Source organism: Bacteroides timonensis, from assembly GCF_000513195.1.
Taxonomy (GTDB): domain Bacteria; phylum Bacteroidota; class Bacteroidia; order Bacteroidales; family Bacteroidaceae; genus Bacteroides; species Bacteroides timonensis.
This window is the reverse complement of sequence record NZ_CBVI010000008.1, coordinates 1-57,671: the sequence shown is the minus strand read 5'-3', so window position 1 is coordinate 57,671 and position 57,671 is coordinate 1. Positions and strand designations below refer to the sequence as shown.

Here is a 57,671-nt window from a genome sequence, read left to right as displayed (position 1 = left end):
ACAAATTATTTTTCGGTCTCCTGCTACAAGCCGCCTTTTACTCCGGCAGCCTGTACGCTCAAGCAGATTTGCGTACCGACGCATACTCTATCATACAAGATGCCGTAACGGATATCGTATGCAGTTCATCCACCGATGCCATCCAGAAAGAGAAACGTGTGATACAGGTATTGAATGAAAAAGGAAAAGAAGATGCCTCCTTTGTCTGCCTGTGCGACCGTTTTTCCTCTCTGAAAAAGTTCTCCGGAGAAGTTCGGGACGCCTCCGGCAACGTGATCCGGAAAATTAAAAAGAGCGAACTGAAGATTACCGAATATTCAGACGGCCTTGTCAGTGACGACTATTACTATTTCTTCGAATATACCCCATCACGATATCCTGTTACCATCACCTACGAGTGGGAGATAAAGAACAGCGATGGACTGATCGGCTACCCCAGCTTCGTTCCGCAAAAGATTTATAACCAATCCGTTGCGCAGGCAAGTTACCGTATTCTGACTCCGGCTGACAATCCTTGCCGTTACCGGACCATCAATATGCAGGCAGAAGTCAGCCAGCAACAGACAGCTGACGGAAACTGGCTGACAGAAGTCAAAGTCCAGTCTCTGCCCGCTATCAAAAAAGAGCCCTACAGCCCTTCTCTATCCGAATTGCTGCCCCGTATCTACTTCACTCCCCTGAATTTCTCTTTCGAAAGAACTAAAGGGAGTATGGAAAGCTGGCAATCGTATGGCGAATGGCAATATCAGTTATTGAGTGGAAGAGACCAGCTTCCTCCGGCACTAAAGGAGGAATTACAAAAACGGACGGCAAACTGCAATACCCCGTATGAAAAAATAGCCGCAATCTATCAGTATCTCGCATCCACTACCCGCTATGTCAGCATACAGCTAGGAATCGGAGGTCTGCAACCCATAGCCGCCACCGATGTAAACCGCACCGGCTTCGGAGACTGCAAAGGACTATCCAACTATATGCGTGCCATGCTTACAGAGCTGGGCATTCCATCCGTTTACACCGTAATCAGCACTACTAATAGGCGTTTATTAGCCGACTTTGCCAGTGCCAATCAAAACAACCATGTCATCTTACAAGTACCGTTACCCAATGATACGCTTTGGCTGGAATGTACCAATCCTACTTTACCCTTAGGCTACGTGCATCATTCCATTGCAGGGCACGATGCTCTACTCGTTGGTCCCAACGGCGGAACTCTTTGTCAATTGCCAACGTATGCGGACTCTCTGAATACACAAGTCAACAATACCCTCGTAACCCTGCAACCGGATGGAAGTGCTAAAGTAGAAGTCAAACAAACCTCCCGCCTGTTTCAATATGAGGACATGGCATCCATTATCGACATGGAGCCTGCCCGGCAGAAAGACTGGCTACGCTCCGACATCAACCTGGTACAGGCTAAAGTCGATGCCATCCGCGCTAACGAAATCAAGCAGAAAGAGCCTCAACTGGATATCTCGTACACCATCGAAAGCGAACAATATGGAAACAAAACCGGAAAACGCCTGTTTATCCCGATCAATATTTTCCACAGAAGCTTTTACAGTCCGAACAACCAGGGAGAACGCACCCAAAGCATTCAAACCAATTATGGCTATCTCGATATAGATAGCATCAGCATCCGCCTGCCGGAAGGGTATGAAATAGAATCATTGCCTAAACCCGTTGATCAGGAAAGTAAATTCGGCAAGTTCCGGTCTTCCATTACCTTGGGCGAAGCAGGCTATGTTTTTATCGTTCATCGCCTGCTCTATCACCAAGGCAATTACCCCAAAGAAGACTATACCGATTTCCTGGATTTCCGCAAAAGTATCGCTACTCAATACGGGGCAAAAATAATATTGAAGAAAAGTGGGGAGTAACTACTATTACTCCTCACCGACATTTTCATAAGTACGTTCTTCCCTGATTTCTCCCACACCCGAGAAGTCCGCATAATATTCACGAGACAGCTTCAGGTATTTATCAAACAAACGACGGGTAACAACCAGCTCATCCCCATGAGTGACAGGTGTTCGTGCTTTACCCGTCTGATCCACATAGGCAAGTTCCCATTCAGCAAGCCGGTTGTAAAAGTCGTTTGCACGGAAATCTTCTCTACCGTAAGCCAGGGGTAGCCCTTCCTCCTGATAGTCAGTACCTGCATCCAAATATCCCTGCAACATTGCATAGAATTTCTGCCAGCGAGGCAAATAATACCCATTAATCAAACCTGCCCATTCCCTCCATGAATAGTCAAATATACGCGGATCACCATCAGCCCCCCAAATAGTGACCAATGAAGTTGCATCACGTTCCATCAGATCCTTTTCCTCTTTAGTCTCTCCCCAACTGCGGGCTTCCGTCAACCATCTGTCAAAACTATACTCGCTACGTGTATAAAGCAGTTCATCCATATCTCTCAATAATTCAAGAAAACGCCCTGAGTGCAAGGCAAAGGCCGCTTTATCTCTGGAAGCAAATGCTTCTGCCGCCTTTTTGTGCACTAATTGTCCCAGATTAGTCATCATCTGGCGTTGCACATCTACAATATCAAAACGATAAGGTTTGGAAAATGCCAGTTTATCAGCATCCTTCAAAAGTTGCGATTGAGCCTGAATCACCAACATCGGTTCATAAGGAATACCCAAACCCGCATTCGGGCCAGACTTCTTTACATTCAATGCCGGACGAGCAGCTACAATAGAGCTTCTTTCCGTTCCATTCGTACCCCGACGATAAGGACCTTCCAACAGGTACATCCACGCTTTTCCGGCAGCAGCAGATTTCGCTCCATACCGACGTCCGGCATAAGCAGCAAGCCATGCCTGCAAAGGGATACTATCAGCATGGTTGGGCATTTCAAAAGCCAGTTCATAGTAAACAGGATTCTGCTCAATGGCCTCCATAAAAAGTCCGGATCCGCACACATTCGGATAACGCGCCTTCGCTTTCTTATACTGGTTAGAAGCCAGCAAAGCTAAATCGCCATGCATATTAATACGCCCGCCAAAATTGTGAAGATTACCTGCTATCACAGGATATCCCCAACCACCGTTAGCAGTAGTTTTCGATCCGTTTAAGTCCAATATCAGTAAAGATTCCTTGGGAACGGCTTTCACTATATCTTCCCGCATACTCCATGCCTGCATCACCCACAAAGCTCCCGCATCAAATGTCTGGAAAAGCTTATGTATGGTCTGTCCCACCCCTGTCAGATATTCAGGTGTATCTATCGGGGGAGCGCTCTCATGAAAAGGATCGGCTGCGTATACCCCATAACTACCAAACAATTTATCCTGCTCTTCCAGAAAAGCCAAGCCCATTTCATGAAACAAAGGGTCAGTCGGGTCTAGTTGAGCAGTACCGTCAAAACCACACCACTTCCGTTTCATACTGATTTTGGCTTGCGGATATTTAGCTTGCAATTCCCGCGGAACATATCCTGAAAAGCCCTGCTGAATAGGTTGCATCCCTAATTCCAACTGACGCGCCAGTATCTTTTTACCCAATATGACATGCTTATCTATCACCGATTTAGGCAAAGGACCACCATAACTCTGAATATTCTGCATCCACTGCCACGCCGAATGTCCCGGCCCAGTGAGAAAAGCCCGGGCTTCTTCTTCCGTGAAATTAAAACGTAACAGCGTATTATACCATACACCATCCAGCCCTACAGAAAACAAAGGCATATTGATAGCATTCATCGCCATGTAGTCCAGTTCTTGTTGCCAACGTTCCCAATTCCACCACGCCGCAGTATAGCTTACCGTGCAATAGTTCATGTAAACGCGGTATTTACCATTAATAATCCTCCGTTCTTTATTCGCAGGCTGTGGCAATTTCTCAGGCAATTTCAATTGATTACCAAACCAGGACACATGGGCATGGCACGTATACTTCAAATACCAGTTGAAAGCAGTTGCCAAGGAGACAGCATTGTTTCCCCGCAAGATAATTCTCTGCCCGTCACCATCCACTTCATAAACATCACTTCCATTTTCCGGCTGTATCATCTCTAACCGATACTGCGAAGTATAACCGGGAGTAACCCGCTCTATCAGGTCATACACTGCCTTTTCCGACGTTCCGCCACCCCATACCGGAAAACCACTGAAACAAATAAATAAGGTAATCAAACAGAAATTCTTCATAGCATATTATTTTGGAGACAAAAATAGTTGCGTTATCGATAAAAGGATATTGATAATGTACCAAATATTTGAACTCATGTCTCAAAAGGAATAAATATTTTGTTTTATTCCGGTCACTGTTCGATAATAAGCGGACAACTGTCCGATAATGAACAGCTTAACATTTCTCGTATTTACTGATTTTCAACTACTTATCACTTTGGCACAGGAATTGACTATTATTAAGCGAAAGCGGTCAGCAAAAAAAATAAAGATTATCTGCCACTTTTTAGCAAGTAGTTCCGTCTAACAGATAAGAGCGAAAGCCAAATAAGAATAGTAACAATTAAAAAATAAAGATTATGAAAACTACAAGTTTATTTAAAGCAGTCGCATTGGCAGCTATTATGGTAGCAAGTGTTCTCAACTCCGAAGTGAAAGCTCAGGACGGTTTCATAACAAATCAAGTGATGAACGGCGAATTAGTCGCATCCAAAACTATCTTCAAGCAAGAAGGCTCTTATCTGCAACGCCACATGCAATACACTTTTACTTATGATGACCAAAACCGTCTGATTAGCAAAGAAGCATCCAAATGGGATGGTGCAAAAGATGCGTGGGTACCCTATTTCAAGATGACTTACCAGTACAGCGATAATGAAATAACCATGAATTACGCCCGCTGGAACGAATCTCACAAAGCTTATGATGAAGCCGTTCAGAAAAGTGTATACGAACTGAATGACGCAAATATGCCGACGGCTTACAAAGCCTACAAGCAAGACAATAAGAATAAATCAGATTGGACTCTGGTTAACCACAAGCAGATGGACTTCACGACCAATCTATTAGCAATTGCAAAGTAATAAATATAGAAATTAAAGTTAACAATTAGTTGAAAAGCACGGGCCGGGAGGCTCGTGCTTTTTTAGTTATCCGATTACAAAACAGCTATAAAGCACCTAATACCATTATATTGAATGCTACTGTTACTGAAGCCCAACTTCTGTTGAGCTTCAGTATCAGATAAACAAAGTTAAGGTTCTGGCTATTAATTACTAAATCTACAATAAATCCTTATGTCAATACATATCTTAAATCTGATAATGGGTATACCTCCGGCACATAATGCTTATTCACTATGACAGAAGGGGTTTTACCTATCTTTTGTTCCCGACAATATATCTGTTGTTTTGTCCACACATCACGTATCTCAGCCGTTATACTATATATACCCGCGTCTTCCATGTGCCTGGTTTCATACCACTCCCCCAAAAGCTCTATTGCCCTATCCCAACCGACAACGTAATAAGCCGCAATAATAACCTGGGCAATTTCCTCACCCAACCTATCATTTGGAAATGTTACCAATACTAATGACACGGGAACTTTTGAAGCAATTTCTACTATATGACGATGAACACTTGCACAATTCTTGCAATTGGGATTAGTCACTATCATCAATTCATTACTACCTTCTTTTTGATTATGCAATGCAATATCCTGACTTACCATTTTCCCGATCTGAGGTTTTAATGCCAACAATGTTTGAAAAGTTTCCGGGTTAAGCAGGCTGCCAAAATATTTTTTTAAAGTAATCCTTTCCTTTTCTCCGGTTTGTATGGCTCTCAACTGTAGTTCAAAAATCAAACAGATATACCCTATGACCACAAATGCGAAAAGTGAGGATAATGACAGCTCCATTACAAAATCATTTTTCAATATATAAAGAGCTACCGCACTACCCCATACCGCAAAATCAGCCAATACACAAAGCATACAGGCTTTACGCAAAATAAAAACCTGATAAATAATAGAGTATAAAGAAAGCGTCACGGCTACAGCACAACATACAACAGAAATTATATAAAAATCATCCTGCCGGATAAGCGAGAATAGATAAAGAGGCGCAAAGTATAGCAGAGATAATTCCCCTAACCCTAACCCTGCTATACTTGCCCCTTTAGAGTGAAACACTTCATTGCAATTCACTACCTTACCGATATTACAGAATCGCTCCATGAACTCCCCGTTCACCCGCTCTTTGTAGAGGATGGCGACAGATACGAGTATTCCAAAAACCAATACAGATAAATAGAACATAAAGGCAAGCGACCGACTCTGACAAAACGCAGTCTGGAGTCCCAATATCAGGACAAAGAGCAAAGCAATAATAAATCTATAACGCAATAAATAAAATACGATATTTCTCATTATATAAAATTGCTCGTTCGGTGTTGCTTCAGTAGGTTCTCCCAATAAGACTGTACCTGTCCAATGCTGTAGAAACTTGTCTATCTTTACATGCCGTTTACCACCCTCTCCATTGATAAATTCTACGATGAAACCGTCCTTTTTCGTCACAACGCAAAAAGATTTTTTGTCCACCTCAAGCATTGTGATAAAAGGAGTTTCCAGTTTTGAAAAGTAATCACGTGACAGGAGCCGAAACACCTCATTCTTTATATGAAGCACATCCAGTGCATCACTGATACCGCGCATGTCGCCTCCCAACGGAGTACTAAGCAAGCGATGTACAGTATCTCTACTTACCCTTACAGACAATGTCCGCAGATAGCGATAGAGTATGACACTGATATTATCAGCCCCGGTCATGATTACCTTCGTTTATCTATCAGGATATTATAAAGAAAAAGTGCCTTCTAAGGAGGTTCCGTCAGAAATAACCTCTATTATATATTCTCCACTATCTTCTCCGTTCAAATCAATAGAAAAGTTTGTAGGACTAAAAAGCGTCTTTGAACAAACAGTTTTCCCTGTAGTTTCATTTATAACACTGATTGCAACAGTAGGGAATACTTTTTCAAAATAAACAGTTATTTCTCCATTATCCAAGTAAGCATACACCGGTTGGAGAACAACACTACGAGTTTTGGGAGCATCTTCCGGACTGGTAGATTCAGCCTGATCACTTATATCTCTGTCACCACTTTTTTGTGCAAACACAATCTCCTTAAACCCAAAGCCCAATTGTGCTTTTACTGAGCTACCTAAAATCAAGAATAGAAATAAAATAGATAATACTCTTTTCATAATGCATAACTTTTTTGTTTGATGCCGCTAAACTACAAAAGCCCATGCGAAAAGAGTGTGTCATAAGTGTGCCATCCCTATATTTTACGCAAGATTTCTTTGAATTCGCTGTTTTGTTCAACGCCAATCCGTTCACATAAAGCATTCTTTTTTCGATAAAGTGTTCTTCTGGAAGAATGCATCAAATATGCCAAATGAGCAAATGGAAAATCTGTCAAACTTAAACATACTAAATAGAGTTCCTCTTTGGATAATTGATACTTGACATGAAAACGTGAAATGGCATTATTCCACGAGAGTCCATGCTGACGATTAATTCCTGCCATTCTTGATCGCTTATTTCTTTATCTGATGCATCTTTATCCAGATGATCTTTTATTATTGCCTGCATTTTTGCATAAAGTGGTGAATGCAGGAAGGCCTCTTTTACCAAAGCTTTTCTCTTTAAAACCATCTCATCCAGCTCTACCCGCAGTTTTTCCCTTTGCTCTTCATCAATCCGGCAAGAAGCTAACTCTTTCCTTAGATTTTCAATTTCCAGATCTCGTTGTGCAATCTCCTTCTGTAGACAAGCATAATGTTGACTTAAGTCTTGATTTACCTTCTCTAATTGCCGATTATTCTTTTGCAGCAAATCATTTTTTCCCCGATATTGTTTATTTTTCCTATAAAGAAGAAAAACAAACATAATGATTATGATCGTCACTGGTATAAAAATACACAAATATATATTTAAGCGCCCTTTATAGTATAACTGGTGAAGCATCATCTGTGCATCAGTCTCTGCTTCAACTATCTTATCAGTAACTATATTCCGACGAAATTGATATAAACTGTCTTTATATGTAGAACTATACCTCTCCAATTGCATAGAAAGAGCAGCATTTCCTTGAATCATTGCTATATCAGCTAAACGCATATAAGCATCCGCCCTTCTTCCATAATCCTTACTTAACAGGCTTTTATTCAAATAGAAAGTTGCGGAATCATACTCTCCAATTTTATAGTAAGCATCTCCTAAAATAAGAAAAGCTCGATAAGCTCGTGCAGTATCCCTCCGCAAAGCAAGATTAAGCTTTCCATAATATAAAGCCTTACCATCTTGATCCATCTGATTATACAAACGACTTAATGTAGCTGAAATATCAGCTTTTATCTCATTATTTGCTATTCTGTCTGCCACCACAAAAGCGTCCAATAATTTTCGTTCAGCAACCGAAAAATAATCACGACCCTTCATAAAAGCAATAGAACCTTGTCTAGATAAGGCTTCTGCCCAAAGATCCGTATCCTTCAAATCTTGAGCTATATTCTCCATTAACTGATAGATAGAATCTGCTTTTTCCTTGAAATTCAGAATATAATAAATATAGCCTATATTATTGTATATCAAACCTAGTTGCCGTTTTTCTCCAGCCGCTTTTGTTAAAGGTGCGGCAATGAGGTATTCTCTAAATGCTTCTGTCTGTTTATTCATATCCCTATACACACATCCCCAATAGTAATGCGCACTTGCCTGCATTCTTGTATTTCCTACTTTATCATAATGTGCAACAGCGTAACGTATCAACGAATCATCTACTTGTACAACATAATTTTTATCTCTTGCCTGTGTCAGCAACAGCGCATAATAGGCACTATCAGCCGGCGAGGTAAACTCCTGAGTAGAGATATCCTGCAAAACAGACAAGGCACTATCCGGCAGCGACCGCATAAGGGAATCTGCCCATATCAATTGCTTGTTATTGCTTTGCCGGGCTGTACATGCCAACAACAAAAAAGCGACTAAAAAGAGTATAATAGCTTTAGTTTTTCCCATCCTATAAGTCATCTACTGAGTCCTTAGTTGGACAAAGATAATGTTTTCCTGCCAAAGGCGTCAGATGTTAGAAGAAAGAATAGACTAAAATCAGAAAAAACAGACAATCTTATCCTACGTCACCCCCTCCATATGGCCGATTCTTATCTGATTCGCTATTTAGGATTCCCTGAATAAGTAATAATTCCATTTCATATCAAAATGTAAGAATAGTTCAGTAACAGTTTACTTCAAAACAAAGAGTTCAACTTTAACCCCGCCAACCGGGTTGTGAAATGGCTACACCCTTTTATGCTTAGGGCTACACCATCCGGGTGAAAGGGTGTAGCCATTACAGAAAACTGATTATTAACTATTTACAGGTCCACAAATTCCTAAAAATGAAAAAACAGACATTGCCGGAAAGATATCCGCACCTTGATATAAATTACTTCATTGTATAAAAAAGTCGGTTAGTTTTTCAGATATCGCAGCCGTTTTCCCCAGTCTTCCATAACTGCCTGACGCCACTTGTAGACAGTCTCGGCACCTTGAAGATCTCGCCAGAACAGTGCAGGGGCGCTCTTGTCAGTGTACCAGTTGGGACCTACCTCGTAGTCGGTGGCAGACTCGCGACCCGGCCACAAATTTTCAATAGTTATGGCACCCTCCAGCACAGGGAAACCGGATATGTCAGAGGTAATAGTATAGGGGAGTGTCCCAGTATAATATGTGGAGTGACGCACGGCATAATCACCACCTCCGAGGTGGAAGCCGTCCCACTTCTGCCGCCCTATGGTGAGAGTGAAGCAGGCCAAATCGGCGGGAATGTCGGGACGGTCAGGACCTTGGACATGAAACTCGATAATCGAATAGATAGGTACAGTGTCCGCAGCCGTGGTGAGCCGGTGGAAGACCGGTCGTGAACTGCGTGCGGTTGGTTCGAAGCTGCCTCCCCATGACTCGCCCTCAGGCTCATCTGGATTGCCGTCCATCAGATAGAGGAGGGCCGGCGTGTCGCCCATCTTGGGTGTGCCCTGGTAATAGCTGACAAAGTCTGCGCCAAGGTGTCCTGCACCCTTGATATAGGCATCGTAATATCCGGCATTGTATTTATCTTTCACTTTATTCTGGGTGATAAAGCCCCGATAGGAAGCATTGTCTTCAATCATCCACAGATTGGGAAAATTCTCTACTATATAGGCGTAGCTGTTAGTGCTCCATTTTTTGTTAGGCCCCCCAATCCAGTAGACACGGATTTTGCCAGCGATGTCTGGCGCGTCGTGAAGAGCTTGGGCCACATCGTCAAGTCCGCCCCAGACAGATATCCACAGCGGGCGTTCGTCCTGCCGACGCGCACATTCCACTATCCACCGGGAACCTTCGGTGGGAGTAAGAAAACCCCGATAAGGAGCCGCCCCCTTGCGCCCCTGTTTGGTTATGGCACGGAGTTCCGTGGGAGACATCAGCCCCTTAATATGCTTGGACAGTTTGGGAAGGTCCTTCTCGTAGAGGTCGATCATGCGGAGGATTTCTTCCCGGCTTCCCGAACCGTAAGAGGGGGAAGAGACAAGTCCCTCAAGGTCAAAACAGTCAGTATACATCAGCAGATGAGCCATCGACTGGTTGTCGTCGGGATCCGTTCCTCCAATGTCAGTGCTAATGAGCACACGCGGTTTAACAAAGTCAGTAGCCTGAATCTTTACTCCGATTGATCCAAAGATCAATATGGCAAGTAAAATCAATCTTTTCATAATAGTTTGCTAATTTAAGATTTATTCTGCAAATTTACGCTCGAAATTCAATTTAAACCACCCACAAATTCATAAAAACATGCCGGATTCCGAGATATTGAAGACTTTCGATGAAAAGCGTGGTGAGTTGAAGCCCTACGGTCTGACGTGTGAAACCTGGCGCCCGCAGCTTATGCCGAAAATCGACCGCCATAACGAGATTGAGCTCAACTACATTCCCGAAGGAAGCATTACCTATTTTTTCCCTACAGGAAAAGTTACGGTTCCGCCTTGCAAAATGGCTCTGTTTTGGGGGCTTATACCCCACAAGATCATCAAAAGTGAGGCTGACGCACCCTATTTTGTGGTCACCATACCGTTCAACCTCTTTTTAAGCTGGAGATTACCTTCGGTCCTTGTTGATAGAATTCTCAAAGGGGAAATTGTGGTTGAAGCCGTCGAGTCTGAGTGCGGACTCGACAAGCCAATGTTTGAAAGGTGGGTTTCCGATATGGCCAGCAAGAAAAACCAGGAAGCGGCAAGCCTTGAGATTCAGGCCCGAATATTGCGATTGACAAAAAACATGTCTGTATCCGAAGCCAAGTCCATTGCCATGCTTAATCCTGCCGACGCGTCGATTTTGGAAAGGATTGTGAGCTATATTGCCCACAACTATAACCGTCCAATAAAGATTTCCGATATTGGCCGGACCGTGGGACTTCACCCCGATTACGCCAATGCCATTTTCAAGAAGGCCTTTGGCTGTACGTTAAGTCGTTACGTGGCAGAAGAGCGGATAGGCCAGGTCAAACGCAAACTTATTCTGACAGACATGAGCATAACGCAGATAGCCTTTGATTGCGGATTCAATTCAATCAGTCGTTTCAACAGTACCTTTCTTGACATCTGCGGGCAGACTCCCCGGCACTATCGTGAACAGAACAAGTGAAATTATATCGGGCTTGCGTCAAGCCTTATAGAAGTCATATCCAAAGGCTATCATACCACTTGAATATGCACACTTAACATGATAACTACCATAGGATAATATATTTTCTCCCTATGATCATGCTTCAAGTGATCTCTCATCTATATACCCATGTTTTTGCCATGCCTGTGGCACTACTTTGCCATCGTAGTGGCACAACATTGCCACGCCTATGGCACGACTGTGCCAATGCGGTGGCAAGAAGTCGGCAAAAGTTTTACGGTTTTTTTATATGTACTTCCCTGCACCCCTTTACGGCTGTTTCAGATAATCCGAAGGCAACACTCCGAACTCCTCTTTAAAGCATTGCCGGAAGTAAACCACACTATTTATACCTACTCTGAAAGCAATTTCGGAAACATTATACCGACCTTCCAGCAACAAACGTTCGGCATACTGCATCTTTATCTTACGAACATACTCATTGGTAGACAACCCCGTCAATGCCTTCATCTTACGATACAACGTAGATTTACTCATGCACATGTTATCAGCCAGATAACCTATATCTATCTTTTCGGATGACAAACGGTCCTCTATCAACCGGTTTATCTTTTCAAGGAACTCATTATCCAATTTGTTCAGGGAGTCTGCCAGTAAAGCGCGTTTCTCATCCATATTGTGATGCGGAGTATTGGTATTAAGACGCTCCGCCAATCGTTTGCGAGACTCAAGCAAGTTGTTGATGCGACTATGCAGAAGGGTAGCACTGAAAGGTTTTGTCAGATAAGAATCAGCCCCTACCTGATAACCTTCTTCCTTATCCTGCAGAGAGTCTTTAGCAGTCAGCAGGATAATGGGGATATGACTGGTACGTACATCTTCTTTCAGCATCTTACACATCATAATCCCGTTCATTATGGGCATCATAATATCACTTACGACGATATCGGGAATACAACTCAATGCCTGCTCCATGCCTTGCTGCCCATTTGCAGCTGTTTTCACTTCAAAATCATCGGAGAAAGATTCAGCAATATAATTACAGATGTCTTGATTATCTTCCACTATCAGCAATATTCGCTTTCCGTTGGAGGTTGACTCCGGAACTTCTTCTCTTTCTTCCTTTCCATCTACTGACGTCCTCTCCGGTGAGTCGGCATGCAATACATGAGGGTAGGTATTGTCCGTCAATAAATAAACATAGAAAGTACTACCTGCTCCCAAGACACTTTCCACCCGTATCTCCCCCTCATGCAATGTCACCAGATTTTTCACTAATGCCAGCCCGATACCTGTACCCGAAGCCTGATGGTCGCTTCCTTCCTGATAATAACGGTTAAAAATATTGGGTAACGCCTCGGGAGTAATGCCAAAACCCGTATCACTTACTTTTATTTCAGTATAATTGATATTATCCCGTACCACATTATGTAGCCCCAAGCTGATAAAGCCTTTTTCAGTATACTTAATGGCGTTGGAAATCAGATTATCCAGAACAATAGTCACCACTTCTTTATCAAAATACAGAGGCATATCGTCTTTTTCCAGCTCAATATGGAATTCAATGTCCGGCTTACGGTTCAGTTCTTTATACTTAAGTCCTATTTCGTACACCAGATTGGCTATATTGTCATGAGCCACGCAAAGTTTCTTATTCTGCGTTTCCGTCTTTCTGAATTCCAGTATTTGATTAATCAGATTTAGTAGCCGGATAGCACTCTGATGGATTACCGATATTTTCTGTGCATCTTTGGAAGAAAGAGAATTGCTCTTCTGCATATCTTCCAATGGTCCCAATATCAGAGTCAGCGGTGTACGAAGCTCGTGCGTGATGTTAGTATAAAAACGCAGACGCTCCTGATTCAATTCTTGTTCCTGCACGTGGTTCTTCTTTTCCAAATCGTAGAGAACTTCCATGTCGAGCTTTTTTTTGTAAGCATAAAGAATGAGGAACAGAATAGTAGCACTCAACAATATATAGCTGCATTTTGCCCACCAAGTCAGCCACAAGGGAGGAACAATATGAATATCCAGCGTTGTAACCTCATCGGACCATTCCTGATTCTTAACACGGGTTTTTACCAGAAAATGGTAATCACCGGGAGGTATATTACGGAAAGTAACACTATTGGGATCAGTCACCGTATACCATGCATCTTCAAGTCCTTTCAGCATATAAGCATACTCCACCTGATTGACTAACGCATAGTTCCGTATATTAAAAGTGATATTGAAGCTGTTCTGCATGTAACCCAGCCTTACTTTCGACTGCCCATCAATGGCTACCACTTCTTCATTGCTTCCTGCATTGCCTAAAGGAGCAAATATTTTCATCTCTGTAATGACAGCCGCAGGAGCTTCACGTTTTGCCAGAACAAAATCCGGATTAAAATGGCACAATCCGTTAATAGAGCCGAAATAAATCTCCCCATTCTGATCCTGCGCTACACTACCACTCATAAAGTTTCCCATCGGCACATTATCCCAGTGGTCATAATTATAGAAAATACCTTTATCCTGCACTAAACAACTGATTCCCCTATTTGTACTTACCCAAATATTATGATTAGCATCTTCCGTTATAGCAAGTATGTGAGTATTGGTCAAACCTTCTTCACGGCGATAAACCTTATATTCCCAATCGGGCAATGAAGAAAAACATACCAGTCCTTCTCCTGTTCCGACCCATATATTCTTCCTGCTGTCTTCATAAATAGCATTGATAGTATTGGAAGGAAACAGATTCTCAATATTAAAAAGCTTGATATCCTGTAACTCACTATCCCCTACTCCCAGTCCGCTGCCAAAAGAACCTACCCACAAATGTCCCCGGGAATCTTTCAGGACACAACGAACCAGATTATTCTCAAATTCATAATGCCCTATAATCTTTTTATCAGCCAGATTGACCTTGTAAATACCACGGCTGGTACCAATCCACAAAATACGCTGATCGTCTTCATAGAACGAACGGATATCCTCATGTTCTATTTCTTTGAGGAAATTCCGATAAAACATCTTTCTTTTTGCATCGTAATAATTCACACCACCCATAAATAAGCCGAACCACAGATTATCTTCCGAGTCGCGCAATGAAGCCAATACGGAATTCCCTCCCATATCTTCTGTATCTTCCAGATAAACAGCTACCCGCTTGCCTTTATCAAAGACATTGATTCCGCCTCCATCTGTCCCGATCCACAATTTACCCTGACTATCCACACAAATGCTACTTGCTGTTTTATTATTCAAACGGCTCATGGAGTTCTGATTGGGAGAATAATAATAACCGCTAAATAATGGTGGTTCATAGCTGAGGAAATTTATGCCGCCACCCCATACACCGGTCCATATATTCTTAAATGAATCCTGAAAAATACACCTCGCACTTGAGTTAGACAGACTGTATCCGTCATCTCCTTCCCTGATATAATGAAATTGGGTCTGCTCGGGCAACAGGAACAAACGTTGCGACAAGTCCATTATAGCTATTCCACCAAACTCCATGGCTATCCACAACTTATTCCCGTCAAGCTGCTTAATGTCGTAGATATAATGCGAAAGATTCCCGTCTGAATTAAACTGGATGAAATTCTCTGATTCGGGATTAAACAATGCCAGACCTTTGTTTGTCCCTACCCAGATATTATTATTCAGATCCTTATATACGCATCTCACTTCATTACCCGGCAAGCTGTGCGGATCATCCGGATCATGCATGAAGTTCTTCGCTCTTTTATCTTTAATAGAAAGAATACTAAAACCATGATGGACATGGCCTACATACAACTTACCATTCCCCCCATCAGCAACAGTCCAGATGTTATCACTGATAAGCCCCGGTATATTTGCCGTATTATAATGAGAAAAGTGCCCCGTTTCTTTATCGAAATATTCAATTCCTTTCCAATAAGTTGTCACCCATAGATTTCCATCAGCAGCGGCAATAACATTGGTTACGTCATCCGTAATGATGCTTTCAGATACAGCCTCATTATGCCGGTAGAACGTAAAGGTATCCTTTACATAATTATAAGCATTCAGCCCCGCCCTCTGTGTGCCAATCCATAAGATGGAATCCTTCGGATCATCCAGCAGGCAGTTCAGTTCATTCCCCGTAATGCCATAGCCGTTCTTTGTTTCATTCTTATAGTAAGTAATGAAGCGCGTTCCATCGAACTTATTCAAGCCCTCTTCAGTCGCAAACCATAGAAAGCCCTCTTTGTCCTGGGCTATACTAACCACATAGTTATTGGATAATCCCTTCTCAATTCCCAATTGCCTGACAGCATAAGGTTGTGCCGTCAGAAGGGCAGGTAACAACAGTAAGTAAAGTAATAATCTGCTTTTCATGACATCAATTTTCTATTGCAACCCAAAAGTATAAATAAATTCTTTATTTCAGATACACAAATCGTTCATTGCAAGATTTACATCCCCTCACTGCAAGATTTATGCAGTTCAAGAAACCTAAGATAGCTTACATTTGCATCATCTAAAAGTGATATTTTAGTAAAGAATGTATCTAATTGTTTAACTTTAAAAGTAATATGTATGAAGAAGCATTTATTCAATGCCGCCCTACTCTGGGCATTCTTATCACTGACTTTATGGACTACAGGATGTAGCGACGACGATGGCTATCCTGATGTGGACGGACAGGATCCTTCGATAGCATTGACTACCGACCACATTCAGACTGCAGCAGGTCGCACGTTCACGCTTGAAGGAACCATCACCGATGTTGATGGCATTTCAACCATTCAGCTACAGTGTGCCGACCTGTACCTCAACAAAACAATCGATTTAATCGAGATTTACGACAAGCCGCTGGAGACTTACGAACTGAGTTACAACTTCGAAATCCAACCTAACGAAATCGGTGAACAATTCACAGTGAAAGTAACGGTGACAGACGTAGGCGGACGTAGCGTTTCACAAGACGTACGCGTGACGCTGGACGGAGACTTCGAGAATCCCATTTTCGTCATTGCTCCTACAAATGGAAGTATGGTCACTGCCTTACTGAGAGAAGGTGAAATTCCCAAATTCAACATGAATATTTCAGTAACCGACGACCGCGCATTGGATTATCTTATTCTTAATATTGAAGGTATCGAAGAATACACAAATCTTAGAGTGGATGCCGATGGCGGCAAAGCCTTCGAACACGCATTCGACATCACAATGCCTGCCGAAAAGAAAGACTATCCCATGACTATCAGTGTTTACGACAAGACGGGCAAAAGCTCAACCATTGAGTGTACCGTATCCGTAACCGACGTTCAGGACTTTGAAAAGATGTATCTTGCCGACGTAGCAACCGAAGCGGAACTGAACAGCGACGTATTCGGCGTGCCGATGCGAATCGATCATGTGGGCGAATACCAATACCAGGCTCTCTATTACTGTCGGAACGCCAATACGGAAATCTTCTTCCTGCCGCAGAAGACGAGCTTCTCTCCTGTTTGTTATGGTCTCGACCCCGAAAATGAAGACATGCTTACTGACGATCCGTCAATAGCCAAACCTATTGTACTGACCCATGCAAATGTGTACTACAAAATCAACTTCGACATCTTACAGAAGACATACGAAATAGACTTCTATTCGGTTGAAGACGCCATAGATCCCTGGCCTGCAAGCATGACATACGGGCTTCCGACTATGGATAAATGGAATGACGGCGGTTCTACAATGATGGACTTTACCTTTGGCATGACATCAACTAATCCGACTGAAGTTGTTTCCTTAAAGCAAGATGCCACCAACCCGCACCTCTTCTATTATGACCCGATGTCGCTGACAGGAGGGGAATCCATGAACTTCATCATCCATAACTATCACACAGACCAATGGTGGAACTTTGTACGCTGGTGCAGCGATACAGAGGACAATCCCGAAATCTTCGGTTACTACAACGGAAGCACATTTAAGAATGCGGCTTACACCGGGCCTACAACAACGCAGGATGTTTGGTCTAAACCCAGAGTTACGACTACCGGTTCCTACCAGTTCTGGTTCGATTCTCACTTGGGTAGAGCGAAATTAGTAAGAGTAAATTAACCTGATAATAGTCTGACAAATGAGAAAGCAACTATTAATAGCATGTCTTTTGTTACTGTCAATATGCAGTTATGCACAACAGATAACAATAAAAGGTATAGTGACTTCCGCTACCGACAAGGAACCCCTGATCGGAGCAACAGTTCAAGTGAAGGGTATCGGTACGGGTACGATTACCGGCATTAACGGTGATTATACATTGTCCAATGTGGAAAAGAATGCCGTATTGGTATTCTCTTCCATCGGTTTTGAATCTCAAGAAATTGCAGTAGGAAGCCAAACTACAATCAATGTAGTACTGAAAGAAGCTACCGAACTGTTGGATGAAGTGGTAGTTATCGGTTATGGTGCCGTAAAGAAGAGCGACTTGACCAGTTCCATTGCTACAGTGAAAGGCACAGAAATCACTGAGACCGTGACGGGTAACGCTATGGACGCCTTGCAAGGTAAGGTCAATGGTGTACAAGTCACCAGCGGTGGTGGCCCAGGTGCTACTCCGAAAGTGCTCATCCGTGGTGTAACCACGATGAACAACACTAACCCGCTGTATGTAGTGGATGGCATGCCGGTAGGTGATAATATCAACTTCTTGAACAGTAATGACATTGCTTCTATGGAAGTGTTGAAAGATGCTTCGGCCGCAGCTATCTACGGTACGCGCGCATCAAACGGCGTCATCTTGATTAGCACCAAGAAAGGTAAAACAGGCAAGGCCCGCATCAATTACACTACCTCTGTAGGCTTCCAGACTGTGGCTAAACCGAATATTGCCGGTCCTGCCGAATACAAGGAAGTGTTTAATACCCGTTATACGAACGATGGCCTGGGTTCCATCTGGAAAGATAATGGTGCTACAACCAACCCTGACGGGACCGACTGGTGGGACACGGTGGTGAATAAAACTGCTCTGGTACAGAATCATTCACTCAGTGTTTCCGGTGGATCAGAACAGCTTGTCTACAATTTCAGTGTAGGTTACTACCGTAACAACTCACAATTCGATGTAGGTTACTGGGATAAAATCAATATCCGTCTGAATACCGAATACACATTCAATAAGTATGTGAAATTGGGCGTTGATATTGCTCCGCGTGTAGAATCCTGGGATGATACTCCGAATGTCTTTTCGGCAGCAATGGCTATGGACCCTACAACTCCGGTGTTCCGTCCTCAGGATCAATGGGAAGACAATGAGTTCAACAACTACCAACGTTCCTATAATAATCAGGAATGGAATCCGGCAGGTACGGTAGCCCGTCAAAACGCGCACTCTCGGGAAATGGGGGCTATCTTGAATACTTACCTGCAGGTGAATCCGATAGAAAAGCTGACCTTGCGTACCCAGTTTGGTGCCAATGCGCACTATCGTCGTTCCGACACGTTCATTCCTGAATTTAGCATGGACCCGCTGGAACAACAAACATTGAGCGAAATTACCCGTCGTAATCAGGAATGGTTTGACTGGAACTGGACGAATACAGCCACTTATATGGATACGTTTGCCGAGAAACACAACCTGAACGTTATGGCCGGTTTTACCGCTGAACGTTTCGCATGGTACAACACGCAAGCCCGACGTGACAATGTTCCCAACAATCTAGACCAGATGCAGGAAGTAAATGCCGGACAGCAGGGTACGGACGAGGCCAACGGTGAGACTACTTACAATACGCTGGTCTCTTTCCTGGGACGCGTCATGTATAACTATGATAATCGTTACTACATTTCTGCCTCTCTTCGTGCCGATGGCTCTTCCCGCTTCCCGAAAGGCAACAAGTACGCCCTTTTCCCTTCTGTATCTGCTTCCTGGCGTGTCATCAGCGAAGGATTCATGCAGAATCAGGAAATCTTCAATGATTTGAAAATACGTGGTGGCTGGGGACGTGTAGGTAACCAGAACATCGGCAACAATGCTACCCTAACCCTGTTGAACGAAACTCAATATTATTTTGGCAATACGCTGACGAACGGTTATTACGTGTCTACAGTAGGCAACAATCAGCTAAAATGGGAAACTGTGGAAGACTGGAACGTAGGTTTAGATATGTCTTTCCTTAATTCACGCCTGGGCGTTACATTCGAATATTTCCAAAAGAAATCTATGGATATGCTCTATCAGAAACAGAATATCCTGGCTTTGGGCTATGATAACTGGAACAGTCAGATCTGGATGAATATTGGTAGTATGCAAGCCCGTGGCTGGGAACTGGGACTTACCTGGCGTGATGAAATCGGCAAGGACTTCTCTTATGATCTTGGTCTGAATCTTTCTGCCGTGCGCAATAAAGCTATCAAGTTCTCAGGCGACGGTCCTATGAATGTGGGTGGATTCAACAGTGACCAGATTATCCGTAACGAAGACGGTGGCCTTATCTCCCGTTTCTATGGTTATGTAGCCGATGGCTTGTTCCAGAACATGGAAGAAGTATATGCACATACCGATGAACACGGAACAAAGATTCAGCCTAATGCGAAGCCGGGTGACATCCGTTTCAAGGATTTGGATCACAACGGTGTGCTCGATGCCAACGACAAAGCTTATATCGGTAATCCTTATCCCGACTTGATGATGGGTCTGAATATCGGCATGCGTTATAAGAGTATTGATTTTTCCGCCAATTTCTATGGTACGTTCGGTAATGATATTTACAATATTACCAAAGGCAGATATTCCGGTGCCGGTGGACAGAATGTCTGGGCAGGTACATTGGAAAAAGCATGGCATGGCGAAGGCACCAGTAATGATATTCCCCGCTTGTCGAGCAACGATTTGAACCTGAACTATAATCGTGTATCCAGTTTCTACGTGGAAGACGGTTCTTACATGCGCTGCAAACTGTTGCAAATAGGTTATACACTTCCTAAAAAATGGGTGGGCGGTGCTGATCTGCGCCTCTCTTTCTCCGCACAGAACCCGTTTACCATTACTGGCTATTCCGGCATGGACCCTGAGCGTCCAATGGTTGACGGTACTACCGACAGTTCTGGCAGCGCCATCAATACCGGTATCGACAACGTGGCTTATCCTAATCCGAGAACATTCTTGTTCGGCATTGACTTTAAATTTTAATTCTTGATTATCCATGAAACGAATATTTACAATAGTAGTTTTGATTGCTTCGCTGATGTTTACCTCTTGTGAGGACTTCCTGACCGAAGACGTACGCGGGCAGTTGAACGTGGACACTTATTACAAGTCCATAGAAGAATGTGAATCCGCCGTTACGAGCTGTTATCAGGCTCTTACTTATGGAGGATGGTGGCAAATCAATACAGTGTGGCTGCTTTCTGAAATGTGCAGTGACGATGCCTGGATGGGCAATACGACACAAAGCCAGAGTGACTATATTTCATTAGCCCACTATCAGGGAAACGGTGCCAGCAACGGTCCTATTTCCAACTTCTGGCAATACCGTTACAAAGGTATCTTGCGATGCAACATTGCCATAGACCGTATTTCGGCTCTTGAAACTCCGGATACTGAATCCCGGGATCGTTTGGTAGCAGAAGCTCGTTTTCTGCGTGCTTACTATTACTTCGAACTGGTGAGAAATTTTGGAGGGGTACCTTTGATGACCAGTTTCCAGATGCCGGAAGAAGCTGCAGGAACCGAACGTGCAACAGAAGAAGCTGTCTATAAATTTATTGAAGACGACTTGGTGGCTGCTGCCGGAGTACTGCCACAGCGTAGTGCAGCCGAAGTGGGACATGCCACCCGTGGCACTGCTTTGGGATTACTGGGTAAGGTTTATCTCTATCAGGAGAAGTGGCAGGATGCCCGCGAAGCATTGAAGACTGTGATTGACGAAGGGGAATATAAATTGCTCCCTGACTTTGGTAATGTATGGAGTTTGGCTTATGACAACAGTGAAGAGAGCCTTTTTGAAATTCAATACGAATATCATGCAACATTAGGCTTAGGTGGTTCGCTTGCTACCATCACCGGTGCCCGTAACGGCCCGGGCGACGGTTGGAGCTGGTGTCAGCCTACTGCCAATCTGGAACAAGCTTATATGGATGCCGGTGATACGGAACGTTTGAAGTGGACTATCATTAAATCCGGTTGCACAGAAATTGCTGGAGAAGACCAGTTCACGAAGTTTGTAGAAACAAGCAAAGACCTGAACAAATATCAGGAATACGTTGATAAGTATGGTTGGGATCCTGATTGTTATATCGTTGATCCTGCGCAGCACAAATCTGCTCGTCTCATCCGCAAATATTTCCTGCCGTTGAAAGACCGTCCGGAAATCTACAATACGGACAAGAGTCCTTTGAACCATCGTATTTTGCGCTATGCCGATGTCCTTTTGATGTATGCTGAGGCTTGCAATGAATTGAATGATGATGAATCTGCACGTGATGCCCTCAATCAAGTGCGCAAACGTGCAAAACTGGCTGATGTAACTGCTAGCGGAACAGAATTGCAAAAGGCCATTCGTCTGGAGCGGCGTCTTGAATTGGCTTTTGAACAAAATCGTCTGTATGACATCCGCCGTTGGACTGACAGCAATGGAAAGAAAGTTATTTGTAATTTGATGGGGCCTAACGGAACATTCGTTAAATGGAATACCGATGAGGCGACTCGTGATGCCCTCGAATGGGATAATCAAGGAGAAGCCAGTAACAAGGGTACCTCCTTCAATGAAAACCGCGACATGGTATTCCCCATTCCTTTGTATGAAATCACAATGTCTAATGGTTCTATCGTTCAGAATCCGGGCTGGAATTAACCCCGGTGAATGGCTAAATAGAATTCTTCAATAGGTCTTTATACTCTGTCGCGGATAGTTTCATAACAGATTATCCGCGACAGTCTTTTTTTAAACCATCGAATATTTATGAAACTAAAATATTATTTTACTCTGCTGTCCCTGCTTTCCTTTATGGCTTGCAGTGACGATTCTCCTTCTACACCCGATACCCCCGATCAACCGGATGTACCGAATAGTGTAGAGAAACTGGTCACCATTAATGCCGGAAAAACCTATCAGACTATCACAGGATTCGGTGCATCAGACTGCTGGAATCCTTCCTATGTAGGTAAATACTGGACCAACAGCCGTGACAAAATCACCGAATTGCTCTTCTCTTCCGAAATCCAGGCAGGCAGCCCCAAAGGTATCGGTCTCTCCATGTGGCGTGTAAACCTGGGTGGTGGAACTGCTGAACAAGGCGATGCAAGCGGCATTACCGATAAATCCCGTCGCGCAGAGTCATACCTGACAAACGATTTGACCCTTGATTGGAATCGTTGCGAAGGACAACGCTATTTCCTGAACCGTGCTAAAGAGTTCGGTTGCGAAAGTATCGTCCTTTTCAGCAATACACCACCCGTACAATATACACAGAACGGCAAAGGTTTCTCCAACCAAGGAGGGGTATCAAACCTGAAAAACGATTGCTACGATGACTTTGCCGCTTACATGGGTGATGTAGCCCAATACTACATAGATAAAGGGTATCCTGTGACGCACATCTCACCGGTCAACGAACCGCAATACAACTGGGATGGCGGACAAGAAGGAAGCGGCTGGAGCAATGACGAAGTTGCCAGATTGGCCCGCGAACTGGATGATGCCTTAACCGAACGTAATATGTCTACCAATATCCTGCTCGGTGAATCGGGCGACTGGGAATACTTATATAAGACCAAAGACGATGCCAATCGCAGTAACATTATGTCTGCCTTTTTCACCCCCGGCTCATCAGCTTATGTAGGTGACTTAAATCATGTAAAGAAACTAATTTGCGGTCATAGTTACTGGACCGATGGTACTTGGGACGGTATGCGCAGCGTACGTAAGCAGGTGGCACAAGCAGCAACGCAATATGGTGTAGATGTATGGCAAAGTGAATGGAGTATGCTGGGAGACAACTACAGCAACACAGAATTTGTAGGATATGACAATGCTACAGAAATGGATATCGCATTTTATATGTCGAGAGTGATACACAATGACCTTACCGTAGCAGGAGTATCTTCATGGAGCTACTGGACTTCCATGGACGTAGCCCGTTGGGGACATAAAAACCGTTTTCTTCTGATATCCCTCGTACCCGGTGGAGGAATCAACGACAACAATGACAACATAGAAAAAGAAGGTACCTTCCAACCCACTTCCACCCTTTGGGTATTAGGTAATTACAGTCTGTTCATCCGCCCCGGATACCAACGTATCAACATGCAGCTGACCGAATCGCTCAACTTCTTTGGATCAGCATGGCTATCCCCGCAAGGAGATAGAATAGTAGCTGTTTTCACCAACATGTCCAGCAGGAATGTCCGCCTGAGCGAAACTCATGAAGGATGGAGCAACGAAGCTACATCAATCCGGACCTATACCACTACCAATAGCAAAAAACTGACAGAAGCCACCGTATCTGCCGGAGAATCTGTACTTTTGGAAGCGGAAAGTGTAACCACAGTAGTGTATAATCTAAAATAATCACCCAAAATGAAAAACGCTATATTCACGCTGGCCGTACTCATGACAGCCCTGCTCACCGGCCTCCCGGCACAGGCGCAGGTTTCATTTGGTAATGCCACCAAATTCAATGAAGACTGGCTCTTCCGGCTGACCGATGACTCAACCATTGTAAATCCCGCTTTCAATGACAGCGAATGGCGCAAACTCAGATTGCCGCATGATTGGTCTATTGAAGGACAACTTTCACCTTCTTTAGCAAGCTGTACCGGCTATTTACCTGGCGGAATCGGCTGGTATCGCAAACATTTCAAGATCACGGATAACGCTCCACGCCATTATATCTATTTCGAAGGAGTATACAATCGTAGTGAAGTTTATCTGAACGGACATCTGCTGGGTAAACGTCCTAACGGTTATATCTCATTTCTCTACGACATGACCCCTTATCTGAAAGAGGGAGACAATGTGTTGAGCGTACGTGTGGACCATAGCCGCTATGCCGATTCCCGCTGGTATACAGGATCGGGCATATATCGTGACGTATGGCTGATTGCCGCTCCTGAAATACATCTGGCACAATGGGGCACAGGCTGGCATGCTACTTCTCTGACCGACCGGCAGGCCACCATAGCCGTTGATATGGAGGTACAGAAGCATATGGCTACCAATGACAGACTTGAACTTTCAGCTACATTATACGATGCTGCCGGTAAACAAGTAGCGCAACGCCGCACTCGTGTTTCTGGCGGTAAAGAAGGTATTACTAAAGAAAATCTCACACTGAAAATAACTAACCCTCACCGTTGGAATCTGGACGATCCCTACCTTTATACACTAAAAACGGAATTGCTCAGCAATGGAAAACGTATCGATGGATGTGAGACTAAGGTAGGGCTCCGTACACTGAAGTTTGACCCTAATAAAGGATTTGCGCTCAATGACAACTGGATGAAGGTCAAGGGTGTATGCCTGCATCATGATGCCGGTGTACTCGGTGCTGTAGTACCTCCGGAAGTATGGGAGCGCCGTTTAAACAATCTGAAAGAAATAGGTGTAAATGCCATCCGCATGAGCCACAATCCACAGGCTCCCGTCGTATATGATCTATGCGACCGCCTGGGACTTCTCATCATGGATGAAGCATCCGATGAATGGGAATTCCCGAAACGTAAATGGGTGAAAGGCTGGAATAAGGGGGAACCCGCCTATGACGGTTCTTTCGATTTCTTCGAAGAATGGATTGAACAGGATGTAACCGATATGGTACGTCGTGACCGCAATCATCCTTCCATTTTCATGTGGAGTATTGGTAATGAAGTAGATTATCCGAATGATCCTTACTCACATCCCATTCTTGACGGATCAACCATCAATCAACCCATGTTTGGCGGTTACAAACCGGATGCTCCTGATGCCATGCGTATCGGAAAGATAGCCAAACGACTGGCTGCATGCGTCCGTGCTGTCGATACGTCACGCCCCGTAACAGGAGCACTGGCAGGAGTTGTTATGTCTAATCAAACAGAATATCCCGAAGCCATCGATGTAGTAGGATACAACTATACTGAAAACCGTTATGATGAAGATCATGCCACCTATCCCAACCGTGTCATTTATGGTAGCGAAAACGGTTCCGGTCTCGAAGCCTGGTATGCCGTAAAGGATAAAGAATTCATCTTCGGACAATTCATCTGGACGGGTACCGACTATCTCGGTGAATCGGGTGCATGGCCCTCACGCGGACTATATACTGGATTGCTCGACTTTGGTAGTTTCCCCAAACCCCGCGGACACTTCCGTGCTTCTTTATGGTGCGAAAAACCGGTTACTTATGTGGGTACTTATCCCATACCGGATCGTTTTAAAAACTCCCGGCGTACCTTCCTGTCACCCGATGCATGGGATATATGGAACTATGATCCCGGTCAGGAAATACGTGTAGTCTGCTATACCAATGCCCCACAAGCACGTCTGTTACTTGATGGGAAAGTGCTAGGTGAGATGAAACCCTATGATGAAAAGACAGGTATCATCTACTGGGATATTCCCTATCGGGCGGGTGAACTGAAAGCCGAAGGCTGCGATAAAGACGGAAATATATTGTCTAGCTATTCCATCAAAACCTCCGGTCGTCCCTACGCTCTCCGTGTAAGTGCCGATCGTACCAATCTATCTTGCAACCGCACTACAGCGCACCTCATTGTAGAAGTGATAGATGAAAAGGGTGTCGTAGTGAAATTAGGCGATAATGACATTACTTGTACCATCGAAGGTCCGGCACATTTACTGGGGCTCGAAGGTTCCGATAACAGCGACATGAGTGACTACACCGATAATCACCATCGTGCCTTCCACGGACGTCTACTTACCTACATACAGACCACGGGTGAGAAAGGTCAGATTCGCGTAAAGTTTACTTCACCACTTTTACAAGGAACAGAGATTGTCTTGAATGCTAAATAATCCTCTAAAAACAAATATTTATATGAAATACAAAGTATTATTACTCGCCCTCGCCGCAATAACTACTTCGTGTTCACCACAAGCAGATATAAACTATCAGATTATTCCCGAACAGCCTCAACAAACCATGGATCATTTCAGTGCTTCGGATGCCTGGAGCATGCACATCATAGGCAAATGGCCTCAGGAGAAACAGGACCAAGTAGCCGACTGGTTGTTCAGTACTGACAATGACGCTAACGGAAAGCCCAAAGGAATCGGGCTTTCCCTGTGGCGCTTCAATGTAGGTGCAGGAAGCACGGAACAGGGAGAAGCCAGTCAGATAGGCTCCCCCTGGATGCGTACCGAATGTTTCCTGCAACCGGACGGAAGTTATGACTGGGACAGACAACAGGGACAGCGTAATTTCCTCCGATTAGCAAAGGAACGTGGAGTCAATAAGTTCCTTGCTTTCCTAAACTCTCCACCCGTTTATTTCACTCAAAACGGGCTTGCCACCAACACCGGACGTGACGGCACACTGAATCTGAAAGCGGAACATTATGAAGACTTCGCCCGCTTCCTGGCAAATGTGATAAAAGGAGTTGAAAAGAAAGACGGCATTAAGTTCGATTACCTCTCCCCTTTCAACGAACCGGACGGACACTGGAATTGGATAGGTCCCAAACAAGAAGGCACCCCGGCAACAAAGAAAGAAATTGCCCGTGCCGTACGCCTCATCAGCAAAGAGTTTGTGAAAGAGGGTATTGATACGGAAATCACTATCTGCGAAGCGTCAGACTATCGTTGTATGTTCTCCACACACATGACAAACCATGAACGTGGATACGAAATACAATCTTTCTTCTGTCCCGACAGTGTAGATACTTATCTGGGAAATACCCCGAATGTCCCCCATCTCATTGCAGGACACAGCTATTGGACCAATACGCCTTTAGAAAGTCTGAGAGATTACCGTCGTCAGTTACGTGATACACTGGACAAATACAAAGTTGACTTCTGGCAAACGGAAACCTGCATTATGGGGAACGATGAAGAAATTGGCGGAGGCGGTGGATTTGATCATACAATGAAAACAGCTCTTTATGTAGCCCGTATCATTCATCACGACATTGTTTATGCAGGAGCACGTAGCTGGCAGTGGTGGCGTGCCATAGGAGGTGACTACAAAGACGGATTGCTACGCGAATATACTGATCCCGATCTTCATGACGGTAAGGTGGAAGACTCCAAATTATTATGGATATTAGGTAATTACAGCCGCTTTATACGTCCGGGAGCTGTACGCATGTCTATTAAGGCAACAGACAAATCCGGACAGGTAATCCCGGAAGGAGATACTGATCCCCAAGGGCTCATGTGTTCTGCTTATCAGAATACAAACGGACAATGGGTAATGGTAGTTATCAACTACGCTGATCAGGAGAAAAATTTCACTTTCAAAGTGGATGGCCTCAAAGTAAAGTCATGGCAAGGCTACCGTACCTCAGATGAAGCAGGTGAAGATCTTCTACCCATTAAGAAACTGAAAAACGAACAGATAGCAGTAATTCCTGCACGTTCCGTTATCACTTTTGTTTCTCAGGATTAAGAGATTTCACCACAGAGTAACACAGAGTTTCACGGAGTTTTATATTCTTTATTTAGAAATTATTGAACTCTGTGTTACTCTGTGGTGAAATCTCTATTCTTCCGGCCGACCAAATCCCTCGCAGACATTCAAACGATGAATATCTACCACTGCACTTATTTCTCCCATCTTCCCTAACAATGTTTCCGCACCATTCTGAATCTTGAAATTGACTTCTTCTTCGTACAGTGGAATCATCTGATAAAAATTCACTTCTTCTCCATTAGGCAATTGGCAAACAGCAGCTCCTTCTTCCACATTCTCCGGATTGATCAATAATACACTGGAAAGCTGAGTATTCTCTGCAAACGGTTTCCCGTTGGGTACAGAATGTCCCCAACCTAACCAGGAGTCCTCTTCTAATGGCAGACGGGCAAGTATCTTCAGCCAACGTAGCGGCCAGTAATTCTTTTCTTCATGGCCAGAAATATTCCAGTCGGCAGGTAAATATACCACTATCTCCGCACGCTCCAGCTTATACTCAGCCAGTTCCTTGGGTACATTCATCCGATGGGCACCCATGCCCGATGTGACCAGCGTATAATAATTCCTTTCAGCCGTCGGTTCGACAATAAAGATATCCACATGGATATCCGGTGAGGCGATCTCATGGAACACATGATCCGAATGACCGAAGAACTTGTCAATATGCGCTTCAAGAGCATCCAATTCCTCCTCTTCGTACATCTCAGGATTATGAGGCAAAACACCATTCTTACAATTTTCAATGTATTCCTTCGCATCTTCATCGCTGGGGTCCAATTCCAATGAACGCTCAAAGGCTTTCTGTGCCTTATCCAGTTGATTCAGATAATAATAAGCATAACCCAGCCGATAGAACCAAAGCGCATCTTCCTTACATTCTTCCTTTACTGAAAGAAGCTGTTCAATGGCTTCATTATAATTCCCCTGATTATTGTATGAGCGCGCCAGAAGCCCCGTCAATTCCGCAGTTCTCTCCTCTTCAGGAACTTCCAGAATAGCGTCAATTATCTTCTGTTCTTCATCGTCCGCGTTCCATTGTTCTATTTGCTGAAGCAACTTATCATGCTTGTTCGTTTTGGTAGCAGTCAGATGATCAATAAAGTCGGCTGAAAACCCCATTGCTTCATCCTTTCCCTCGCACGAAAGAGTAAACAGGGTGAACTGATGTTCAGTGATAATCTGGCACTGACACACATATTCATCACTGTCTTCTTCTCCACCCAGATCATAAAGCCTACACTTACCGTTTTCAAAAAACTTCTCCTCAATCAGCACATTCTCATCGTCTTCCAGATAGTCCGCTTCGTCATCGGGCATAGAATATGCTGACATCCGCACTACATGCCAATTCTCATTTTCTCCATCATAATACCCGCGAGAATCGCCCTCTTCAAAGTAAAGATAATTACCCGGAATATCAAACTTCAGATTTCCTAATGTATAGGTCACCTTGTCTTTACGATAACCAATCGGGAATTCACTTATGAAATCCGGCAATGCAGAAACATCTACCGGCTCTTTTTCCGCCAAACGACAAAGCAACAGATAGTCTTCTTTCGGGAAAGCAAGAGATGTATCCATTGCGGCAGCCTTCTCCAGGTTTTCTATAATGAACGAATTGATTTCCATATCTTCTTCACTACGCGCGGAAGGCATAAAATAGCAATCTTCCCACAAGGTACTCAAAGCCGTATTCCGATAGAATAATGCATCACGCTCTTCATTATTCCACATGAAAAATTCGCTTGCCAACCTCTCGATACCTTCATCTTTTATCCGTTCGACTAAGTGCTCCGGACATATTCTTCCGAAAGGAGATACCACCGTTCCTTCTATCCCACGGGGCATGTACTTATTACAATCCCAACAAATGGCAGACATGCTGCAATTCTCCTTCATACGTTCACGGCAGAGTTCTACGATGGCGTTCAGCCAACGATAGAAATGTTCGGAACGCATCCGCTCAAAGTCCCTGTGCTCATAATATTCCGTATCGTCCTCCACCTCAGTAGAGAAGTCTCTCAGTTTCACCAACTCGTCAACGATATCTATCGCAGCCTTATGAAAACCTGCTCCCAACAGGTTAGTCTGACAATCACCTATGACAGCTATATCATCTTCTTCCTGTTCATAATTGAAGAATATATTTCCTAAACGGCAGACTGATAATTCAGAATAATCTTCTGTATGACTGACAGATGCCTCGTGCCGGGCGGCAACTACATCCAACAATTTCTGGAATGAAGAAATACTTTTGCATTTCATTGTTAATCTGAAACCTATACTCATGATTGTGATATATTTATAGTTATAGATTCATTTTTATTCCTCAGACTCGTCATCCTCCGTTTCATACAGTCTGCACAAATCACTACCCTGACGGAAGTCGGAAAGATAGAAGTGATATTGGGGATAGTCTTTCAGAAATGGAACAATCTTTTCCATAAATGCCGACTCATCAAACAAAAGAAGGTCAATGTAGCAGGTACCGGTACCGATAGCTCCCCCTAATAAAAGTCCCAAACCTTCCGGTTCAAGCAATTCCGCCGCCAGGCGGTCTTCCAGTTCATAACGGAAATCCAGCACTTTCTTCCCATCACCTTCTTCCTTATTTTCATAGGGGAAAGCGATAAATACAGTCCGCGCACCAAATCCATTCAAACGGTCGAACAGTTCTGTGGAACCATTATAATAATTGGCTACCAAAGGCTGGAAGCAAGAGCTGCCTGCCATGACGTCAAAACGTAATTCCTCGTTCTCCTGAGGCTCAAAACGATAGCTGGTATAGACTTGCTGCGGATTATCAAATATATCCTTACCATGAGCCTTTAATGTATCTGTAATGTAGGCTCTGAGTTCAGGAAGCTTTATCATATTCTCCAATGGAGCATCTGCACGCTCCACACTGGCAATATACTGGTAAGAAAGTCCCTCGCCCAGCATAATCTCCATCATGATATAATAAGCATTATAGCTTTGTGCTTCTTCCAGAGAGCATAGCTGTTCTTCATAGAAATGGATATTGAAAGCATTGATATCTTCCTGATAAGCAGCAGATACCTGCACCTGAGCCATATCTACATTCGCCCCATACATGCCGAAAGAGAAACTTGCATCCGTCCCCTGATTGAAAGGAAAAAAGTGCCATTTATCCTTGAGTTGTACAGGCATTTGCGACACAATATAGGGATAGAGATAGAACAAATGTGTATTGCCCTCTACGGAGAATGTGAATTCATAGTCTCCACCTAGGTTAAAATGCACATCCTCATCTATCAAATTCGTACCGGCGGTAACAAACTCAACAGCATCACCACCGTCAAGCTGCCCACGGTTCTCAACAATCCGGGAGAGCTCCTCCTCGTTATCGGTAAACCACTTCCAAAAGTCTTGCACCCGCTTCCGGAAAGGCAAAGCTTTTTCATATTCACCCAGGTTGTTATATGCACGTGCCAGCAAACCTGTAGCTTCAGAATCTCTTTCTTCAGGTGAAATCTGTCCTAACATATCAACAATTCTACCATGCTCGTCAGTTTCTGTCCAAGCATCAATTTGTCTCCTTAATGTTTCATCCATTATTCATTGTGGTTTAATGATGTCCAAAGATATAAAAACTCAGTTTATTCACTCTATAAACTGCCATAAAAAATTACAATTGGATAATGACTATTTTATAGAAGCCATGACAAATTGCAAATTCCATTCTGTCAATTTGCTTTTCCAAAGAACTTTTATTTAGTATTTATTCAGGAAGATACCCAAAAGGTAGGACAAATGTCATTATATTCACAAGAGAAAGAGCAAGAAGTACAAGTCTTTTCTTTATATTTTGAAGACTGTTTTTTAAAAAAAACGGCTATGGAAAAAAGCATTTTCCATAGCCGGGTACATATAAAACAATACTTAATTATTTATAACCTGTATTCTGAGTGAACTCTGTTTTATTTTCAATTGCATCCAAAAATGTCTGCGGAAATGGACGTACCCAATGGTGTTCATCAACATTAGCCGCATTAGGATTACATTTCTTTATTCTCTTTACAAACTGCTCTTTACCAAAACGCTTTAAATCAAACCACCTCAGTTGTTCCCCCGCCAATTCTCTCGCACGTTCATCCAAAATAAAATCAATATCTTGAATCTGCGACAGGTTGACACACATATCTTCTTCATAACCGGCAACTGCACGAGCCATACGTAACTTATTCATATAATCCAAAGCATCAGATTTATCCGTTTGAGCCCCAGCTTCTGCTACAATCAGATACATTTCAGCGATACGAATCATAAAACCGTCCCGCGTACTTCTATCTTCATCTTTAGAAGCACGTGCAGGGTCTGCAAACTTACATAACTCTAAAGATTGCTTCATGTTTTTAGTAGAACCGTCTGCATTATAAATATCATTTCTGTCAAACAGCTGGTAACGTTTTTCTGCCCAGGTACGTTGTGCAGCAGTTGCTTCCCCTTTAATTATATAAATAGCCGTATCAGCCATTGCCGTGTACTTACCTTTTCCTTTCTCATTATTCATGATCCATAGATGGCGGAAACTGCCACCATAACGTTGATCTCTTTCCTCATCAAACAAGTCAATCAAATAACGGGTTGGCATGTAACGGTTAAACGGACGTCCATACTCTATGGAACGTGTCATACCCGGTTGGTCATCATATTTCATGCAGAAAAGCAGATGCGCATTATTTCCTCCATTTCTGATAACCGGTTTATCATCCAATTCCGAATTGTACAGCTGATTTGTTGAATAATCGACATACCATATTACTTCATTATTGGAATTTCCATCACTGTTCTTCATATCCCAGATAGAAGCAAAATCTTTAGCCAACTCAAACGGACCATTGTCTATCACATCTTTGGCCAGATTATAAGCCTGTTCATACATCTTTGCATCCTTCGTTACACTAGCCCGCGTTAACAGCAGTCTGGCTTTAAGTGCTTTGGCAGTCCATACCGTAACTCGACCACCGTCATTCTGCTGGGTAGATAATTTACTTGTAATAGCCCAGTCCAGATCACTAAACATATGCTGATAAATATCACTTACCGATGTTTTAACCGGATTCATTACGATACTACTTGAAGGCACATCTATGTAATAGGTATCTCCAAATGTTTCAGTCAGTATCCAATAATAAAATGCACGCAGTACTCTGGCTTCCGCCTCACGCTTATTCAATGTTGTAGCCAATGTTTCATCTTTCGATGGATTAGGTACAGTTTCCGCATGATAGATTGCGGTGTTGCACCAGTTTATAGCTGCGTAGAACCGGTCAAAATAAAAGGTACATGCAGAATTAGTACCATCAAGCGACTGCGTATATGCCGCCATATTATTATCCACACATCCGGAAGCTGCTGCGATAATATCCGTTCCAGTTTCACTCAATCCAATGGCATCTTCTTTACCTGCCCAAAAGCGCAATGGGGTATAACATGCATTCACGATGGCATTCAACCCTTCTTCCGTATCATAATATCCCCCTTCGGAAGTTACATCACTATAATTGGTTTCATCTAAGAAACTATCACAACCACTTCCCAGAAACAGCATCAACGATGCTACTAATAATATACTTTTTTTCATAATGTTATTCCTTTAAATACTGAATCGTTTATCAAAAATCCAAATTGACACCAAACACAAGTTGCTTGGTCATAGGGAATGAAATACCTCCTCCACGTTCCGGATCATAATTCTCAATACTACTGAAAGTGAAAAAGTTTTTAGCTGTTGCATAAATGCGTACGCGGTCCAGTCCTATATTCTTCAGTGCCTTTGCCGAAAGATTATAAGCTAAAGTTATATCTCTGATTTTCACAAACGAGCCTTTTTCATATTTCAAGGTTGAAGAATATCTGGTTTTTCCGAATCCGTAAAAACGGTTAGGACGTGGAAAATCGTTTGTGGGATTTTCAGGAGTCCAGTAGTCTACATTCGAACTGTTTTCCAATCCGTCAGGTTTATATCCTCTATTAAATTCATAATCGATCCACTGACCTAAACGGCTGTAAATGAAAAACGAAAATTCAAAATCATGAATGGTAAAAGCATTATTGATACCAAAAGTCACTTTCGGACGTTTACTGTAAATAACACGGTCTTCGGGAGTAATTTCCCCGTCATCATTCGTATCCTGTATCTTTATGTCACCAGGAATCTGCCCGTTCTTAGCAGCTTCTTCCGCTTCATCTAATTGCCAGATACCAATTTTCTTGTAATCGTAAAACACCTGAAACGCTTCGCCCACAAACCACGAGTTAGCCTCATCTCTCAGTGCTCCCGATGCCAGTTCTTTTATTTTCTCTTTGTTATGAGAAAGCGTAAAGTCTGTGTTCCAGGTAAAATTCTTCTTTTGTATATTTACTGAGTTTAGCGTTATATCAATACCAAAGTTTTCCGTCTTACCAATATTTTCCATCACATCAGAATAACCATTAGTTGATGGAATCTTGCGATTCATAAGAACATTCCTCGTATATGATTTATAAATATCCAGAGAACCTGACAGACGATTATTGAAAAGTCCGAAATCCACTCCCAAATCGAATACAGAAGTTGTTTCCCACGTCAGATTCTTATTCGACATAGTCTTAGGATACAGACCACTGGCCAGCTCATTATTGAATGAATAAGTAGAGGATCCCAAAAGACCTATCGTTTGATAAGGATCAATGGCCGATTGACCGGATTCTCCCCAACTTAAACGAAGTTTCAAGTTGGATAAATTATCAATGTTCTTCAGAAAAGCTTCTTCATTCATTCTCCACGCTAATGCTACAGATGGAAAATAGCCCCACTTATGTCCACTGGCAAGTAGTGAAGAGCCGTCTGCACGTAAAGAAGCTGTAAGAATATAACGGTCCATAAACTTATAATTTACACGTCCGAAGAAAGAAGCCAAATTCTCTTCTTGTAAATAACTGTCAATCATAACTTCCTTGGTGTTTGATGCCAGATTATGATAGATATTGCCTCCATAAGTCTGACCTTTACCTGAAGCTAATGTATATTCTTTACTCTTATAAATCGTACTGGTACCACCCATTATTTGAAAATCATGCTCTCCCAATATCTTCGAATAGGTCAGGATGTTTTCCCAGGTAATACCCGATTGAATAGTATGTTCTTTCAATGATTTACTGTCTTTGCCTTCTCCATCCAAAGAGTTTGCCGAGCAATAATACCCTCTTCTTGAATTCTGAGCATCAACCCCTAATGTGGTTCTGAAAAGGAGATCTTTTGTGATATTCCAGTTCGCATACAAGCTACCAAAGAAGCGGGTACCTTTCGTGTTATCCTTTATTGCCCCCTCCACATCATCCACCAATGGATTGGTCTGAGAATTGTATCCCGGTGCCGGGAATCTTACCACTTCTCCATTTTCATCATAAGGTTTTGATAATGGAACAATCTTATTACACATATTCAACGGATCACGACGTGTATTTTGATCCTTATAGGTATACGTAATGCTTGTACCTATCTTCAGGGGTTTCAGTAATTCATGATCCAATGCCACCCTGGCATTCAATCGTTTATAATTATCATTCTTGAAAAGCCCATCCTCACCTCTATATCCCAAGGAGATATTGTGTTGTGTCTTGTCTGTACCTCCCGATATGGATAGTTCATAATTCTGATTGAAACCATTGCTCATCATTAAGTCACGATAGTCAGTAGACACTCCTTCTCTAACATATTCCAACTCCTGCGCCACTGTAAAGACCTGATCATCCGGCAAATATTCATTAGTTGTCTGGTCACGGTATGCTTCACGTTTTAACTGTGCATATTCAGCTCCATTCATGATAGATGGATAAGAAGAAATCATATTAACAGAAGCAAAAGCATTCAGAGAAACTTTTGCTTTTCCTGTTTTTCCTTTCTTAGTAGTCACGATGATAATACCATTTGCACCACGTGTTCCGTAAATGGCGGTTGAAGATGCATCTTTTAAGACTTCAATAGATTCGATATCCGAAGGATTAATATCCAGAGTTGTACCATAATCTACTCCATCAACCAAGATCAGAGGTTTATTGCTAGCTTTTAATGATCTCTCTCCACGAATAGTGAAACTCAGATCAGCTCCTGCCTTACCTGAAGAAGAAGTCAGGTCCAATCCTGCAACCTTTCCCTGTAAAGCTTCCAAAGCATTGGTTGTCGGTATAGCTGTGATATCCCGTGACTTTACGGAAGACACAGCACCCGACAAGTCCCTCTTTTTCTGTACACCATAGCCTACAACAACAACTTCATCCAAAGCCTGTGCATCTTCTTTCAAGGTAATGGTAAATGAAGTCTGTTTTCCAACCGGTATAGACTGAGTCAGATAACCGATGTAAGAGACAATTAAAACATCTTTCTCCTTCACATTCGGAATTGCAAATTTACCATCCAAATCCGTAATAGAACCGTTACCGGTTCCTTGCACAGATACATTGACTCCAATCACCGGCTCTCCGGTAACATCTTTCACAATACCGGAAACTTGATGTGTCTGAGCCAGAGACAACAAGCAAAGCATGCTAAACATCAAAGACATACATGTCCTCCGAATAAATACATTCTGATTCATAAAAAAGTGCTTTTAAAATTAGTAAATAAGGTATTTGTTTTTCTATTCATATGAAAAGTTGAAGGTAGCAGGAGTATCTGCTTTTAACACTATTTCCTGCATTTCCGCTTCCCGTAATTGAATTTTTACGTTCTGATCTATTTTAGATAATAGAGTGACTTTCACTTCTTTTTCATTCCATGACAGCTCTTGCATTATAATTCCACCTCTCAAGGCTACTCCGTTTATATGCCCATTGCGCCATTGCTGAGGCTTACATGGTAAAAGGGATATCAGACCCGGTTCCGAGTAAACCAACATTTTCATCACTAAAGACGGGTATCCTCCGCAGATGTCCAGATTGAATGTCTTTTTAGGATCGTGGGTTGAAACCATATTATTATTCCAATAACTGTTTCCCAACCAGGTCAGCATATCATAAGCCGTCTCAGATTCACCTAAAGCACACGCAGAGAAAGCCAGTTGAATCATACCGAACGCCATGATTCCGCCATTGTCTTGCCGGCGTATTTCCATCCTACGATTAACGGCCCGCTTACATCCTTCTACCAAATCCTTATCTTTCATAATGAGGGGATCATGAAAATCATACAGTCCGAATAAGTGAGAAGCGTGACGATGTTTATGATTGTCCTGCAAGTCCTTCCACATCCATTCTCTTATTTCTCCATTCTCATTCAGCATATAAGAAGGCATTTTGGCCTGCATAGACTCCCATACCGGAATTTTATCCTGATTGACACCCAAAACCTGACTGGCTTCTATAACTGAGCGCAACAAAGCATTAGCTGCCATCACATCCATCGTGGCATTTATACAAGCCTGGCTGGGATGATTTGCCGGATGATTTTCCGGAGAATATGAAGGATTAAAAACATACTTCCCATCAGCCCCTTCTTTCAGAAAGTCTTCATAAAACAAGGCGGCCTGTTCCATGAATGGAAGTGCCCGTTTCTGCAAAAACTCTTTGTCCAGGGTATACATATAATAGTCATAATAGAAGAGTGAGTACCATGCCGCTCCGGTCACCCAGAAAGTCATTGGCCAGGTAGCATCAAAATGATTATTTAAGCCATGTGAACTAAAACGTGACGGAACATGAATACCACGGCAGTTATAAAGCTCACGTGCATTTACCTTAAAATCTTCCATATATGCTTCCAGCCTGTCAAACAGTGGCAACATCAGCTCCGGAGTATTAGCCTGCAAATAATGGGAAATGACAACCGGCAGATTTCCATTAGTCGTATAGTCACCGGACCAGGGAGGAGTCATAGTAGCTCCCCAGATACCTTGAAGATTAGGAGGATTGATGCCTGTGGCACAAATAACATTATAACGTGCAGCATCGAAAATTTTCTCTATTAAAGCCGAATTGGAACCACCAGCTTCCAATAATTCTTCGGAAGATTTCATACGGTCTTCTTTAGAGGCACCCAAATCAATCGATACACGCTCAAATAATTCTTTATGGATTTTCTTATGCGCATCCAGTAATTTCGCATAATCAGTAGGATATAAACTGAGGTTTTTCATCATATCAGGTACTTTTGATATTTCCATATCGTCAGAAGGTTCAACACGAGCTAATATCAGCACATCCGTAGCACCATTTATGACTATTTGATCCGAGTTCATCTCTATGTCCCCGTCCATGTTCACGACTTTCACTACCCCTTCATATCCCTTAAAGCTTTTTCTGGATTCAAATTCCCAAGGCCTTTCGTACCATGCTTTAAAATAAAGTCCGTTTTCCATTACACCGGATTCAGCTTTATCAATGCAGTTCTTCTCACTTAATGTAAATTTCTTCTTACGGCCTGCATCATGCCTCATTATCTGTGAAAGATTCAATGTTGTATGGATAGAGCCTTTTTTTGAAGATAACCGTAGAACAATCACATTGTCCGCTCTGGAAATAAATAGTTTACGCGAATAGATTCCATTATTATCCTCCCATTTAACCTCTACTTCGCCCGTAGTAAAATCCACAGTCCTATTATACTCCTTCACAGAAGAAGTATCACTTGAAATGTTGAATTGAAATGCCGGAACGAAAAGGTCTGTTGCGTGTTTACCTTGATATCCCTCGGAATTAGCTAAGTCTACAATAAACTTAGAAGCCTCCGTATATTTACCATCCAGCATCATTTGCTGAATCTTCTCCAGGTTCTTTCCCTGGCTGACAGGCTTTCTCGGAAAATGAATAGGCAAATAAAGCAAAGCATGGTTAAGAACAATAGATTCCCTGTATGGGTCTCCCATTACCATAGCTCCCATCACACCGTTTCCTGTAACCAACGATTCTTCCCAAATATTAGCCGGACGATTGCTATGAAATCCCCGTTCCGGAACATTACCAACATCATTGATTTCTGTTTTACAGCTTAAAAAAGAAAAAACAGCTACACAGCAAAGAAAAAATATTCTCATAGTACTTTCATTTAAAATATTGTTATATAAAAAAATGCCCACTAAGCTCGTATTGCTTTGCGGGCAAAGGTAGCGCAGGTGGAACAGACGCCTGTGCATTATTTATGTGATTCTGTGCACTATTTATTTTAGTTCTTTATCTTATATTCACTCGGAGTACAATTTTTCAACTCTTTGAATACCCGACTAAAATATTGAGAAGAAGAGAAACCACTCATGTATGCTATCTGGGATATATTGTAATTTCCTGTTTCCAATAATTGTATAGCTCTCTTTATTCTCATATCTTTTACAAGCTCAATGGGAGATACCCCCAAAATAGACTTCACCTTCTTATAGAAAACAGAACGTCCAATATTCATACTATCAGCCAAGTCTTCGATTTTGAAATCAGAATCTTGCAGCCTTTCTTCCACAGCCTGAATGATTTTATGAATGAATTCTTCATCATAAGAGGTTATTTGCGGTACCGACGGAGATAAGTTCTCCAAAGCATCACCCTGAATAGCAACAGGCTCTTTACCGGTAACAGGCAATACTTCTTTCATAAAATGTTCACGCAATATGCTGCGTTGCTTTAATAATGAGGAGATGCGCGCACGTAAATACCCGGAACTGAATGGCTTTGTTATATAATCATCCGCCCCATATTCCAGCCCCTTTATACGGTCATCCAACGTAGCTTTCGCTGATAATAAAACAAAAGGAATATGGCTTACATTATAGTCCTTCTTTACTTCTTCCAGTAATTCTATACCATCCAGACAAGGCATCATAATATCACTGATAACTAAATCCGGAATTTTCGACTTGATTTTCTCCAGCCCTGTTTTCCCATTTTCTGCTTCAATCACATGATAATCTTTCCGAAGTATATTCACCATAAAATGTCTCAGTTCCTCATTATCTTCCACTACTAAAACCGATATACCTTCTGCTTCTTCATTATTTTGCGTTATACCGGAATCCATCGACATTGAAGATTCGGAATCATTTAAAATGAACTCAACATTTTTATCGGACTCAAAAATCTCATGTTCTCCTGGCAGGGAAATAGAGAAAGTACTTCCATACCCCAGTTTACTATCTACCGTAATCGTCCCATGCAACATATCAACCCATTCTTTTACCAAAGAAAGCCCGATACCGCTTGATAAGTTAGCGTCTGTCTGTCCCAAGGTTTCGAAACGTTTAAATAACATATCTATTTTATGCAATTCAATTCCATTTCCCTCATCTTTAACCTTAATAAGCAGGTTCTTTTCTTTAAATTCAAGAATCAAATCAATATTCTTCCCATCCGGAGTATATTTAAAGGCGTTTGACAGTAGATTAAACAATATTTTTTCCAGTTTATCTATATCTGTGTAAAGAGTATAATTATCATAAGGACAAACAAAATGGAAATCGATATTCCGCTGATGGGCCAAGCCCGTAAAGTTATCATAGATTTTTTTAGATAGTGTTACGACGTCCGCCTGCTCAATATACAACTTCATTTTGTTGTTCTGTATCTTCCTGAAATCAAGCAATTGATTAATAAGACGCAGCATACGATCAGTGTTCTTCTTTGCAAGCTGTATGTTTTCCTGTCCCTCATCACTTAATTTCTCCCGATTAATAATCTCTTCTATAGGGCTTGCAATTAAAGTTAGAGGAGTGCGCAATTCATGAGATATGTCAGTAAAGAAACGAAGTTTCAAGTTGGTAAGTTGCTGTTCAAAGTCCACTTTCCGTCTCAAATTAAATATGTAAGCAAAAGTAGCCGAGATAGCCAGAATTACCACTACTATTAACACTATATATAACAGCCATGCCCAGCCTGTCTCCCAGAAGATAGGTTTCACATGAATAGCCAGCTGTGCCGTATTTTCCACCCAAAGCCCATCTCCATTCGTTGATTTCACTTCTAAAATAAAGTCTCCCGCCGGCAGATTCACCAAACTTGCCGTACGGCTATTTCCTATGTAGTTCCATTCTTCATCTATATTCTTCAGCCGATAAGCATATTGCAAATGCCCCGAACCTGCAAAATCCAAAGCAGCAAAAGTAATTGAAACATTACGCTCATCCTTTTCCAGCGTTAATTCCCGATTGGTAACAGGAGAAGACCTTTCCTGTTTATAATTCTTTCGGGTCCTCACATCCGTGAAAACAATATGTGGAGCAAACTGGCTTTTTTTGAGTTTATCCAAATCCAAGTATAAAACTTCCCTGTTCAAAGCTACATACATTCCATTGTTTTTATCCCTGATGAATGGTATTTCAGACACAGCCAGATGAGAATGAAAATAAAAGCGATCATAAGTATCTATAGTATTCTCAACCGGATTATATGCACAGATATGATTCTCAAAATTAATCCACAACTCATTATCTTTCCCTTCTGAAATAGTATAAGCCATATCGGAAGGCAATCCATTTAGTTTATTCAAATGGATAAATTCTATATGATCACATAGAAGGTCTTTAGAACTTACCAGATTTAGTCCACTGCTATGAGTAACCACATAAATATCTCCTTTACGGCTTTCAAATACATATACTACATCATTATTACTAAGACTATTGGCACGTTTCGTTTCGCATTGATTCAGATTAAACTGTATTTTTTCCCATTGATCCGCATTTGTAGAAAAAGTCAACAGCCCATCAGTGGTTCCTGCCAGCATAATTCCTGCTGAAGTACAAAGCAGACTTCGCACCCTCAGATATTTATTCTTGGGATAGAGTTCCAGCCCATTTTGGTAATGCGTAAATTTCAGATTGGGAAAGCTCCCCTCCACTACATTCAGTCCTCCCCCATACGTTCCAACCCAAATGTTTCCTTTTGTATCCTGACAAATAGAGAAAATAGCATCAGAGCTCAATGAATTTTTATCTTTCTCATTGTGTTTGAAATGATAAATCCGGAACTTTCCTGCTTCCGGAACTGCTACATAGATTCCTCCTGTCCTGCTACCCATCCATATCCTGTGCTGCTCATCCTCAAAAAAGCAATAGATATCCGCACCAAAAACAAGTTGCTTGTCTTTTACCAAATGCCCATCCCGGCTAAGATTACCGCAATAATCATGATTATCATTATAGATTTCTATTCTTTCACTTTTATCAGCCACCCATATTCTCTGTTTGGAATCAACAAACAGCCCGCGTATCTTATCATTGTGCCCTGTAGAGAAGTAGCTGTAACTTTCATTTAAGAAGGTCAGCTGATCGACACCGGAATCACAGCTTAACCATATATTTTGCTGATTATCTATCAGAAATTTCCTCCCGGTTGCATGATAATATGTATGTTCGCCATTTATGTACGTATAGCCTTGCTCAAAAACATTTGTTATAGGATTGTAAAATGAAAATTCGCCATTTGGAGCCAATATCCATATACGTCCGTAATAATCCTCATGGATAAAAATATTCGCTTTTTCCTTTTGGCTCAAAGGATAATTTATAAAGCTAATGCTTTTCTGCTTTAAATCACACCGGATAACATTTTCATTTCCGTTAATCATCCACAGTATGCCATTGTTTGAAAGTAAATGATAAGATGGTTGTATATCAGGATGATTCTCATTCACCAAAATGCTTTCTGCATGGTTGTTTTGAGTATCGTAGATGATTATACCCCGATTAGTCATAATACCCATTTTCGCATTGGGTAGTTCCAACAAGTCTATGATACTGTAATCAGTTTCTTTTATGGATATCTCTTTTATTCCTTCTTCCGGTGTATACATTACCAGCTCTCCATCCGGAGAAGACATATAAAGGATATTATCGATACATATTGCATTATTAAAATTCCGGCTGTCCGATAATTCCCGTTTTCCATAGACAAAGCATCCCTTATCAGTCAATACCCATTCATTATCATGAGCATCACGTACGACTGAATAAACACGGTTACCATGTTGCGGAACAGAACCGGAAGGAAGGAACATAACTCCTTTATCTTTTTTATACAGGGCTTCATCAATACGCCATAAATTACCGTCAGAAGCTATTATCCATATGATCCCATTTGTCAATGGAATCATTTTCTCTACCAACTTGCATTCCTCTATCTGTGGATGATAGACAAAAATATCATTGAATTTTTCCTGGCGCACATCAAATAGATAAACCTTATCATCGTATGTATGACACCACAAAGCATCATCGGCTCCTTTGACAATGCTTACTAATCTATTGTATTTTAGTTTTGTATCATCTGTAGGATACGACTTATAATTCTTAAAAGTATATCCATCAAACTTTTCCAGTCCATTCCATGTAGCCAACCAAATGTACCCATCATTATCCTGAAGCATATCCTGCACAATATTTTGTGACAAGCCATCTTCTATTGAATAATGTCGTACGTTGATCATCTCTTGTGCAGACAGTACAGGAAGCAGATGACACCATATTATGGTCAGTAATAATTTTACTTTTGTATTCATCATAGTATAAGATAAGAAAGATTAATGTGGGGCAAATTTATTCCTTTTTCGGAAATTACAGATGAAAATCTGTAATAAAGCATTCCGACTATCCAATTTGAAGAAACAAACTTATTTCTATCCGCCAACAACAAAAGAGCCGGATACCAGAGAAATACATTCTCCGTATCCGGCCCCCGATAGTGTTTATATACTTATTTTGTACTTGCCAACATCAAAGCCGCATTGCTATCGCTCAGTTCGTAAACAGTCTTTTCAATATTGCTGTCGTAAGCATTGCTCTTGGAATTCCAGCGGGCATAGCTAAGTTCAACTTCATTGTTTACATAAGAAACGTTCATCTTGAAGTAAGGAACCCAAGCCTCTTGTGTATTATCCCATTTGGAAGCTTCTTTGCTGGTTACACGATTTTCGTTATCGTAAGTATAGGTGTAACGGAGGTGGCGGTACAGATGGCCGTCTTCATTTTTAAAGATAGTCTTAGCGGTCATCAACTCACCGGTCATCTCTTCATTCTTCACATACTGAGTAGGATTACTTGCACTTGCAGAGAAATTCATTACACTGGCCATTACTACTGCCAACATTACAACTGCTTTAGAAATTAAGTTCGTTTTCATAATCGTTATTTTTTTATTGTTATTACTTCTTGGTTTTGAGAGGAAGTTTTTGTCAACCGCCTTCGACTATATATAGTCAATTGCCGTGCCAAAACAATAAACATCTGATTATCAGAGTTTATTCAAAATAGTCCAGTGTTCATTAACGGACAAGTGTCCGCACAAAAGCGGACAAAGTAGAAATAAAGAAATATAGAGTAATGTACATAATGCCTTTAATCCTTACTAAGTCTTACGGCACAAGTAATACTGGCAGAATCTACTGATACAACCTATGAAAAGCCCCTGCCCATCAAGAGAACAAAGCTTCAGCCACATATAGCCGTACATTTGTCTTCTATTCCTCCCAACAATATTGGGACATGCAGGTGCGAAACCTGACCGGATATTCCGGCGACCTAACAACAAAAAAACCGGATATCCGAGAAATGCGTTCTCTGTATCCGGCTTCCGATAGTGCTTATACTTTTATTTTGTACTTGCCAGCATCAAAGTTGCGTCAGCATCGTTCAATGCGTAAACGCTCTTTTGGATGTTGCTGTCGTAAGCATTGCTCTTAGAGTTCCAACGGGCGTAGTTTACTTCAATTTCATTGTTACTGTACTCTACATTCATTTTGAAGTAAGGAACCCAGGCTTCTTTCACGCTGTCCCACTTGGAAGCTTCCTTGCTGGCTACGCGGTTTTCGTTATCATAAGTATACGTGTAGCGGAGGTGGCGGAACAAGTGACCGTCTTCGTTCTTAAAAATGGTCTTCGCGGTCATCAGTTCACCAGTCATCTCTTCATTCTTTACGTACTGGGTAGGATTGCTTGCACTTGCAGAGAAGTTCATTACACTTGCCATTACTACTACCATCATTACCACTGCCTTAGAAATTAAATTCGTTTTCATAATCGTTATTTTTTTATTGTTATTACTTCTTGTTTTTGAAAGGAAGTCTTTGTCAACCGCCTTCGACAATATATAGTCAATTGCCGTGCCAAAACAATAAAATGCTGATTATCAACGAATATACAAATTCGAGTAATGTTCATTTCCGGACAAGTGTCCGCATAAAAGCGGACAAACCAAAAATAAAGCACACTTTTCCCTTCAAGTTAAAACTTCGGTAAATTCACGGAACAAACAAGTTGGGACCCGGCATTTAATCAACCAGACTTTTTAGAATGGTTGTTCAGGCAATCCAAAATAGGATGAATATATAAAGTGGGGAGATTGAATCTTCCCACTTTACACATAAACCCATACAGATCAAATTGTCATTTTGTATTTTTAGTCAGCCGAGAATCCGTTACTTCCAACCGGAGCCCTACGAGAATGGAAATACACGAATAAAAACAAGCAAACATCAGATTGTTAGTACACTATCGAAATACTTACATTTCTTCCAGACTGAAATATCTCTCCTAAAGTATCTACATAAGAGAAAATCACGTATCAAATAACCCTTTTACCCGGAAGTAGTAACCCTTTTACCTATAAGTAGTAATGATATCATCCATAAGTAGTAACCTTATCACCTGTAAGTAGTAACCCTTTTCTGTATAAATAGCTTGTAAAAATGCAATAACACATGGGGACAGTGCATTTTTATTCCTTACTTATTCACAGAATATGCTGGAATGCGAATCGGCACAATTAAGCGTGTTACAGAAAACAGGAATATTCCACCATTAAGAACACGATTCAGGAATTATATCATCATTTAGACATTTCTATTATTCTCCCTATCTTCCGAAGCCAACTGTACATTTTATCGGTTTCTTATTTTAATAGAGCATCAATCTTTACCACTGTCTGCGGATTACTGGGTCTCAACAAACCTCCGTAATCTACAATAATTCCATCACGGTTAATGAGAAGGAATTGCGGTATACTGTGCATATTCCAATGAGCCATGATACGATGATAATCATCAGAAGTCGCCCAATCTTCTGAATAGATACATTCAATATTCTTCCCTTCCAAAGAGAAACGTTCCAGAATCTTATGGTACGCTTCCCGCTCTCTACTTCCACAGATGCTGACCATAACCACATCATCGGGCGAATAACGTTTCCGCAGTTCCTTCAAAGGCTCCATTTCCGCCAGGCAAGGGGGACAGGTTACTCCCCAGAAATCAACATAAATCACTTTGCCCGCATACTTTTCCAAAAGATTGTACACAGGGATCATGAACGGCATTTTCTCCCTCGCAGCTGCCTCATCAGCATTATCGCCATAAAGCATATAATGGGATATCGCTTGGGGGGCTTTCAGATAATTCGCTTTATTCTGATATAGTTTAAGCATAGGTTGCCTTAAATAGGGAGCCTGAACTATAGAATCGAATTGAGACCTGTGATCAGCGATGTAAGTTGTATCATTATCGCATAAAGAGGTACCTATGGGTTGGAGGTATAAATAGGGAAGGATAGCACGATCTTTGCTAACCTCAATCACATTTGCTAAATCAAAATCACTTTTTTCTCTTCGGGTATGCTCAAAATAAAGGAAGATATGTACATTCGCGGCAAGCGAAAACAGACCGGAAAAAACGGTTTTCCCTGAAAAGACAGGGTCAAGTTCCGGCAATAACGCTTTATATCCGCTGACATCCTTGCCATCTGCCGCTTGTGATATGGCATTGCCAAAGAGTGCAGTATAATAATCTATCAACAATAAGTCCGCCGTATACTCTTCAACTTCTGCGCCCGGCGAATGTTCTTTGAGGAAGTCGGCACGACGTTCCAGGAGATTGGCATACTCTGTTTTCAATTCTTTTTCAAATTCATCAAAGGGTGCTTCTCTGTTATAGGAACTAAGTCTGCGATAGTATCCTCCTTCGGTAAAAAGAGCCATATACTGATTCAGCGCACCGGAAGTTCCGGTAATGCGGGGATGCAACAAATCGTTGAAGTCAATCTCAACATGCAGACTATCACCCGGGTGTACATACAAGTGTTCCGCATAATTGCGAAGAGCAACCTCACGAGTTGAAGCATAAGGACTGAAACGGAAACAGAAAGTACCGTCATCCGCTATGGGAGAAGTGTAAACCGTTTCCAGACCGGACAGATAAGGTATCTCAAGTTTCACCTCCTTCTCCTTCGGATAAACTTCCCTGTTCAATACACGGCCCGAGATTATCACTTCTTTCGCCAAATCTTCATGACTCTTCTGAGCCTTACAGCCTAAGAAAGATAAAATTGCAAACAGTAAGCATAGATGTTTCATACGTATTTTATAATTAAGAAATGACTAATAAATTCAACGCACCGTTACAGACAGGCTCTTTCCATATCCGGCAAACTCAGGTGCATAGGCCGATTGGACAGTAGCAATACCGGTTTGATAAGCCCCCAAACGGTCTATATAGACTTTATATTCTATTTGGATAGTACCTTTTTTAAGTTTGTCAATAAAGAATTCAGCAGAGGTATCACGCATTACCTGATAATAACCGGTAGCATCGGAATGGTGATATCCCGACAATGCCTCCTTGGGCTCTATACATGCAGCACGTGTATCTTTTATCTGAACGAAATCCATATCCCGATCCGCCTTCACGGTCAGCCGGACAGTAAGCTCGTCTCCCACATGTAAATCCGTCTTTGATGAAACCTCCTTGCCGTCTTTATAATAGGTACGATTGATTTTCAATCCGTTGCCTTTTGCTGATTGCAATTTATCCATATCCTCCAGGCATTGAGCATATACAGCTCCCCAACCTATTCCTGCACCTGTATGTGCAATTTCTATTTGCCGGGCTCCGACCTCATTACCGAAGAAAGAACGACGGACATACCCTAATGCATCATCAGGAGCCACTACTTCTGTTCCGCCTATTTCCGCTTTCATGGTACTGTTTTCCGCCAATCGGTCATCATCTCCACCCAGAAATGCATACACAGCATCGGCGGTAGCTACCGGATTGCCCCAGGCCTGTACCTGCTTTTGTTTAAGCAACCATTGCCTCATCTCAGCAATTGCCAGCGGTTCTTTCAGAATACCGGATAAGGCTTCAATAGCAACCACTTGCGTCGGTATTCTGTAACTGCCCCATGAATACCCGGCTTTCGAAGTATCAAAATAACGTCCCATCTCAGGGGTAGCAACTGAATATTCCAGAATGGATCGGGCCAATTCGTCCGCCTTTGCCTTTTTACCCGCTTTATGCAGTATGGTAGCGACAAGTGCCCTGTCATAAATTACATCACTCGGAGCACCTGCCTCCAATTTATCAATCATATACGAATAGGCGGTTTTATCAGTTTGCTTTGCCACCTGACCGTCTAAAGCACAGATGTACAGATAATGCAAGGATTGCTCGCCGGGCAATTCATTCTTATTGCCTTTCTTTTCATTTTCCTTCATCTGTCCGTATTCATCCAGCCATTGGGTATGGAGATAGCTTATCGCCTTTTCATACATTCCCTGCACCGGAAGGGTAGATGCACCCATTGTGCGAAGCCGTGCCAGCATTTCTACAATCCGGGTAGTGATGTAACGGTTCCCCATCATCCCTTTATACCAGCTCCAGGAACCGTCAGGGAGCTGCAATGCTTCCAGACGGGATACCGCAATACGATTACGGTTACTCATCGTGTTCAAGTCAAACAAAAGCGCTATATTTCTCTTCTGTTCTGTTTCATCAAGAGCATCTGCCAGCCAGGGAGTTTCTTTCAGTAACAGCTCCTTCAATTCTTCCTTATCATTAAGATTGCCCGACAATGGGCTTCCCTGTATCTTCCAGCTTTCAAATACCTGCCGGATGCGGGGATTGGCATCGAGGATGGCCACAGACAATGAATTGGCATAATAAGCACTTGCCCACGACAAGGCATCCTCATCCACAGGATTGCCAATGACGGGTAAAGCCTGTATGGCATACCAGTCAGGATTGGCCGTCAGTTCCACCGTCAGCCGTTTGTTTGTTGCAGTTTTACTTCCATCATTAAACAGGCTCTCCAGGGCAATCGATTTACTTTCCGTACCATTCAATTGAACGGGTATCGCTTCAGTCACCCATTGTTTATCGGATAAAACCGGAAGATAGCGCTGCTCGCCGTCACTGAAATTACTACCCTCGGCAATAATTCTGCAAATCAGTACTGTAGGTTCCTCCGGGCTTTCTAAATCAAATGATACGGAAACGGTTGCTCCGGCATCCGCACTGAATTCATGTTCCCGGCTTGATATAATCTGATTCGTCTGCGGATCGACCAGTTCCATACGGACTGTTCCCTGAATGTTTTCTCCCGACAGATTGATTATTCCCGTACTGATAACAGGCTTATCATTCACACGAATAAAACGAGGCATATTAGGCTGCACCATAAACGACTTGACTGCTTTCGCCTTAGCCGTTATCTGTCCGTAGTCCATGTTCCGGGTATGGGCAAATCCCATAAACTTCCATTCAGTCAGACTTTCGGGCAAGGTGAAAGACAGGCTTACGACTCCATTTGTATCCGTACGGAGGGCGGGATAGAAGAAAGCTGTTTCTGCAAAGTTTTGCCGGAGAGGAACGTATGGCGAACCATCGTCCAATGCCACAGCATCAGAGCATTCGAACACTGCTTCAACGAAGCTTCCGTCTTCCACTTCAAAACCGTCATCCGGCGGGGTTTCAGCATCAAGGCTGATAGCTGCGGACTTCATCATCCTGCTATCCTGCTTTATACGGAAACTACCCTCTGGATGCGGAACCCGCCAGAACGGAGTATTCAGAGTACTATATATATCCCACCAACGGAGACCACGCAAAGTGCTGCCCGAATAGGGGAAGTTGCTGTACATCCAGATGGAATGCCCGGAAGATATCAGATTCGCTCCGGTATCAGGAATAAAACGGGGGAGATTCAGATTGAAGTTCCAGTCATTGATGTATAACTTATCGAGTGAAGCATCATAAAGAGTGGCAAGCAATTGCGCATCAGCCGCTTTCTTGTCCGGGTGCATGATCTGAAGTTTCCATTCCTCTTTTCCTCCCGGTTGCAGTTTGTCACGGAAAGTAGCCCATTTCAGCAGTAAGTTCTTCTCCAGACGGGGACGTGCTATCTGTACTTTCTTTGTATACAGCTTGCCTTCGCGCATAAAAGCAAAGTTTACGGTGATTCCATCCCCATATTCCGGCTTATAGAGATAGGTAAACTTCCGGATTTCATTATTGAGGATCATTCGTTTGGATTCAATACGTTTATCGCCACAGAATACATCATACAACAGATAGACTTCTTTCTCACTACTACCTACATACAGGTTCACCGGATGCCGGGCATCAAGTTCTGTCCCATCCTGATAGAACCATTCCGGTGAGTATACCGGCAAGTGAGGGTCTGCCAATGAAAAGAGAATAAAGTCCTGTTTCGCTGTACAGGTTCTTCTCTGTCCGTCAAGGACTGAAGCCTCCATTCTATAATGTCCCGGAGTGAGAGCAAGTATATCCTCGGGAATAAATGATTGATAAGTCCCAACTGTACGACGGCACACCTCATTTCCTTTGTTACCTTTCTCATCCAAGGCGTACACCACGTAAGTGGTTTGAAGTGTTACAGGCTGCCTGCTTAAATTCAAAGCCAGAATTTGTATAGTATCTCGCTTCTCACGTGCCACTTTGGAGCGCAAACCTTTAATCTGTAAGGCAACAGACTGCTGTCCTACAGGTAATGACAAGGCTCCGCTCTCAATTTCTCCGGTCAGACTGATTACTTCAGCCGTCACTTTGTATGTATAGTAGCGCCCCGTTTTATCAGGTTGGAAATCATCCGGTTCACGCAGAAAGACAGGGAAGCGGAACTTCCCGTCTGCATCAGTCTGCATCTCACCTACGGCCAGAACCGTTTCATTATCTGAGATCTTCCAGAACTCATTCAGTGAACGGGTTACTTTATAACTGAGTTTACACAAGCCTACCGGAACTCCCGCAAATGTATTTGCTTCGCCACTGACCAGTAGTGTATCACCCATATTATAAGTGTCTTGATAGGGATAGAAAACAACATCGAATGTAGGACGCTTGTATTCGTCTACACGGATATAGCGGCTTTCGCCATCTTGCACCGATATTTCGAATTCTCCCGGGAGAAGTACCTCAGGAAGTACGAAATCGCCATAAAAGGCTCCAAATTCATCTGTAGCAAGGAATATCTTACCCACTTCCTGCCGGTTAGCATCACGGAGCACTACGTCATTATGAACTCTGGAGAAAACACGGACCGAATCACCCGATTGTTCATACGCTATCCCCGAAACATGCACCACCTGACCGGGACAATACAGCGCACGGTCAGTGAAAAGAGAAACATGCTTTTCCCACTTTCGTGAACCGGGCACATGATATCCCGCATTTGAAAAGCCGGCATAACTGATCTCCATATAATCGGCTCCCGGCTTACGAACATTTATTCCCAGCCAATTTTCGACACTGGGTGGAGTCAGAGTAACACTCCCTTTGCCATTCACAGGATATGTTTTAATCCAACGGTAACCTTCTCCCGGTGACACACGGTAATAGGCCACTTCAGTACCCGTCATCGGATGTCCGGTCAATCGGTCTACGATATTGATTTCCTGCTTTCCATCGGGTAATCCTAATGATATGGCCTGTAAGGAGGAGACATAAGCCTTTCCATAAGCCGTATATTTACGATGTCCGTCAGGGATAGACTTTACTACATAAATGCCCTCAACGGGGAATTTATAACGTAGTAAAGTATCTGTTTCCTTGTAGTCCGGAGTAGCTGCCAAATCATAATGGCGGGTACCGACCAATTTTCCATATTGACTTAATGTAGAAGCATTTATTTCTCTTTCCAGAACAGGACTTGTAACAGGCAGATTCATCCGGTAAAGTTCTACCGTAAATCCGGCCAGATTACGGTATTTTACTTTCAAGTCAACGTCCTTTCCGGGATAGGCAAAAGGAATTTCCACCATTAGCCTGGGAGTCAATACTTCCGCTACCTGTTCTTTCAAATCATTGGCAGAGAGTGACCGGGGATATTTTGCAAGTCCGGTTTGTGCAGCTTTTAGTTTTGCGGTGTAATCCTGCATTCTATCATAGCGTTCTGCCAACTGGCAGTACACTTCTCCGCAAAGCGGAGAATCAGCAAACTCTTCCGCCCATTGTTTTAGCGACGTTATTACTTGCTCGTCGGTCAGCCTCAGCTTTTCATTCACTCCGCCCCGACTGACGTCATTTCCCTCATAATATAACTTATCCAGCATCAACAACAATCGGGCGTCTGTCATGCCTTGTTGACGGTAGAAGTCAATCAGTCCGTCATAAATAGATAAAATCTCAGTTTGTATTTTCTCGGCTGATACAGGGTTGGCAATAAAATAGCCGCTTAGCCGGGAGATGGCCTGCCGGGCAAGCAACTGATACATATTATCACCACAATATTTCTCACTCAGTTCTTTGCTGTTGGTCATAGGACGGTAATCCACAGCTGATTTCCGGAAAAGTATTTCTTTATCTTGCAACGAACGTTGGAAATAAGCGATAGCAGTATCGATTGCAGTTTCATCTTTTTTACCCGTATCCAGAATATAATATCCCAGCAAGTTATTCAGTATGGCCTTATATACCGTATCTTTTTCTTCCTCCACCCAAGCTTTCAAGCCGGACAATTCGCTATCCAGACTATCAGGAGTAATATCAATGCATAAGGATGCTTTCGTCAGATGGGCTTTCATCATCTGAGACACATTCTTTTCCTGTTTGGCATACTCGTAAATCTTTCGCAATTCTTGTATTGCAGATTTAGGCAGTTGCTTTTGTTCCAGAACTTCAACCTGTTTCCACATTTGTTCATACGACTGAGCAGAAACCCGAAGCGGCAGGCAGATAAGAATGCTTATTATACCAGCCCAATAAAACATATTTCTCATTTGTGTTTTTGATTTACGTCCGACAATTAACAGGTTCATTCACAAAGATATATTTTTTATTCGTAGGGTAGTAAGGCTGTTCAGACTTAATAACATAACAAATGCCAACAGCCCAAGAAACCGGTTACCGGAAAGCATATCATTCCGAACAAAAAGTTACCGGAATGACTTTTTTACTAACAGACGCCTTTCTGAAAACACCCGAAACAGAATGCAACTGCATAATTTACAGAATATAAATGCATACCTTTTGCATAAAACAGTCAGTATATGCAATACTTATGCAAGGAACTATACTTCTTCCATGAAGGAACTATAGATCTGAGGCGAAGGATCTATAGATGTAACGCGAAAGATCTATAGATGGGAAACAAACCATCTGTTTTCACTGCACAGACCGTCTGTTTTTCTTTTATTAGAGTTGTACATATTTATGTATCACGCTATCAATAAAATGTTGAATTCCGTTCGTTTCTTTCCGTTCTTCCTTACATCGGGACGGAAATATCGCATTCTCATTATGCATAAAAAGCAAAGTGTCAAAACGAAAGTGACGCCTGTATTTACTGACCTTGGCAGGATAAAGCAAATTAGTTACATTTGCTGATGTACTTGAAAAAGCTATCGCCTTTCCCGTTATTATCATTATCTTTGCCAGTCAGAGCTTTTGATCTTTTTATGACCGAGTGACGAGTGTTCAGGAAAGCCTTCGGGCACTCTTAAACCCTAATAAGTTAATTAATAGACGTAAAATGGAAATTCAAAACAATATCTTTAACTATGCAATCCTGCTTAAACAAGTCAAGACACGGGTGGCACTCGCCCAAAAGAAGGCTATCTATGCAGCCAATGAAGAAATGCTTACTATATATTGGGACATTGGTAAATTGCTGTTTGAAAGCCAGAAGTTGATCGGTTGGGGTAACAATGCGCTTGAACAACTATCCAATGACTTAAAGAATGACTACCCGAAAGTGAAAGGTTTCTCGCCACGTAATTGCAGATGCATGATTCAGTTCTATAAGGAATATAATCAGGAATTTACAATTTGGCAACAACCTGTTGCCAAATTAGAAATATCAAACTTAGCCCTTCCTGTTAAACAACTAAGTTGGTCGCACAATGTTATTTTGATGCAAAAAGTAAAAGCCCCCCAATAGCCGGTTTACCCGAGAAAACTATTCGCTTTTATTTTGTACTTGCTAACATTAAAGTAACATTATCATCATTCAATTCATAAACAGTTTTTTCAACATTGCTGTTGTAAGCGTTGCTCTTGGAGTTCCAACGGGCGTAGCTCACTTCAATTTCATGATTATTATACTCCATATTCATTTTGAAGTAAGGAACCCAAGCTTCCTTTACGCTGTCCCACTTGGAAGCTTCCTTGCTGGTTACGCGGTTTTCGTTATCGTAAGTATACGTGTAACGGAGGTGGCGGAACAGACATCCGTCTTCGTTCTTGAAGATAGTCTTTGCGGTCATCAGTTCACCGGTCATTTCTTCGTTCTTTACGTACTGGGTAGGATTGCTTGCACTTGCAGAGAAGTTCATTACACTTGCCATTACTACTACCATCATTACCACTGCTTTAGAAATTAAGTTCGTTTTCATAATCGTTATTTTTTTATTGTTATTACTTCTTGATTTTGAAAGGAAGTCCTTGTCAACCGCCTTCGACAATATATAGTCAATTGCCGTGCCAAAACAATAAAGCGTTGATTATCAGAGGATATTCATTTTCAGAGAGTGTTCATAAACGGACAAGTGTCCGCACAAAAGCGAACAGAAAGGTGTATCCGTGTTTCATTATATAGAAATAAAAGGCTAACTTTACAGCGCAAAAAGAACCATAAAGACACAAAACGATATGTACAACAAAATTCTATAGAGTATGAAACATTTAAAAATCACATTTATCGTAGTAGTCATATTCGCCGTTGCTTGGTGTGGATTGCGCATTTATGTTAAGCATTTCTACAACAAAGAACCCGAAGCGGAGTATTTCTATCTTTCGGAAATACCCGTAAAACCTTCGCAGTTTGAAGCCGATTTTGAGGAAATACATCAGATAGTAATGGAAAACTATTCACTATACCAAGCCAAACATCTGAATATGGATTCATTATACCAGACATACATCACCCGTGTTCGCCAGGCACAAACCACCACAGACTATGGATTGGCAGTACAGGAGTATATTTCCGCCCTGCAATGCAGTCATGCCATTTCCTGCTTCAAGACGTACACAGCGAGACAATTTCCGGTCCTCATACAAGATTCCTTATACATCTACAAGCCCAATGCCTATCTGACACAATACGGATTCAAGGATAAAGACTGCATCATAGCCATCAATGAAGTTCCTTATAAAGAGTGGATTAATCAGTACGAAAAATATGCCGAGGCATCTACTGACGCATGGAGGCATCTGAAATCAGCCCGTTACGCATTCATCAGCTATGCCGACACCCTCCGAGACTACACGTTGCTGAGAAACGATGATACACTGACAATCTCTTTACCCTTGAAACGAAGAGACTACTTCTCTGATGAAAAAGAGGTAACCGTAGAAACCAAAGTTTTGCAAGACAGCATCGGCTATCTGGCCATCAACACCATGATGTCCCCCGTGCTGGAAGATTTCAAAGTAGCTTATCCTCAAATAAAAGACCTTCCCTATCTCATTATAGACATCCGCCAAAACGGAGGAGGCAACAGTGGCAACGGACGGGATATCTGCAAATATTTTATCCGGAAAGAGCAACCGCATTGCGTCAGCAGTCAACTAATGCAACCCGAAGCAGATGCTTATAAAGGAAAAATCTATCTGCTGACCAGTACTATCACCTGCTCTGCTGCCGAAAGCTTCACAATAGATATGAAAGAAAGCGAAAACGTAACACTTGTCGGTGAAGCCACCGGAGGAGACACAGGCAATAGTCCCCGCACATTCAGAACAAAACACGGTACTTATTTGCGGATGCCCACCCGTCAACCGGATTTATCGCCAAAAGGGTTTCCTATGGAAGGGATGGGAATTCCTCCCCATCATCAAGTATCACAAACAATTTCCGATTTCATGAACGATGAAGACACCGCTTTGAAATATACCTGCAGACTTATAACAAAAGGATAAATATTTACGGACCAAATTACCGCACCTAAAGTCATACATTACACTTTATTCCGAACATAAAGTTACAAAAACAGCACTTTTACTAACAGACACCTTTCTGAAAACACCCGAAACAGAATCCATTCGTACAATCTATAGAATATATATACACGCCTTTTGCATAAAGCAGGCAGTATATGCAATACCTATGCAAGGAAGCATACTTCTTACACGAAGGAACTATATATCTGAGGCGCACAATCTATAGATGCAACGCACACAATCTATATATCGTAAACGAACGGTCTATAGATCGTAAACAAACCATCTATAGATGGGAGACAAACCATCTGTATTCACTGCACAGACCATCTGTTTTTCTTTTATTAGAGTTGTACATATTTATGTATCACGCTATCAATCAACAAAATGTTGATTTTCGTTCGTTTCTTTCCGTTCTTCCTTACATCGGGACGGAAATATCGCATTCTCGTTATGCATAAAAAGCAAAGTGTCAAAACGAAAGTGATGCCCGCATTTACCGGCCTTGGCAGGATAAAACAAATTAGCTACATTCGCAAACTCAATACTTAGAATATGCAACCTGACTTAAAGGAAATCGTAGAACAATATGGCGTCATGGTATCTTCCATAGCACACCGCATGATACAAAACAAGGAAATCGCTAAAGAAGCGGCTCAGGAAGTCTGGTACGAAATCATCAAAAGCATAGACTCCTTCAACGGGGAATCCGGGTTATCGACATGGATATATACAATATGCAAACGCACCATATTGCGATATGCCCGGAACGAAAGAATAGCCACAATGAATGAGTTGAGAGAATTTCGCGAACTTCCCGCCATTGATTATAACGGGCAGGACCGGAACGAACAGGAATGGATAAAAGCATGCTGCGACTGGTGTCTGACAGCCCAGAACCATTGCCTGACGAAGGATGCCCGACTGATATTCATATTCAAGATAAACCTCAACCTGCCGTATAAGCAAATCAGTGAAATCATGGGCATGACGGAAGAGAGCGTCCGTCAGATTTCCTCCCGCTCCATCCGGAAGATTACTCACTTCATGAATGACACCTGTCCGCTATACAACCCGCAGGGAACCTGCAAATGCCGGATATGCAAGCAAGTCACCTCGCTCAATCTGGAGAAAGAATATACCGCCATCAAGAAGATTATCCGCCTCGTCGACGTTTACCAACGGCTCGAAAAGGAACTTCCAAGAAAGAACTACTGGGAAAATTTATTCTCTAAGCTGTCACAGAATGGAAAGCTTGCTCACTAACTACTATGTAACCTGTTGACGGAATTGGTTTATATCTGAT

28 protein-coding genes and 1 pseudogene (1 of these 29 running past the window's edge) are annotated in these 57,671 nt (G+C 42.3%); 12 read left to right on the top strand and 17 right to left on the bottom strand.

The genetic code is table 11. From position 1 onward, the window contains the following. Positions 1-1,880, top strand: partial view of a DUF3857 domain-containing protein gene (locus tag BN161_RS02725; RefSeq protein WP_044262859.1) — the 3' portion only. Its footprint begins 10 nt before the window's first position; only the last 1,880 of its 1,890 coding nucleotides appear in the window; its start codon lies off the left edge, out of view; the stop codon is at positions 1,878-1,880. 6 nt (positions 1,881-1,886) lie between these two features. On the opposite strand, the gene BN161_RS02720 is transcribed toward BN161_RS02725, so the two are convergent. Continuing rightward, complete coding sequence (locus BN161_RS02720) at positions 1,887-4,154, bottom strand: alpha-N-acetylglucosaminidase (protein ID WP_044262858.1); 2,268 nt, start codon at positions 4,152-4,154, stop codon at positions 1,887-1,889. 341 nt (positions 4,155-4,495) lie between these two features. Between BN161_RS02720 and BN161_RS02715 the strand changes: the two genes are divergently transcribed. Next, positions 4,496-4,999: a DUF3836 domain-containing protein gene (locus BN161_RS02715; RefSeq protein ID WP_044262856.1), complete on the top strand. Its 504-nt coding sequence runs from the start codon at positions 4,496-4,498 to the stop codon at positions 4,997-4,999. A 211-nt stretch (positions 5,000-5,210) separates the two neighbouring features. On the opposite strand, the gene BN161_RS02710 is transcribed toward BN161_RS02715, so the two are convergent. The 4 genes from BN161_RS02710 to BN161_RS02695 form a co-directional block, all read right to left on the bottom strand. After that, the gene (locus BN161_RS02710) at positions 5,211-6,749 is read right to left on the bottom strand and encodes a vitamin K epoxide reductase family protein (RefSeq protein WP_044262854.1); all 1,539 of its coding nucleotides are present in this window, start codon (positions 6,747-6,749) and stop codon (positions 5,211-5,213) included. A gap of 27 nt (positions 6,750-6,776) precedes the next feature. Continuing rightward, on the bottom strand, positions 6,777-7,187 hold the full coding sequence (locus BN161_RS02705) for a DUF3244 domain-containing protein (RefSeq protein WP_044262852.1): 411 nt from the start codon (positions 7,185-7,187) through the stop codon (positions 6,777-6,779). Positions 7,188-7,416: 229 nt separating this feature from the next. Then, positions 7,417-9,006, bottom strand: coding sequence for a hypothetical protein (locus tag BN161_RS02700; RefSeq protein ID WP_244436394.1), 1,590 nt, complete (start codon positions 9,004-9,006; stop codon positions 7,417-7,419). Between the two features lie 452 nt (positions 9,007-9,458). After that, positions 9,459-10,739 (bottom strand): nucleoside hydrolase-like domain-containing protein, encoded by a 1,281-nt coding sequence (locus BN161_RS02695; protein ID WP_209441882.1) that lies wholly within the window; start codon positions 10,737-10,739, stop codon positions 9,459-9,461. A gap of 79 nt (positions 10,740-10,818) precedes the next feature. Here BN161_RS02695 and BN161_RS02690 point away from each other — a divergent pair, with 79 nt between their 5' ends. Continuing rightward, entirely contained in the window at positions 10,819-11,667 is an 849-nt protein-coding gene (locus BN161_RS02690) for a helix-turn-helix domain-containing protein (RefSeq protein ID WP_044262849.1), read from the top strand. A gap of 291 nt (positions 11,668-11,958) precedes the next feature. Here BN161_RS02690 and BN161_RS02685 read toward each other — a convergent pair whose 3' ends face one another. Next, the gene (locus tag BN161_RS02685) at positions 11,959-16,002 is read right to left on the bottom strand and encodes a hybrid sensor histidine kinase/response regulator transcription factor (protein WP_044262847.1); all 4,044 of its coding nucleotides are present in this window, start codon (positions 16,000-16,002) and stop codon (positions 11,959-11,961) included. Positions 16,003-16,203: 201 nt separating this feature from the next. Between BN161_RS02685 and BN161_RS02680 the strand changes: the two genes are divergently transcribed. The 6 genes from BN161_RS02680 to BN161_RS02655 all read left to right on the top strand — a co-directional run bounded on the left by BN161_RS02680 (position 16,204) and on the right by BN161_RS02655 (position 28,200). Beyond that, entirely contained in the window at positions 16,204-17,715 is a 1,512-nt protein-coding gene (locus tag BN161_RS02680; protein ID WP_044262846.1) for a hypothetical protein, read from the top strand. 19 nt (positions 17,716-17,734) lie between these two features. Then, positions 17,735-20,785, top strand: coding sequence for a SusC/RagA family TonB-linked outer membrane protein (locus BN161_RS02675; RefSeq protein WP_044262844.1), 3,051 nt, complete (start codon positions 17,735-17,737; stop codon positions 20,783-20,785). Between the two features lie 13 nt (positions 20,786-20,798). Beyond that, positions 20,799-22,448 carry a RagB/SusD family nutrient uptake outer membrane protein gene (locus tag BN161_RS02670; RefSeq protein WP_044262842.1) on the top strand — a complete coding sequence of 550 codons (1,650 nt, stop codon included), beginning with the start codon at positions 20,799-20,801 and terminating at the stop codon, positions 22,446-22,448. 108 nt (positions 22,449-22,556) lie between these two features. After that, on the top strand, positions 22,557-24,164 hold the full coding sequence (locus tag BN161_RS02665) for a glycoside hydrolase (protein ID WP_044262840.1): 1,608 nt from the start codon (positions 22,557-22,559) through the stop codon (positions 24,162-24,164). A 9-nt stretch (positions 24,165-24,173) separates the two neighbouring features. Next, the gene (locus BN161_RS02660) at positions 24,174-26,609 is read left to right on the top strand and encodes a sugar-binding domain-containing protein (protein ID WP_044262838.1); all 2,436 of its coding nucleotides are present in this window, start codon (positions 24,174-24,176) and stop codon (positions 26,607-26,609) included. A gap of 22 nt (positions 26,610-26,631) precedes the next feature. Further along, a complete protein-coding gene (locus BN161_RS02655) occupies positions 26,632-28,200 on the top strand; it encodes a glycoside hydrolase (protein WP_044262836.1) in 1,569 nt (522 codons plus the stop codon). A gap of 93 nt (positions 28,201-28,293) precedes the next feature. Here BN161_RS02655 and BN161_RS02650 read toward each other — a convergent pair whose 3' ends face one another. From BN161_RS02650 to BN161_RS02605, 10 genes are all read right to left on the bottom strand, one after another. Beyond that, positions 28,294-30,513, bottom strand: coding sequence for a suppressor of fused domain protein (locus BN161_RS02650; RefSeq protein WP_044262834.1), 2,220 nt, complete (start codon positions 30,511-30,513; stop codon positions 28,294-28,296). Positions 30,514-30,546: 33 nt separating this feature from the next. Next, on the bottom strand, positions 30,547-31,800 hold the full coding sequence (locus BN161_RS02645) for a hypothetical protein (protein WP_044262833.1): 1,254 nt from the start codon (positions 31,798-31,800) through the stop codon (positions 30,547-30,549). Positions 31,801-32,131: 331 nt separating this feature from the next. Then, a complete protein-coding gene (locus tag BN161_RS02640; RefSeq protein ID WP_044262830.1) occupies positions 32,132-33,832 on the bottom strand; it encodes a RagB/SusD family nutrient uptake outer membrane protein in 1,701 nt (566 codons plus the stop codon). A gap of 31 nt (positions 33,833-33,863) precedes the next feature. Continuing rightward, positions 33,864-36,827: a SusC/RagA family TonB-linked outer membrane protein gene (locus tag BN161_RS02635; protein WP_044262827.1), complete on the bottom strand. Its 2,964-nt coding sequence runs from the start codon at positions 36,825-36,827 to the stop codon at positions 33,864-33,866. 42 nt (positions 36,828-36,869) lie between these two features. Beyond that, on the bottom strand, positions 36,870-39,260 hold the full coding sequence (locus tag BN161_RS02630) for a glycosyl hydrolase family 95 catalytic domain-containing protein (RefSeq protein WP_044262824.1): 2,391 nt from the start codon (positions 39,258-39,260) through the stop codon (positions 36,870-36,872). 128 nt (positions 39,261-39,388) lie between these two features. Next, on the bottom strand, positions 39,389-43,708 hold the full coding sequence (locus tag BN161_RS02625) for a hybrid sensor histidine kinase/response regulator transcription factor (RefSeq protein ID WP_044262823.1): 4,320 nt from the start codon (positions 43,706-43,708) through the stop codon (positions 39,389-39,391). A 191-nt stretch (positions 43,709-43,899) separates the two neighbouring features. Further along, on the bottom strand, positions 43,900-44,325 hold the full coding sequence (locus tag BN161_RS02620) for a DUF3836 domain-containing protein (protein ID WP_044262820.1): 426 nt from the start codon (positions 44,323-44,325) through the stop codon (positions 43,900-43,902). A gap of 468 nt (positions 44,326-44,793) precedes the next feature. Next, positions 44,794-45,219 (bottom strand): DUF3836 domain-containing protein, encoded by a 426-nt coding sequence (locus BN161_RS02615; protein WP_044262818.1) that lies wholly within the window; start codon positions 45,217-45,219, stop codon positions 44,794-44,796. An 873-nt stretch (positions 45,220-46,092) separates the two neighbouring features. Next, the gene (locus tag BN161_RS02610; protein ID WP_044262815.1) at positions 46,093-47,544 is read right to left on the bottom strand and encodes a TlpA family protein disulfide reductase; all 1,452 of its coding nucleotides are present in this window, start codon (positions 47,542-47,544) and stop codon (positions 46,093-46,095) included. A 33-nt stretch (positions 47,545-47,577) separates the two neighbouring features. Next, positions 47,578-53,205 carry an alpha-2-macroglobulin family protein gene (locus tag BN161_RS02605; protein WP_244436393.1) on the bottom strand — a complete coding sequence of 1,876 codons (5,628 nt, stop codon included), beginning with the start codon at positions 53,203-53,205 and terminating at the stop codon, positions 47,578-47,580. A 752-nt stretch (positions 53,206-53,957) separates the two neighbouring features. Between BN161_RS02605 and BN161_RS02595 the strand changes: the two are divergent. Beyond that, positions 53,958-54,353 (top strand): annotated as a pseudogene (locus BN161_RS02595) (DUF1016 N-terminal domain-containing protein); the annotation flags it as partial. 40 nt (positions 54,354-54,393) lie between these two features. On the opposite strand, the gene BN161_RS02590 reads toward BN161_RS02595, so the two are convergent. Next, positions 54,394-54,819 (bottom strand): DUF3836 domain-containing protein, encoded by a 426-nt coding sequence (locus BN161_RS02590; protein WP_044262809.1) that lies wholly within the window; start codon positions 54,817-54,819, stop codon positions 54,394-54,396. A gap of 280 nt (positions 54,820-55,099) precedes the next feature. Between BN161_RS02590 and BN161_RS02585 the strand changes: the two genes are divergently transcribed. Both BN161_RS02585 and BN161_RS02580 read left to right on the top strand, forming a co-directional pair. Further along, positions 55,100-56,344 carry a S41 family peptidase gene (locus tag BN161_RS02585; RefSeq protein WP_125910733.1) on the top strand — a complete coding sequence of 415 codons (1,245 nt, stop codon included), beginning with the start codon at positions 55,100-55,102 and terminating at the stop codon, positions 56,342-56,344. Positions 56,345-56,920: 576 nt separating this feature from the next. Further along, positions 56,921-57,631, top strand: a complete 711-nt coding sequence (locus tag BN161_RS02580; protein ID WP_044262806.1) for an RNA polymerase sigma factor — start codon at positions 56,921-56,923, stop codon at positions 57,629-57,631. Positions 57,632-57,671: the final 40 nt, after the last annotated feature.

Coding starts and splice junctions, on each gene's coding strand:
- BN161_RS02580 (WP_044262806.1), top strand. CDS start 56,921: ATGCAACCTGACTTAAAGGAAATCGTAGAACAATATGGCGTCATGGTA.
- BN161_RS02635 (WP_044262827.1), bottom strand. CDS start 36,827: ATGAATCAGAATGTATTTATTCGGAGGACATGTATGTCTTTGATGTTT.
- BN161_RS02615 (WP_044262818.1), bottom strand. CDS start 45,219: ATGAAAACGAATTTAATTTCTAAGGCAGTGGTAATGATGGTAGTAGTA.
- BN161_RS02675 (WP_044262844.1), top strand. CDS start 17,735: ATGAGAAAGCAACTATTAATAGCATGTCTTTTGTTACTGTCAATATGC.
- BN161_RS02695 (WP_209441882.1), bottom strand. CDS start 10,739: ATGAAAAGATTGATTTTACTTGCCATATTGATCTTTGGATCAATCGGA.
- BN161_RS02605 (WP_244436393.1), bottom strand. CDS start 53,205: ATGAGAAATATGTTTTATTGGGCTGGTATAATAAGCATTCTTATCTGC.
- BN161_RS02645 (WP_044262833.1), bottom strand. CDS start 31,800: ATGGATGAAACATTAAGGAGACAAATTGATGCTTGGACAGAAACTGAC.
- BN161_RS02690 (WP_044262849.1), top strand. CDS start 10,819: ATGCCGGATTCCGAGATATTGAAGACTTTCGATGAAAAGCGTGGTGAG.
- BN161_RS02630 (WP_044262824.1), bottom strand. CDS start 39,260: ATGAGAATATTTTTTCTTTGCTGTGTAGCTGTTTTTTCTTTTTTAAGC.
- BN161_RS02620 (WP_044262820.1), bottom strand. CDS start 44,325: ATGAAAACGAACTTAATTTCTAAAGCAGTTGTAATGTTGGCAGTAGTA.
- BN161_RS02660 (WP_044262838.1), top strand. CDS start 24,174: ATGAAAAACGCTATATTCACGCTGGCCGTACTCATGACAGCCCTGCTC.
- BN161_RS02650 (WP_044262834.1), bottom strand. CDS start 30,513: ATGAGTATAGGTTTCAGATTAACAATGAAATGCAAAAGTATTTCTTCA.
- BN161_RS02585 (WP_125910733.1), top strand. CDS start 55,100: ATGAAACATTTAAAAATCACATTTATCGTAGTAGTCATATTCGCCGTT.
- BN161_RS02680 (WP_044262846.1), top strand. CDS start 16,204: ATGAAGAAGCATTTATTCAATGCCGCCCTACTCTGGGCATTCTTATCA.
- BN161_RS02700 (WP_244436394.1), bottom strand. CDS start 9,006: ATGGGAAAAACTAAAGCTATTATACTCTTTTTAGTCGCTTTTTTGTTG.
- BN161_RS02715 (WP_044262856.1), top strand. CDS start 4,496: ATGAAAACTACAAGTTTATTTAAAGCAGTCGCATTGGCAGCTATTATG.
- BN161_RS02640 (WP_044262830.1), bottom strand. CDS start 33,832: ATGAAAAAAAGTATATTATTAGTAGCATCGTTGATGCTGTTTCTGGGA.
- BN161_RS02625 (WP_044262823.1), bottom strand. CDS start 43,708: ATGATGAATACAAAAGTAAAATTATTACTGACCATAATATGGTGTCAT.
- BN161_RS02590 (WP_044262809.1), bottom strand. CDS start 54,819: ATGAAAACGAACTTAATTTCTAAAGCAGTGGTAATGATGGTAGTAGTA.
- BN161_RS02705 (WP_044262852.1), bottom strand. CDS start 7,187: ATGAAAAGAGTATTATCTATTTTATTTCTATTCTTGATTTTAGGTAGC.
- BN161_RS02655 (WP_044262836.1), top strand. CDS start 26,632: ATGAAATACAAAGTATTATTACTCGCCCTCGCCGCAATAACTACTTCG.
- BN161_RS02685 (WP_044262847.1), bottom strand. CDS start 16,002: ATGAAAAGCAGATTATTACTTTACTTACTGTTGTTACCTGCCCTTCTG.
- BN161_RS02710 (WP_044262854.1), bottom strand. CDS start 6,749: ATGACCGGGGCTGATAATATCAGTGTCATACTCTATCGCTATCTGCGG.
- BN161_RS02720 (WP_044262858.1), bottom strand. CDS start 4,154: ATGAAGAATTTCTGTTTGATTACCTTATTTATTTGTTTCAGTGGTTTT.
- BN161_RS02665 (WP_044262840.1), top strand. CDS start 22,557: ATGAAACTAAAATATTATTTTACTCTGCTGTCCCTGCTTTCCTTTATG.
- BN161_RS02610 (WP_044262815.1), bottom strand. CDS start 47,544: ATGAAACATCTATGCTTACTGTTTGCAATTTTATCTTTCTTAGGCTGT.
- BN161_RS02670 (WP_044262842.1), top strand. CDS start 20,799: ATGAAACGAATATTTACAATAGTAGTTTTGATTGCTTCGCTGATGTTT.